We start from the raw sequence: 56,592 nt of genomic DNA on the forward strand, positions 1-56,592 counted from the left end.
GCGAGCATGCCGGGTGTCTGGGACCCCTGTCCAGGGGCGAGCAACGCGATCACACCTCTAAGAAAACACTGTGAGGTACGCCGCAGGTGATGTCGACGCGAATGAACCTTGCGGAGTGCTTTTGTGGAGGTCCCACAAAAGCGCATGTGGGTTGTCCCGATCGACCGGGTCACCGGATCCGTTACAGGCCTTCGTGCCCTACTGGGAATTGAGTGACTTCTGGGGTAGGAGTCGACGATTCGTTACGGGTTCGTGTCAAACGACCCACTGTGGCGGCGATCCGGAGCACGTAGGCGTCCCTCGGATTCATCGGATCACGGCCCGTGATCTCCGCTATCCGCTTGAGGCGATAGCGAACCGTATTTGGATGAACGTACAGCTGACGCGCACACGTCTCGACCGCGCCACCGCAATCCAAATAGGCCTCGAGAGTGTCGGCCAGCGCCGATCCGGCGGCAGCCAACGGTAGGACAAGATACTCGTTCAACGCGTCGATTGCAGCTCGGTCACCCAAAAGGGCCCGCTCCGGTAACAATTCGGCGGCGTGCACCGGTCGCGGGGCCACGCGCCAGCCGACAACGGCCTCCATTCCGGCCAGTGCCTCCACCGCGCTGGCGTGCGCCGCACCGAGGGTGCGCATGGTCGGGCCGATCACCACCGGACCGTCGGAGAAAACCTCGGCCAGCAAATCCGCGAGAAATGGTGAGGCATACGAGGTATCGCCCAGATTCCCGCTGACCACCATCACCAGCCGCGACCCCTGGACCACGGCCAGCGCCGCACGACCGTGCCGCGCGGCGATGGCGTGCACCGAGCCGACCATCGAGACGCCCTGATCCCCCGGCGGCGTGCCGACCAGCACCGTTGCCGGCGCGGTGGCATCCCAGTTCAGGGTCGCGGCCCGCGAGAGCATGTCCGGACCGGTATCGCCGCGCACGACCGCGTCCACAACCAATGCCTCGAGGCGGGTATCCCATGCGCCGCGGGATTCCGCGGCGCTCGCGTACACCGAGGCGGCGGCGAATCCGAGCTCACGCCCGTAGCGCAACACCGCCTCGGTGAGCGCGACCAGCTGCCGGTCGTTGCGCGCGAGCGCGGGCAGCCATTGTTCGAAGAACTCCATGGCCACGCGGACCATGTCCACGGTCTGGCGCAGCGTCAGCCGCCGCGCCAGATCCTGCGGGATCACTTGGAAGGCGTCCAGGCTGAAACGGATATCGCTATCGGGATCCTGTAGCCATTCCAGGAAGTTCACCACCGCGGTCTGCACCAGCATCTGCACGCCCGCGCGTTGCGCGGCATCCAGATCGGCGAAGAACGGCAACCGATCCTGCATCGACCCGACCGCCTCGGTGGAGAGGCGTCCGGAGAACTGCTTCACGCGTTTGAGCAGCGTGTCCGGCAGCGGGTCGCGGGTTTGCCGGTTCGGGGAGAGCGCGCCCGTCGGCAGATACACCTCATGCTCGGAGGAGCCTTCGGAGATCCGACGCGGCCGCGGCGGTTTACGTTCCACCATCCAATCGTCCGCTATGCGAGTTCATCTTCGGTGCCGGGAGCCGACTTCGGCGCGGCGTCGACATCATCGATGCGGTATTTGGCCGCCGCCTCGACCGCCTTGGCCGGATCGATCTTTCCGGTGCGGCCCAGCGCGGCCAGGGCCGCGACCACGATCGACTGCGCGTCGACGTTGTAGACCCGGCGCGCGGCGGGGCGAGTATCGGAGAAACCGAAACCATCCGTGCCGAGCGTAGTGAAGTCGCCGGGCACCCACTTGCGCACCTGATCCGGCACCGCGCGCATCCAGTCCGTCGCGGCCACATACGGACCCTCGACCCGGGCCAGCGCCTGGGTGACGTACGGGACGCCCGCATCGACGCCGGGGTTGCGCAGCTGGGCGATTTCCTTGTCGAGTGCCTCCTTGCGGAGCTCACCCCACGAGGTCACCGACCAGACATCGGCCTGCACACCCCATTCCTCGGCGAGCAGCGCTTGGGCGCGCACGCCATCGGGCACCGTGACACCCGAGACCAGGATCTGGGCGCGCACATTGCCCTCACCGCCGCGCTTGTACAGGTAGATGCCCGCGAGCAGTCCGGCGATATCGAGATCGTCGGGCTCGGCGGGCTGTACATACGGCTCGTTGTAGAGAGTGATGTAGTAGAAGATGTCCTCGCCGCCGAAGCCACCCGCGGAACCGTGCGGATGCGTGCCGGGAAGTGCGACGGGACCGGGCTCCGGAGTGCCACCGCCGTACATACGACGCAGACCGTCCCGCACGATATGCGCGATCTCGAAGGAGAACGCCGGATCGTAGGTCACCACGGCCGGGTTGGTGGACGCCAGCAGCAGCGAGTGGCCGTCGTTGTGCTGTAGACCCTCACCGGTCAGCGTGGTTCGCCCGGCGGTTGCGCCGAGCACGAAACCGCGCGCCAGTTGGTCTGCCGCCGCCCACAATCCGTCGCCGGTGCGCTGGAAACCGAACATCGAGTAGAAGATGTACAGCGGGATCATCGGCTCGCCGTGAGTGGCGTACGACGTGCCCGCCGCGGTGAACGATGCGGTCGATCCGGCCTCGTTGATGCCCTCGTGCAGAATCTGCCCGACGGCACTCTCTTTGTAGGCAAGCATCAATTCCGCGTCCACGGAGGTGTACAACTGCCCGTTGCGGTTGTAGATCTTCAACGAAGGGAACCACGAGTCCATACCGAAGGTACGGGCCTCGTCCGGAATGATCGGCACGATCCGCTTGCCGATCTCCTTGTCCCGCAACAGCTCCTTCATGAGCCGAACCAGGGCCATGGTGGTGGCCACGTTCTGCTTGCCGGAACCCTTGCGCACCGACTTGTAGGCCTCGTCCCCGGGCAGTTGCAGCGGCTTTGCTGCAGCACGCCGTTCGGGCAGGAAGCCGCCGAGCGCCTTCCGGCGATCGAGCATGTACTGGATTTCGCGCGCCTCCATGCCCGGGTGGTAGTACGGGGGCAGGTAGGGGTCCTTCTCCAGCTCGGCATCCGAGATCGGAATCCGCTGCAGGTCACGGAAGTCCTTGAGGTCCTGCAGGGTCAGCTTCTTCATCTGGTGCGTGGCATTGCGGCCCTCGAAGTGCTTGCCGAGGGTGTAGCCCTTGATGGTCTTGGCCAGGATCACCGTCGGCTGGCCCTTGTGCGCCATCGCGGCCGCATAGGCGGCAAACACCTTGCGGTAGTCGTGACCACCGCGCTTGAGGTTCCAGATCTCCTGATCGGTGAGGTCTTGGACCAGTGCCTTGGTGCGCGGGTCGCGGCCGAAGAAGTGGTCGCGGACGTAGGCGCCGTCATTGGCCTTGTAGGTCTGGTAGTCGCCGTCGGCGGTGGTGTTCATCAGGTTCACCAGCGCGCCGTCGCGATCGGCGCCGAGCAGCGCGTCCCACTCCCGGCCCCAGATGACCTTGATGACATTCCAGCCCGCGCCACGGAAGAACGACTCCAGTTCCTGGATGATCTTGCCGTTACCGCGCACCGGGCCGTCGAGGCGCTGCAGGTTGCAGTTGACGACGAAGGTGAGGTTGTCGAGGCCCTCGTTGGCGGCGACCTGGATCAGGCCGCGCGACTCCGGCTCGTCCATCTCACCGTCGCCGAGGAAGGCCCAGACGTGCTGATCGGAGGTGTCCTTGATGCCGCGGTCGTGCAGGTAGTGGTTGAACCGTGCCTGGTAGATAGCGTTCATCGGGCCCAGGCCCATGGACACCGTCGGGAACTCCCAGAAGTCGTTCAGCAGCCGCGGATGCGGGTACGACGGCAGGCCGTGGCCCGGCCCGCCATGGCTGTACTCCTGCCGGAAGCCGTCCATCCGGTCGGTGCTCAATCGGCCCTCGAGGAAGGCGCGGGCGTAGATGCCCGGCGAGGCGTGACCCTGGATGAAGATCGAATCGCCGCCGCCCGGATGGTCCTTGCCGCGGAAGAAGTGATTGAAGCCGACCTCGTAGAGCGCCGCCGAGGACGCGTAGGTCGAGATATGGCCGCCGACACCAATGCCGGGACGCTGCGCCCGGTGCACCATGATCGCCGCGTTCCAGCGGATCCAGGCACGGAAGCGCCGCTCCACCTCTTCGTCGCCGGGGAACCACGGCTCGTTCTCGGTGGGGATGGTGTTGACGTAGTCGGTGGAGGTCAAGGATGGAATGGCGACCCTGCGCTCACCGGCGCGTTCCAACAGCCGGAGCATGAGGTAACGCGCGCGGCCCGGACCTTCCCGGTCGAGCATGTCATCGAACGATTCGAGCCATTCGGAGGTTTCCTCCGGGTCGATGTCCGGTAGATAGGACGCCACCCCTTCGCGGATAACCCGCACCCGCCCGCCCGTAGGCGGCACCTGCGATCCATTCGGATCACGCGGCGCGGAGTCGGTGCCAGCGGATTTCGCTGGCGCGGAAGAGTGGATCAGGTCGGTCAAATCTGCTCCTCGTACAGGGGTGGACAAGCTGATAGGCGTCTGTTTCCCCGGGCGGCACACTTGGTTGGCGGACCACCCGTTTTACGAAAGGTTCGGGCGCACCTCCATCCTTGCGGAAGATGTGGCCCAGGTCATCATGTCAGGGGCATCTGCAGTACGGTTCCGCAGGGAACGTGAGTCGAGGACCGCCGGTGAAACAGAGAGGCACGGAGGACAATGAAGGTGCTGGACCCACGCGGGTTCGCAGCAGTGTGCGCGGCAACGGCGGTCGTGGTCGGCCTGACCATCGCGGGTTGCGCGAAACACGTTGACGGCGTTGCCAATCCGAATGCCTCGGAACTAGCCGCCTACAAGACCGAGGCGGCCTCCTCCTCCGCGGCGGCGACCTCCTCACGCAAGGCCGCGGCACAGGCCCAGGCGATCAGCGACAACTGCGGTCAATTCCCCACAACCACGGGTGTCGGCGTTTCGAAGTACAACGAATTCGTAGACGCCCACGATGCGAACGCCGCGGACTACAACGCCAAGCGCGATACCGCCGCCAAAACCCTCGAAGACGCCGCGACCAAGGTCGAAACGGGGGTGAACAACGCCAACGGCGCGCTGCCCGCGGACCTGCAGGCCAAGTTCGCCGAATACGTCGCTGCCGCACGACAGCTCGCCGCGGAGACCCGCAAGATGACTTACACCGCCCCGGTCGGCGCACTCAACGATGCGAGCAAGCGGGTCAACGACGCGCGCAATACGGTCAAGGACGCCTGTCCCAAACGTTGAATTCGTCCCATGAATCGGGGGCTGGTGGCGAAAATCGGCCAACGACACGAGGTTGTCACGCGACATTCCATGGGTATTTCGTCCGATCAGCTTGCGCTCGAGGCGATAACCATGTTCGCTTGCAACTACCTATTGTCTGGAGTTGAGGAGGACACCACCGTGGTCGCCGCGGCGGACGCGCAGAACTACGCTCAGAAGCTTGGCATTACACACGGCATGGTTGTCCAGGAGCTGGGCTGGGACGAGGACACCGACGACGACCTGAGGGCCGACGTTGAAGAGGCCAGCGGTGGGGAGATGGTCGACGAAGACTCCGACGAGGTAGTCGACGCTGTCCTGCTGTGGTGGCGAGAAGGCGACGGCGATCTAGCGGATGAACTGATGGAAGTCATCAGTCCGCTGGCCGACGAAGGCTTCATTTGGGTGCTCACTCCCAAGACCGGGCAACCTGGTCATGTCGATCCGAGCGATATCGCCGAAGCGGCACCCACGGCGGGTTTGACGCAAACATCGGCGATCAGCCTCGGTGCCTGGTCCGGCAGCCGACTCGTGCAGCCCAAGGCACCCTCGAAACAGCGCTGACCGCTTTCGCTATGGTTTCGCCGGGCGGTGTTTCACCGCCCGGTGAAGCCCGACACGATGGAGGATCAGTGATGCCAGTCGAGCTCGGCCCGCTGGAAATCGGCACGCTCGCGCCGGATTTCACACTCAAGGATCAAAACAACCAGGACGTCACGCTCTCGGACTACCGCGGCAAGAAGAACGTGCTGATCGTGTTCTATCCGCTCGCCTTCACCGGCATCTGCCAGGGCGAGCTGTGCAAGGTTCGCGACGAGTTACCCAAATTCCAGAACGACGCCGCGGAAATCCTCGCCATCTCGGTCGGCCCGCCGCCCACCCACAAGATCTGGGCGGCCGAACAGGGCTACATCTTTCCGCTGCTGTCCGACTTCTGGCCGCACGGTGCCGTAGCCCAGTCCTACGGCGTCTTCAACCAGAAATCCGGCTACCCCAACCGCGGCACCTTCGTCGTAGACCGCGACGGCATCATCCGCTTCGCCGAAATGAACGGTCCCGGAGAGCCCCGTGACCAGGCGGCTTGGGAGAAAGCGCTCGCCGCGCTAGAGTCCTAGACCGGCCCGTCGGTCACCCACCGACGGATCCCGGGCGTATAGCTCAGTGGTAGAGCTCTGGTTTTACACACCAGCGGTCGGGGGTTCGAACCCCTCTGCGCCCACCGAAGAAGATGCAGGTAGGAAACTTTTTAACGCCTACCGTCCTTTGCTCCACGCTGGCTCCGTGGAGCAAACATGGAGCAGGACACGCCCCTCCTGACCGGGGCTCCGGCCGCGCGCGGACCTGGGCGGCAGATTGGGGTGGGTTCCGAAGTGTTCGACCAACCGCGACTCACCTCCGACGGCGTCGGTACCGGATGGCCTGGCGGGATTCCACGGCAGCGACCGCCATGGTTCAGCTCTGATGAACAGTACGAGGCGTTCCTGAAGACGATGACCCACGACCTCGGGCCACAGTGCATTACCGCGAGCAGCATCGATGTCGAGCACCTCGATGAGCAGCGCCGCAATAAGCTGCTCGCCAATCACGCGTTGCGGCCCACCCTCGAATTCGTCTGCACCGCCTTCGCTCAGTTCGACGACGCGGCACTGTTTTCCCGAATCGGCACCTTCGAGAAGCAGTTCGTTCACGGACTGACGGGAGATCTCGCGGCCAAAGTCGGCGAGGCCGTCAAGAACGGGCGTGTTTTGATGCCGCCAGCGGCGGCAACGCATCTAATCCTCGACCCCACTATCCGCGTATACGCCGGACTCACCGCCTGAGCGCCGAGCGCTCAGCTCGCCAACAGCGCCTCGCGCAGAACCGCGTCGAAACCGGTCGGCTCGCGGCCGATCAACTGCGCCAACGTCGGGTCGACCGTGGCGAATTCACCGGCCCGGCTAGCAGCGAAGATATCCACCATCATGTCCGCCTGCGCGGCCGGGACGCCATAGCCCAGCATCTGGTGCCGGAATTCCTCGTCGGATACGGTGATGCGCTTGATGGTTCGGCCCGTGAGCGCGGCCGCGAGGGCGGCAATTTCGTCGAAATCGATGGCCTGCGCTGCGGTCAATGGCGGTGTGGGACCGTCGAATCGACCTTCCTCGGTAAGGATCGCCGCGGCCGCGTCGGCGAGGTCGACGTGTGCGGTCCAGCTCACCGCCCCATCCGCGGGCAACACGAGCTCTCCGGTCTCGGCTGCCCGCCCGAAGAACCGCACTGCACTGGCAGCGTAGAACCCGTTGCGGAGCGAGGTGAACGGAACACCGCAGGCCTGCAGTACTTCCTCGTCGGTGGCGTGGTCGCGACAGGGCTCGAACCGCGAGTCCGGGCTGGCACCCATATGGCTGGTGTAGAGGACGCGGCGTGCGCCTGCAGCGGCGGCTGCTTCGATGGCAGCCCGGTGCTGTCGGATGGCCTCCGCGCCGAGCTTGTCGACCGAGACGAGGAGCACCTGGCTGGCGCCCTCGAAAGCGTGGGACAGGCTGCCCGGGTCGGTGAAGCTGCCCTGTCGCACCCGTACTCCGCGGTCGGCCAAGTCCTGCGCCTTTCGCGGGTCGCGGACGCTCACACCCACCTGGTCGGCGGGCACTCGCGTCAGCAGACTCTCGACAATCCGACGGCCCAGCTGCCCGGTGGCTCCGGTCACGATGATCATGCCTTTACTCCTTGATTCCAACGGAAACGATAATACGTTAACAGTGATACTTCCGCTGGAAACAGTCAAGCGATATCGTTAATTCATGACATCGCCCACGCCACACAGGAACGACGCCACCGTCGGACCCGACGGCACGGCGTCGACTCGCGAACAACACCGGCAACGCGTCATCGAAGCCGCCGCCGACCTGCTGGAGCGCGCGGGTCGCGATGCGGTGACAACTCGCGCAGTCGCCGACCTGGCAGGGTTGCAGCCACCGGCGATCTACCGGCTGTTCGGTGACAAGGACGGGCTGCTGGAAGCGGTGGCGGAGTACGGTTTCGCGAAATTCGTCGCCGGCAAACACGTCGACCCCGACCCCGTGGATCCCATCGAAGACCTTCGGGCCGGGTGGGACCTTGCGGTCGAGTTCGGTCTGTCCAACCCCGCGCTCTACACCCTCATGTACAGCGAACCTGCCGGCACCGAGTCGGCCGCATTCCGGGCCGGACTGGAAATTCTGCGCGGACGGGTCCGTCGCCTCGCCGCGGGTGGCTGGTTGCGTGTCGACGAACAACTTGCGGCCGGGATCATTCACGCCACCGGCCGGGGTGCGGTCCTGACCTGGCTGTCCTTCCCGGAAGCCAACCGTGACCCGGCCCTGCTCACCGCACTCCGAGAGGCCATGGTCACCGCGGTCACCAACGAACGCCCGGCCATCCAAGACACCGGCGCGGCCGGCGCGGCCCGCGCCCTCCGCGCCAACCTTCCCGAGGAAACAACGCTCACCACCGCCGAACAACACCTCCTCCGAGAGTGGCTCGACCGTCTCGCAGGTGAACACTGACCCCTCGACGCGCCGGCAGGCCGCCCCGGAAGGCTGGTGACAACCAGCGCCTGCATGTGACAAATAGAACCTGTCGGCACAGCAGCCCACCCTTTGCGACCGACTAGTTTGTGGATTCATCGAAAGTGTGTTCGATGATTGGCGGCCCGTGTACCAGGTCGAAGGTCGTCGCCGAGCCGGGACGGCTGTACCGGACCCGTGCGGGCTGGGTTGAGCCCGCCTCGGTTGCCTGCCCGCGCGTCATCTAGCCCCGCGAGCCCTACGTCAGTGGTTGTCAGCGCTGTTGCTCTCGGCCCTGATCTGACGCATCGGCGGTGTGGCGGCGCCACCACCTGGCCGTTGCAGCAGATCGTCGGTGTCGTGGCGTGGACCAACCGCCGCAGGAACGGCACCACACCCATACCCCGGGTGCGCACCTCGCGCAGCGCCACAGTGTCAGTAGTCGAGGCGGCCAGCCGGAGGGTTTCCGTCTGGCCAAGGCTGTCGCCCACTCGGCGACAGATTCCATTCGTTGGCATCAACGAGTGGCACAGCGGCGAACTGGGCGACAATCCTCCCTGCCGCAAAATAGGGTTCCAGTAGAGCTTCATCCCCGGACAGGAGCCCTGCATCTTCAAAGAAGTCGGCGCAGGCACTCGCGGTATCGATGAAAAGCTTGGGTAGCTGGTAGAGCGCGAAGCTGGCCCGGTATTCGCGAAACTCCGGTTTCAGTGCGCCTAACTTCCCGTGAGGATCACCCCAGAAATGGCGAAGCACTTCGCCCATCGAGAAGTGCAGGGCACGGCTCGCGGCGGCGTGCAGGTAGTCGTACAGATCCTCGTGTCCACTCTGCTTCGCAACCCAACTGGCACTTGGCAACACGCCGCGTTGCCAGCCGTACTGCTTGCGGAACCCCTGCAGCACACCCTCCAAGAGAGTCTGCTGCTTCTTCTGGGCATCCAGGAATGCCACCGGATACCAAAGCTCCTGCATCACCGCGTCGCCGACATAGACACGCTGGGCCATTAGAGACCGAATGCCGTCGGAGCGTCCCATAGCAGTGAGAAGTTCCTGCGCGTGCTGCTGTGGTAGGTCTTTTACCCACAGCATCCACAGCAACTCATCGAGCGCTGGCCGGACGAACCCGACAGCCAAATGCCCGAGCCCAGCCTTGGCCAGCACCACGGTGGCGTCGAGGGCTTCGAGTTGACGTCGAAGAATGTAGTTGACCGCCATCCGGCGAACATCGGTCAAGGCCGTCTCCCAGCTCAGGTCCCCAATAACGATGACCTGCTTCCCAGCAGCGATCCACGCTTCGACAGCTAGCAACCGCGCTTCGACGTCACCGTCCTCGAACACAGCCATAGAGCCAGCATGTACCCAATGACGTGCTCGTACGGAATTTGCCCCCGAAGGAATCGCCAGACTCGCGTGTATCGATCCGAATCCCACCAGGCACAGGCCGAGTCGGCTTCACCTGAATCCGGTAGACCGCGAACCCGCATCGTCTGCACCCTGTGCCCATACCGGAGGGAACAGACAGCGCCCCGTGCGCCGGACCGCGCGAGCGTCAGCTCGCGAAGAACGGCGCGCGACACCGTCGCACCACGCACACACCGTGAGCCGCCCAGCACACAGGAATCAGCAACTAGGCCGCGAATCTGTAGACCGCAGGAAAGGTGCGGCCTCAGGATCTACGACGAATACGGCGTGTCCCGCCCCTGGAACGGCTGCGCAATGCCTGGCGGTGCGCCAGCCCGGAGGACATCGAGCATTTCGGGGAGTCTCCGGCATTGCCGCGTCATATCGAAGGTGACATCGAATTCGCCATGCCTCGAGTCCGAGCCCTGGCCGGTCACCTGCTCCACATCGGCGGCGAGAAGCGCTCGACGGCGAATCGATGCGGATCGGCCGTTACCGCACATATTGGCCAATATATGCGGCAACGGTCATCAAGTTCGGTATCGACGCCGACTTCAGCTCGACGCGGCCTACCGTCCGCCTTCGTCCTCGATGCGCTGCCGGATCGCCTGTACCGTACGGTCTTTCGGGATGCGCTCGGGCCAGAAGATCACCGCGAACACCACGGTCAGGGGCAGGCCGAACACGATCACCCACCCGAGCATGATCCACATGTCGGCACTCATCGGCGCACTCCGTCGATGAGCGACCAGCGGGCGAAAGTCTCACGCGGGCAGGCGCATTCGATGTCGCACGCACCCATCAGTCGATTCAGTGTCGCCGCGTCGATATGGCCGGAACTCGGGAGCAACACCACGTCGGTACCTGATGCCTCAGCCTGTTCGGCCAGACTCAGTACCGAGCCCGTGTCGGCCCAGCGCAGCACGTATCCCAACCGGCGCGCCAAGCGGCGCACTTGAGCCGAGTCCCATTCGGGTACCGGCGAACACGGGTCCATCCAGCCGAGCGCATCCATGCCGCAACCCTCCTGTCGTTGGCAAGCTCCCACCGCCGAGGACTTCGCATCACCCGGCGGCGGGGCTGAAAAAGACGCTAGGCGTGCGACTTTGGGGAATGGAGTACTTCGACGGCTACAACCGTCTACAGCCGGACTACGCACGTTAGGCTGGTCTTATGGATGAGTCGGACGCCGTTACCGGTGCCCGGCTGCGCGCTGCGCGCGAGGCGGCGAGGCTCAGCCTGTCCGCGCTGGCGGCGCGAACTCACTACTCCAAGGCATTGCTCGGCCTGTTGGAGACCGGGCAGCGCCAGATCCGACCGGAACACGTCCGCGCTTACTCCGATGCCTTGGGCATCGGCTCATCGCTGTTCAACGAACCAGCCGATGGTGAGCAGGCAGCGGCGGAATGGATTCATCGGGTTGCCGCGTCGGACCTCGGTGGAGACACTTTGGACCGCCTGGAGCTGGCGGTGGACGACTTGGCGGCGGGATACCCGATGACTCCGCCGGGCGAACTGCTCATGCGCATACGGCAACATCTCGGCTATGCCGGACGCCTGATGGACAGCCGCAAGACCCTGACCCAACACCGCCGGTTGCTGGTCGCGGTCGGCTGGCTGTCGCTGCTGGGCAGCACCTGCCACATCGACTTGGGCGAAATCTCCGCCGCAGCGGCTCGCGGACACCTGGCCTGGAAGCTCGCGGACGAAGCGGGACACCGTGAGATCGCGGCATGGTGCCTGGAAACACGGGCATGGCAGCAACTGACCGGCGGTGAGTTCACGGCAGCGGCCGAGTTAGCGCGCGCCGCGCAGTCCCTTGCCCCGGAAGACAGTTCGGCGTTCATCCAGGCGACTGCTCAGGAGGGCCGTGCTCTGGCGCGGCTCGGGGACAGCAAAGGCACCTACGGGGCGCTGCGCAAGGTCGCCAGGATGGTATCCGGGCTGAGCACGCCTGATCGACCCGAACACCATTTCCGCTACGACCCAGCGAAATCGGATGCCTATGTGGCCACCACGCTGGCGTGGCTCGGTGATCCGGCGGCGGAGTCCTACGCCCGGCACGTACTCGCCGATTTGGCGGGGGCCGCATCCGCCCGCCCGCGTCGCATCGCGATGGCGAACCTTGACCTGGGTCTGGCGCTGGTCGCCGCCGACAAGCCTGATGAGGCGGCGGACGTGGCGCTGGCCGTGGTCACCTCGGGCAACCTGGTGCCCTCCCACTACTGGCGCGTATCCGAGGTGGTCTCCGGTATCGAACACCGGGATGTCGCGGACGCGGCCATGGTGCGTGAAGCGTTCCGCGACACCTACGCCGTGTAGCAACCACAGATTCGCACAGGTCAGAGGCGTGATCGGCGCACCCCCGAACTTGCCAAGACCTTGCCAAGACAGGCAGATACGGGTCGGACACAGCGGTACTGGCTGGACGTTCTCATGCCTCTGACCTCGACGGGATGGACCGGGCGGTACCTGCTGGACGATGTGGCGCGCTTTTACACACCAGCGGTCGGGGTTCGAACCCCTCTGCGCCCACCGAAGAACTACCAGCTAGATACCAGTTTCGTTATCGCAACACATCTGCTCCACGGTCATTTCATGGAGCAAACGTGGAGCAGGCACGGTTTGCGGGACCAAGAAGGGGAGCTAGATGGCGGACGCAGTCAACCCAGCCACCGCCCTGTACCAAATCCTTGACCGCGTCATCAACTCCCAAGCCACCTCCGTTGCCAAAGGGCTGGGAGTCTGTCCTCGGGGCAAACGTAGGCACTGCTGGGTTCGCGCTTCGCCACAGTGAAGTCGTAGGTCTGTTGAGCGCTGTCCATCAGCGCCTACTGAGGTTGCCTGCAGGCGACGGCGATCGCGAGCGGCACTTGCGCTATCTGCCAGCCTGGTACGACGCGATTGTCTGCCGAAACGGCTGGAACAGCTCGACCTTCCCCCGCCGCGAACCTAATCCCCTCTGAGACCCTGGACCACCTTGGCAGTTTGGGGTCCTTGTTCAGGATGATGGCGGCTTTCGTTGTGCGTCAGGCAGAGAGCAGATCCACCCTGCTGACTCGTACCTCATACTGCTCTTCACGGAGGGCGCCCTCCGCCTTCTCTTCCCAATCGGCCAGGCCACCGCTATGTCGGTGCTGTCCAGGGAGATGAGTGCCGCAGAGGCCGCGCGGCGGCGCGGGATGAGTACGGCATCGGTGGGTAGGTGGAAGCAGACTTTCCTGGATGCCGGGACCAAGGCCCTCGATGAAGATTCCCTCCGGTCCGGCCGGGGCGCAGGGCACGCCGGAGCAGCGGCGGTTGCGGATGGCACGAGACCGACGACCTACCTCAACGCGCCCTTGCTGACGTTCCCCGTCATTTGCATCATATGTTTGGCTTTGGAACGTTTTGGTGGGGTGGTTCCTGCGCCCGCGGAATGATCACGCAGGCCCTACTGCAGGCGTAGGATGAGCGCATGGATTTCGCGGTTCGGGCTGGGTGATGAAGAGGCTCCCGGGAAATCCTATAATGGGGGGTGCCATTGAAAATGGTTGGCATCACTATCGCATGCGGGTCGCTCGGGCTGACCAGTAGCCTTTACTCTCCGGTGACACTGTCGCCGGGGCGGCGGGAAAGTAAATGGAATTTGGACGCGATCATTCGTATGTCCATTTTCCGCAAATACATGAGAAATTCCTCTAAAGAAGCGAGTGAACTTCACATGTCCGAGAACAGCAAACACAGGTGGTGGGTTGTTGGCGTCGCGGTCCCTCTCCTGGCCGCCGCGATCGGCGCTATTGTCGTTTTGTGGCCCAAGCCTGATCCGACAGCTGTACCGAGCTCAACGTCATCGAACGCGCTACGGACCACGATCCCGCTTCCGGCCGCTGACCCGATACCGGACTGCAAGTGCTTCAATTACAATCCTGAATGGCCGGGTCTTGCTCGAGGCTGCTACAGCGGTTCGATGAGTGCATGTGACCGGCTGTGGAACCAGACCGCGTATGCGGCCACCCCGGCGCCTGTGGCACACAACTACGGGCTCAGTTGCGGCGGGCGACGGTCTCTCGACAAGGGGCAAGGATATACGTATTCGTCTTGTGCCGAGCGGTTCCCAGGCCATGCTTGAGTGGAGCCGCTTCACAAAGGGCAGAGTGAGAAGGCTATGGCCAGTTGGCCTTCCGCAACATCCCAGGCAAAACCGAAATCTTACGGACCTGTCGTACGTGTCCAACTCGTTGGTTGCATAGGGCTGACACCAGACGTCTAATGATAGTTAACTGATAGTTTGCTTCCAAGGGGTGGTTGGAATGCTATTGCACAGTCGCTGTTGGGGGGTGATCGCCTCAACCCTGATGGTCGGGGCGTCCATTACCGGTTCACCGGGTGGCGTCGCACAACCGCCGGAGCCGACAACGCTCGCCGGAATTCTCGCTCGAGTGGAAGCGCGCGGCAATCCAGCAGAGGGCTCCGCACTGGACGCTGCGCAGCAGTGGGTCGCGCGTTATGGGGACATAGACCTGCCACTGACCAACGTAAATCGCGCAATAGAGTACGCCGGGACCTGGCCACCGGAGTGTGTGAATCCGGTGGCAGCATTCGAGATCAACGCGCAGCCTTCCGGACCGGATATCGCCGCCATGATCTACAACGGCCCATGGCGTTTTTCGTGGGAGCCGGTGCCCGACCCGCCTGGTGTACTTTCCCCGTTCTCAGGAGTTCGGTTTATCTTCGTCAACATCGAACAGCAATTTATTGGCGAGGTTCCGTGGGAGTGGACCGGAACGCGGACAATACCGGCTATTCCGTTGGATCGGGCCTTCCAAGGGAACTTTCCGATTCGATTCAGTCAACTCACTGAGTTCGGTGGTGGGACGGTCGTCGGCCTCTTTGTCGGGCAAGACATCCCGACTAATGGGCCCCAGTGTCCCCCGTACAGCAGAGCGGTTGTCGCAAACGGGGACTCCACAGGCTGCTCGCACTTCTTGTGCCCGAGTGGCTACCCCTACAACCGCTACCCGCCTCCCTACGGCTGACCGCGACCACAGCCTATGCACTTGGGGTGAGGCGGGTTTCACCGCTGCTGGCTGCGCCACTTGAGGTAACCCTGTTGCGGATTTGGACGCACCGAAACCCTCCTCCAGGGCACACCGCTGACTGCCGCCGCCCTGCCGAACCTCCGGCAGCTGCCGCCCTGCTCGATGAGCTGGACATGCGTGAGGATGCCCGCCCGGCGTACCGTCGAGTTTGTGAGCAGTGGCGCCTTGCCGGCGGCAGCGGTGAAGAGCTCGGACCCGTGGGCCCGGGTGTTCGCGGCGCTGTATGACCCTCTGCTGTGGGTGGGCGAGAGGGCGGGTATGGGCGCTCGCCGACGGGATTTGCTCCGCCATGCGAGGGGGCGGACTGTCGAGCTCGGCAGTGGCACCGGTCTTAACCTGGAGTACTACCCTGACGGTCTCGACGAGCTGATCCTCACCGAACCGGAGCCCGCGATGCGTGCGCGGTTGGCGCGGAGACTGCTTCGCAGTCGACGTCGAGCGCGTGTGCTCGACGCATCGGCGGAACAACTGCCGTTCGCGGATGAAACCGTGGATACGGTCGTCTCAACTCTCGTGTTATGCACCGTCGACGACCCTGATCCGGTGTTGCGGGAGATCGAGCGCGTGTTGCGCCCCCGCGGGCAGCTGCTGTTTCTCGAGCACGTACGTTCTGAGTCGCGGCGACTTGCCTATTGGCAGGACCGCCTCGCTGGCCCGTGGCGCCGGTTCGCGGAGGGCTGCCACTGCAACCGCGCCACTCTCGAGCTGATCCGGGCGTGCGGGCTGGAGCTCGAAGACGTACAGGAAGCGTCGTGGCGCGGAGAGCCCCCGATTGTTCGACCGCTGATCCTGGGTGTGGCCACCAAAAGCGGTAAGTGACTGAAGCTGCGGCTCACTCGGCCGCGTACCGGCGTGCTGCCTCAACGGGCCTGTCGGTGGTACCAACCGCATGAGACAGCACAACTAACCGAGCACGCCTACGCTCCCCCACTGGCTATCAGCCAGGCTCGCGTAACGCTGCGTCGTCCGCAGCGACGCGTGCCCAAGCAGTTTTTGAACCTGCTGGATCGGCACCCACGCGCGTACGAGGCGGCCCGCGTAGGTGTGCCGTAGATCGTGAGGCCGGACCTTTCCCAGTCGCCGGGTGAACTCGGCGGCTGGGAAGTCGGCGATGCCGGAGCTGAAACGGCCGATTCGTGTCCGCACCGGCCATGAACAGGGCAAACTGTCCGGTGGACTCTCGCGGTCTCACGGTAGGGCTGACCATAGGCAGTATTCCGGAGCTAGGAGGACGCGATGACTAGTTTTGCAAGCCAGCAGTGCATCTCCCAGATGTCGGAGACGAACCCGCGGGCGCAGCTGTTCGTTGATGGAGGCGCCGCATACGCATATTTGATGTACCGGGATATCCAAGACGGCCGGTACGACCGCATCCCTACGCCGCCGGGCAACGATCATCTGGTGTTGCATGTCGAGAAGGGGCTGCGGGTGACGATGTTCTCCGAGCCCGTGTTCACCGGAGCCAAGACCGTAGTGGCAGCGGATCAGGGCAGGCGCGTCAGGCAGTTGGTCGACCGCGCGGTGGTGAAATCAGCGATCGTCGAATCGGTCTGACGCAGACCATCGCCGCAGCCGCTCGAAGTCTTCTCATGGACTGTCGAGGAATTAATCATCTACCGAACGCGGGACTGCCGCAGATCTTCATAGCGCGATGCGCGCGCCGACCGCGGTCAAGGTGAGGATGGCTCGGGGTGCGGTGACGAGATCGCCTGCTTTGGCGATGGTGCTGAGAAAGACCGTCCCGGTGCCGAGCACGAACAGCACAGCGGTCACGATCAGGTAGCTGATTTCCGGACATGCGTCGATCCACCCCGGCGGGCCGAGGGGGTACTCAATTGTGCGGGGCTGCATGCCAGTGGCGTGTGAGGGCAGTGCAAGAGCCCGCTGTAAAGGTCGATGGCATGACGTGGCATAGCGGCCAGCAGGCCGAGGGGAAAACAATTCTGGTTACCGGCGCTAACGCTGGCATCGGGTATTTCACCGCCGAGCAACTGGCGGCCAACGGTGCCACCGTGGTGCTGGGCTGCCGTGACACCGCCAAGGGCGACCTCGCGGTGCGCGCGATCCGGGCACAGGTTCCCGGCGCACGACTGCGATGCGTGCGCTTGGATCTGGCGGATCTGTCCTCCCTGCCTGCGACAGCGGACGCCCTCGATGCCGATAGCCTGGACGCGGTCGTGCTCAATGCCGGAGTGCTGCTGTCGGGTCGCGATCGCCGCGTGAGTGCTCAGGGGCACGAATTGATGTTCGCGACAAACCATCTCGGGCACTTCGCGCTAATCGCTCATCTTGCGCCGATGCTGACGGCCGCCGCGAACAGTCGGGTGATCACGGTGGGCAGCTTCGCCGCGCGGTCGGAGCGGCTGGATCTCACCGATCTGCAGTCCGAGTACGACTACCGGCCCAAGCGCAGCTATGGGCGATCGAAACTGGCCCAGATGCTATTCGGTTTCGAACTGGATCGTCGTCTGCGCGCACGCGGTGCCGGCACCGCCAGCATTGTCGTCCATCCCGGCGGTGCCCTGGACTCGCTGACCCCGTCGCGGCCACCGTTGTTCGTGCGCACCACCACCCAGCGCCTGCGCGGGCTGCCCGCAGGTGTTGTACTGCACGGCAAACACGCGGGGGCCGAAAGCATTGTCCGAGCCGTTCTGGACGCCGAGATCACCGGCGGGCAACTATGGGGGCCAAGGGTTTTCGGTCTCCGCGGACAACCGCATCGGGAAACACCCCACGCGCATATGACCGACCTCGACACCGCCACCGGAGTGTGGGCCGCCAGCTCGGCACTCACCGGCGTCGATCCGCTCGACTGTCCGTCTACGCCGGCCCGACCATGACCCGCCCTGTTTCAACTCCAAATACCCCGAATCGTCATGACGGGCGCCTCGGCATGCCACACAGCTCGCGGTTCGAAACCGGCGACTGTGCACGTTCGAACGAACGCACCATAATGCCGCTACCGAGCGAACGACTGACGCTTGGGGGTGTGGGCGGTGGTCTCCGATGTGCCTGCTGCGGCCGATCAGGTTCTGCGCGAGATGACCATGATGTATTCGCAGGGAGCGTTCGTTCGGTTGGCGAAGCCGTGGTCCGCGTCGGCCTGGAAGAACAGGGAGTCGCCTGTGTTCAGGGTCTCGCTGATCCCGCCGATCGCGACGGTGAGAGTGCCTTCGAGCACCACGAGTTGTTTCTCCGTACCCGGTGGATACGCGGGCAGCAGCCCGGTAGAGACCTGTGCGGGGAGGTAGTGGACGACCATCTCGGCTCCTCCCGCGCCCGGGGCCGCTGACACCATGTGCCGCTCGAAGCCGGTTTCCGGGTCACGGAAAACGGGGCGATCATTCTTGCGCATGACAACGGCCACACCAGACGCGGCAGCAACTGCCCCACCGATCAGGTCCGAGAGCGACGCGTCGAGCGCGTGGGCGATCCTAGACGCGACGCCGATCGTCGGGCTCTTCTCACCGCGTTCGACCTTGGACAGCATCGCCCGGCTGACCGACGACTGTGTGGACAGCTGCTCCAGCGTCAGACCCGCCTCCTCGCGGCGTCGCCGCACGTTACCGCCGAACGCGCCAGCCATGTCGTCACCGTGCTGTGGTTCGGCCGTGTTTTCGTCTTGCTCGACCACCCGTGCTCCTCGATCGATGGGTACCTCGCTGCCCACAGTGTAGATTTCTTCTAAAGAAGATATAGTCTTCTATCGGAGACACGCGATATGCGCTCAACACGACGGAGGTTCCATGCGTTTGATCTCGAGTGGCCAGCACCATGCCACGTTCGAATTCGGCGATCTGCAGGTGATCTCGTTGCGAGACGGGTACATCGACATGCCGCCGACACGGCTCCGCGACGAGGACGGTCGCACGCTCGAGGAGCTGCCAGCCGCCGTGCCGCTGGCCGGCGACAACTTGCGGCTGTCGGTCAACGCCTTCTTCGTCACCGACGGCACGCGGTCGGTTCTCATTGACACCGGCGCGTCCAACGCATGGCACGACCCCACCATGGGATTGATCTACGACGCGCTCGACGAAGCGGGAATCGACCGCGCGCATGTCACCGATGTGGCCATCACCCACAAGCACGAAGACCACGTGAGCGGCCTGATCGCGCCGGACGGTTCAGAGGCGTTCACCGAACTCGAGCGCGTGTGGATCGGCGCGGGCGACACCTCGGTATTCACGGGGCGGCTCGAGCCGATCCGCGACCGGGTCGTACCCGTGTCCGAGACGGTCGCGATCAACAACTGGACCACCGCGATCCCGACGCCGGGCCACACACCCGGTCACACCGTCTACCACGTCAGGAGCGGCACCGGTCACCTTCTCGCGTGGGGCGACACCGTTCACGTTCCCACGCTGCAATTCGATCAGCCGAACGTGTCCTGGGAGCTCGACGGCAACCAGTCCCAGGCCCGCGCCGCACGAGCGGCCCTCCTCGAACAACTGACCCAACCACACCACTTCGTAGCCGGCGCCCACCTCGACTCACCCGGCATCGCCCGCGTAACCCCCTCCGGCGACGGCTATGCGCTGGAATACCTCGCTCCACCGATCGGCTGATCGAGCCTGTCGGCTCCGAGCCGCGCTCGCGATGGCGGCCAAGGGGGCAAGCTCGTCCGGAACGTGGTCGAGCCGATCAGGCGCTGTCCGGGCGCGTAGAAGTTGATCAAGGTCGAGGGTTAAATTAGCCGGAGGCCTTGTTGAGGAAGATCTGCTCGCAGCCGGCCGCGGTGAGCGCGTCGCGTTGCCCGTCAGGGTTCTGGTCGGTGGTCGATACACGCCCGTAGTCGATTCTCATGCCGGAATGCATCGAAACCCGACAGGTTGACTTTCGGTGCGCGCGGCATGCTTTACAGGCCCGGCCTACGGAAACGTCATGCCGCCGTGGCTGTCTCGCGAACGTCCGTTCGCGAGACAGGTGATGGTTGCCCAGTGCCGAGCTCAGTTAATGGGCGCGGTGGGCATGTTCCGGAGCGATGATGCGTGGGTGGTCGAATCGGGAGTTGTCGATGACGATGTCGGCTCGTGCCCACGGCCGCGAACACTTGAAGTACAGGCGCTGTCCGTCGACGTATCGACGCATCGTCTCGTGCTCTGGGTCCGGGTGAGTGCCATCGCGTTCGGCCATCCGCTGGGCCGTCACCTCGAATGGCACGTCCAGAAAAACCGACACATCCCAGATGTCGACGAGTTCGTCTCGATGTAGGAACAGTCCCTCGACCACGACCACCGCTTTGCGCGGCGCGAGACAAGCCGCCCGACGGACGATGGTGTCGGAGCCGGGATCGTAGGAAGCGGTGCGATACCAACCATCACCGCCGGACCGCAGTGGGTCGAGTGCGTCACGACGTAGTGCGCGGTAGTTGTAGGAATCGAGCCAGAAACCCTGTGGTGATCGTCGGCCCCGTGCATGCCGGACCACGGACGGGTTCAGGAAATCATCGGCATGCAGCACGATCACGGGTCGAGTGTGAAGCCGCTTCACGAGTTCGGTGGTGAATGTGGTCTTCCCGCTGCCATCGACGCCATCAACAGCGACGAGGGCACGCTCGAGCGCAACCCCTTTCAATATCCGTGCGGCGATCGTCTGGAAAACATCGACCATCGAACAAGTATTGCCGTACAGGCGCGCTCTGTCGGTGGCACACTCGACGACCGCGAGTAGACAACCGACGAGCAGTGTCGAAGCGTTCAGTAGACACTGGACACCGGTGCCCTGCGAGTGAATCAGTGATTTGAGGCTCGACACAGCTCCTCACCATCCGTGCCATCGGGAACGCGAAAACACCGCCATCTTCGACTGCAAGTCACACGGAAACCCGCGCCGGGGATTTACGTCGAAAAAGCCTGGGATGCAGCTATTTTCGACATCGTGGATCGGCTACGGGCGGGGTCCGACCGCCGACCAGAACCCCGCCCCCTTGCGTCGGCTCTCGAAACCGGCGGTTCCGTCGCGTCATCCCTCGCCGCCCAACTACCGTCCGGCGAGCTCGGCGACGACCGGAGCGAACCTTTCGGCGAAGTCGGCGCCGAAGATGAAATAGGAGAAGCCGATCTCCTCCCGTCGCCGCTGGATTTCCTCGGCGGCGGCGGCCGGGTCGTCCGGAAGTACGGTCAGCGCGTCCGCCGCGCGCAGCGCGGCAGGGTCGGTGTCGGGGGGCGCCATGTGCGGCGCGACAGTGTCGCCGATGACCGGCACGGCGAGCGCGAGCTCGATGTCCGGAACGGCGCGGAAGTCGTGTGCCAGCCGCGCGACTTCGGTCCGAGGCTGATCCCCCAACGCGAATGTGACCGTGTCCGCGACCTCGGCCGCCAACGCCCGGGCCTTCGGACCGAGTACGGCCATCGCCACCGGCGTGTGCATGTCGGGGCCATCGAGATCGCGCAGCGCCCTGACGGTCTCACCTATCTGTGCCAGCCGCTCGTGCGGCGGGACGACGGGCAGTCCCTTGTCGCGGAGCTCGTCCTCAATTCCTGGCCTGCCGGTGCCGATGCCCATCTCGAAGCGACCGTCGGTCAGTAGCGACAGTGAGTGCGCTTCCCACGCCGTCATCCAGGCCGGGCGTAGCGGAGAGGCATACACCCAGGTGCCCACGCGCAGGTCGGTACGGGCCGCGACGGTGGCCAGCATGGGGCCAGGCGCCGGTTGTGTGAGAGGGAAGTCGGGCACCAGCAGCGTCGAGTAGCCGCTGTCGGCGATGCGGCGCACACGGTCCAGCCACGTCGGCAGGTCAGTTCTGAGCGGGGCCACGACCCCGAATCGAAACGGTCTCGTCATGCCTGAATTCCTCTCTGTGGTCGGCGAGATCACTTGCCAGCCACCTTTGGGGTAGGCCCATGATCATCTCCTTCGGTACATCCAGAGATATCGACGACGGATCAACCCGAAATTCATCGGTGCAGCCGAGATCGTGTCCACGCTCCGGCGAACGGCTCTGAACTCGGCATTTTGGTGCGTTGACCCTCTCGAGCTCAGTGGCACACGCCGACTAAACGAGCCATTAGTCCTGTTGAAGAGGACTCCGAACATAGCTGAAGAGGACTCCCAGCATCGACAGTCCCGGCCCACTGATCAACAAATGTGTCGAAACGGTTGGTGTTCAACAAGTCCTGTCGGGCCTTTCTCGTACAGTCGCGCCCATGACCGACACCTCCGGCGCAGCATCGGCACTCGCCCTCGAAGGAGATGTCCTCGACCCGATCGGAGGCGGCGGCGCACTCGTCGGCTACGCGCGGGTGTCGACGACCGGGCAGCTGCTCGACCGCCAGCACTACATGCGCTCACCGCCGCCGGATGCCAGAAAATCTTCGCGGACAAGAAATTCGGCAAGAACGCCGAGCGCGAAGAACTGTGGTGTTGCCTCGAGTACCTGCGCCCCGGCGACACCCTCGTGGCGCCCGCCCTGGACCGCCTCGGCAGATCCTGCAAGGCGCCATCGCGATCGTCGCCAGTCTGTAAGCGCGGCATCGGATTCCGGTCTCTGGACGAAGCGCTCGACACCACCACCCGGCGGCCGGTTGGTCTCCGTGTGTTCGCCGCGCTGGGCGTAGTTCATCCGCGAGCCGATCGTCGACGGCACCGACGAGGGCCTGGTCGCCGCCCGAGCCGGGCAACGCCTCCGCCGGCCACCGAACAGATCCGCCAGGCCCGTGCTATCCCCCCGCCCGGAGGAGGCGGTGTCCTCGGTTACGCGGCTGGTCGGTGTCTCGCGGCACCCCCTACAAGCACATCTCTGCCTCGACCAACGTTTGCCATGCCGCTGCCTTACGCGCGCAGTTGGCCACCCTGCAACACCGGTGCCGTTGCATGGTGAGCTGTGCCTCCAGCACACCAAGTGGCTCGTCCGGTGCGTCATGCGGAAACCCGACCGGCCAGTACGCGGCGGTGTTCATCTCACTCAGCTCCCTGCTCACACGATGCAATCTCTTGACGGACTGCCCTTCGAGTACCCGTCCTGGCCACGGCCACACCACGGCGACGACCGCGACCATGACTCCCCGCACCGCAGCCAAGCCGACCGCGAATGCCTGCCACCCCTGCATACCGGTCACCGAATCTCGGTGTCCGACACGGCGATCGGCAGTCCCCTGTCCGGAAACGCTTTCATGAGCTCCCGAGTATTGGCCCACTTCGCAAGCATCCTGACCGACGGACGGCTGATCTACTTCGCAGACTTGGGCCTCGCCGACTTCGATCTTTCCGCCGAGGAGACTGACTTCTTCCGGAATCACAGCGCATACGACCACTGCTACATCGCAAGTCACCTGCTCCGTCACATTCTCCTCGGTAAACGGCGTGACAGAACGAAATACAAAGCGTTCTTGCGTGATTGGGGCGAAGAACCACCGATGTCACGCCCGAGTTCGCCGCGATCATCATGTACGGGCCAGCATGATTCTGAACAACTTCCACCGCGATCTGCTCCGGAGTAAGCGGACCCCCTTCCCGGAACTCGAGCTAGCCGGTCACCCGGAAACCGTTGGTCGTGAGCCACTGGCAGATCTACTGAGACATGTTCTGCCACAACGACGAATCGGATTACCGATGACTTGTCGAGTACTGGGTCCGTACGACGCCGACATACAGGATCTCTGGAACCCGGAATTACGCGGAACGGTGGTTCAGCCGACCGAGAGTTTCACCACCGGATTGGAGCCCAGGTCGGTGACGTATACGTTGCCCGCCGTATCGACCGCGACACCCTGGGGATTCTTCAGGCCGGTGAACGGCAGCGGGGTCGGCGTCGACGCGCCCGCCGCCAACCTCACCACCCATTTGCTGCCCCAGTCGACGACGTACAAGTCGCCCGCCGGGTCGACCGTCATACCCTGGGGATCTTTGAGCCCAGTGACCGGCAACGTGGTCGGCGCCGACGCGCCCGCCGACAACCTCAGCACCCGCTCGGTACTCAATTCGGTGACGTACACGTTGCCCGCAGCGTCGACCGCCACACCCTGGGGATCTTGGAGCCCCGTGAACGGCAGGGTCGTCGGCGCCGACGCGCCCGCCGCCAATTTCACCACCCGATCATTACCCCGGTCACCGACGTACACGTCTCCCGCCGTGTCTACCGCCACACCCTGGGGATCTTTGAGCCCGGTGAACGGCAGCGGGGTCGGCGTCGACGCGCCCGCCGCCAATTTCACCACCCGATCGTTACTCGTGTCGGTGACATAAATGTTGCCCGCAGCGTCGACCGCCACACCCTGGGGGTTATTCAGGCCGGTGAACGGCAGCAGGGTCGACGTCGACGCGCCCGCCGCCAATTTCACCACCCGATCGCTACCCATGTCGGTGACGTATACGTTGCCCGCCGTGTCGACCGCCACATCGGTGGGCAGGCTGACGTCGGTGAACGGCAGCGCAGTCTGTGACAAGAACCCCGGGCCGATAGGTGTGGGCGAGTTGCCACCGCCGCCGGATTCCCCTTGGACACCGATGAAGACAGCTACGGCGGCCACCACCGTAACCGCGACCGCGGCGGCGAGCAGCCCGGCGGTCTTGGGCGACAATCTGATTCGCTGCGTAAGGCGCGCAGCCGCGCCCCCGGTGGTACTGACCGCGGAACCGTCTACCACGGCGCAGGCCGCCGCGGCCAGCTCGCGCACGGTCTGGTAGCGCTCGTCGGGGTTTTTGGCCATTCCCTTGGCGATGACCGCATCGAACGCAGGCGGTACCTCGGGTGTAGTGGTGCTGGGACGCGGCGGCGGGGTGTGCAGGTGATGGGCGATCACACCTTGCACCCCCGCTGCGCTCGCAAACGGCGGCCGGCCGGTCAGGCACTCATACAGCACGCATGTCAACGCGTATACGTCCACTCGGGCATCGGCCTTGATCTCCGCGCCGATCTCCTCCGGCGCCATGTAGGCGATGGTGCCGATGGTCTCGCCGATCGTGGTCAGCGTACGGTCGTCGGCGGCGTGGGCGATCCCGAAGTCGATCAGGGAGGCGAACTCATCGGCCCCTAGCAGGATGTTGGTGGGTTTGACGTCGCGGTGGACCAGCCCGGCGTCGTGGGCCGCCTGCAGCGCGCCTGCCACCTGTGCGACGATCGCCACTGCCCGCTGCGGCGACAAGGCCCCTTCTTGCGTGATCACCTTGCGCAGGTCGGTGCCCTCGATCAAGCGCATATTCAGATAGAGCCGACCGTCGATGTCGCCGAAGTCGTGGATGGGGATCACATGCGGCTCGGTCAACTGCGCTACTGCCCGGCACTCCCGGCGGAACCGCTCGCGCAGCTGCTCGTCATCGGCGAAGCGCTCGGGCAACACCTTGAGCGCCACCACCCGATTGGTCAGCGAATCATGCGCCCGCCACACCTGGCCCATGCCACCCTGACCGAGCAGCGACAGAAGCCGATAACGTCCGAACGCCTCCGCTGGCCCCCGAGTGGGGTCCCCGCCACTCAATGCCGTGTCATCCATTGCGCCGTCCCATGACCACCCGACTGGCAAACGGTGTACTTGCTTGCATTCCAACCCCCCGCCCGCGAGCGGGTGGCCCTCACTAGTTGATTTAGCCAGGCCGACAGTCGAGAGTCGGCGCTATCGTCGGCTCGCGAATTTCCCAGCCCATGCTCATGCCGGCAAGTACGCGGCCGGGCACTGCCCCGCAACCGGTGCGAGTGCGCGGATCGTGTCCAGAAATCCGCCAACAAACCTGTAGCAACTTCAGCGTACCTCTGAGCCATACGATCAACTTCGTGAATCCGGCCGTCCAACACCACTCGGAGGCCAGGCCAGATTGCATAAAGGCCGGTCCGACAGCGAACCGATTCCTATGCCCGGGTGCCGACCGGTAGGCCCCCGTCCAGCACCGATCAATATCAGGAACTCCTGGAACGTCGCGACTGAAGGACGAAACGCATCGGCCGTCCGGCAGGCGTGGCGGACGGAATGTGTTCATCGCGGCAGGATTTCGGCAGGGCGATTGCGCGCTACGTGCACATCGGTGGCCGATACCGCGAGCGGGAGAAATCGCGCCACCGCGCCCTAGGCCTACTCAGCGATTGATTCGACGCTCACGCCTTTCCATTGGGTGCGCCATCCGGCAGCTGTAGCAGGCCGCGTGCCACGAGCCCCAGCACCTGCTCGAGCGCGAAATCGATGTCGGCCCGGGTCGTGGGCAAGGGGCCGTCGACGAGCAGACCTGCCAGGCCATGGACGGCCGACCAAGCGGCGATAGCGGCCCCAGGCCTTCGGTTCGAGTCCAGCAGGCCGGCCGCCTGTGCCTCGTCGAGAACCTGATTGAGGATTTCGAATGGTTCGGTACTCTCCGGTGGCGACTCGACCTCTTCGGCGGGCTGGGAGTCCCGGCTCTTGGTGTCGGCCGGGGGGTGCGAATAGAAGGCAGTGCGAAACAATCCGGGTTCGGTCAACGCGAAGTCGATGTACGCGGTCCCCACGGCGCCGAGCCGCAAGACGGGATCGGCAGCGCTGTCCACGCCTCGACGCATCTGCGCGGCCAGTTCCTTACGCGCAGAGCGCGATACGTCCGCGAGCAGTGCCTCGCGGTCGGCGAAGTGGCGATAGGCAGCCGAGTGCGATACCCCGGCCACCCGCGCCGCCTCCCGCAGGATCACTCGGTCCGGTCCGCCCTCCCGTGCCAACGCGACGCCCGCGTCCACCAGAGCCGTTCGCAACGAACCGTGGTGGTAGGGCTTTTGCCGATTCCTGGAGGGCCCGACTGAGCTCATACGTCAAGAATCGCACATCAGTGTTGACACTGGTCACATCGGTGCCTGCGCATGGCAGTCGTGCCGATGAATCGGCTGGACCGGTTCGACAGTATGCAGGGGCCCCCAACCCGTGCACCCGCGATACTCGGGCGAGTCGGCATTGTGGCGTGCCGTGAAACCCGCCTCGGACGAACGCGCCGATGTGACATTCACGACCTTGGCCGACACCCCATCGTCGTAGCTCCGGACTGTGTCACGGCAATTCGAGATCCTGATCCATCCGAACGGTGGCCCGCCGGTATCCGCAACGCTCGGTATTGCATGCAGGTTCAGCAGGTCACAATCTCCATCAGACCCGCGAACGTGGCGATCACCGCCCACTCGCGGCGTACGCCCTTCATGTCCGCTTCTTGACGGATGCCGACCTCACAGCGGGGTAGCGGGGCCTTGTGATAGCGCGGCCACGGATAGCATCGATCTTCGTACAGATCGAGGAAACGCCGAGGGGCTTGTGTTGACTACCGACCATCTTGACCGCTGGAACGCTCACGAGGCTTCGGCGGAGGCGATGATTCCGATCATTGGCAGGCTGTACCGAGAAAAGGGGGTCACCATCCTCCTGCACAGCCGGTCGCTGGTGAACAAATCGGTGATCAGCATTCTGCGGACGCACCGGTTCGCGCGGCAGATCGAGGGTGAGGAACTGTCGATCGAGCAGACGCTGCCATTCCTCGAAGTGCTCAGCAACTTGGACCTGGGGCCGTGCAAGATCGACCTCGGCCGGTTGGTGATGGCCTATCGCACCGATGGTCGCGGGCTGTCGATTCCGGAGTTCACCGGCACGGTGCTGGCCGATGTCACCGACGGCAATAAGGCCGAGGCGCAGGGCCCACGCGACGTGGTGTTGTACGGCTTCGGGCGGATCGGTCGTCTGGTCGCTCGGCTGCTCATCGAGAAGGTCGGGTCCGGCAACGGGCTGAACCTGCGGGCCGTGGTGGTACGCAAGGGTGGCGAGGGTGATCTGGCCAAGCGGGCGTCGCTGTTGCGGCGGGATTCGGTACACGGGCAGTTCAATGGAACGATCAAGGTCGACGCCGAGAACGACACGATCATCGCGAACGGCAACGTCATCAAGTTCATCTACAGCGATGATCCGACGACGATCGACTACCCCGCGTTCGGGATCAACGAGGCGATCCTGATCGACAACACCGGCAAGTGGCGTGACCGTAACGGCCTGTCGCAGCACCTGCGGCCCGGCATCGCGAAGGTCGTGCTCACCGCGCCCGGCAAGGGCGACGTCCCGAATATCGTGCACGGCGTCAACCACCGCGACCTCGATCTGTCGGAACAGATCTACTCGTGCGCTTCGTGCACGACCAACGCGATCGTGCCACCACTCAAGGCGATGGATGACGAGTACGGCATTGTGCGCGGTCACGTGGAGACTGTGCATTCGTTCACCAACGATCAGAACCTGCTGGACAACTTCCACAAGGCCGACCGGCGCGGGCGCTCCGCCCCGTTCAACCTCGTGCTCACCGAAACCGGCGCCGCATCCGCGGTCGCGAAGGCGATGCCGGACTTCAAGGCCAAGATCACCGGCAACTCGATTCGCGTTCCTACACCGGACGTTTCGGTCGCGATCCTGAACCTGCAACTCGAGCGCGAGGTCACGAAGAGCGAAGTGCTCGAGTACCTGCGTCAGGTGTCACTGGCTGGACCATTGAGCCGCAACCTGGATTACACCGCGGCCACCGACGTGGTTTCGAGCGACTTCATCGGCTCCCGCGCGGCATCCATCGTCGACGCCAACGCCACCATTGTCGACGGCGACACCGCGATCCTTTACCTCTGGTATGACAACGAATTCGGCTATTCGTGCCAGGTAGTGCGGACGGTGCAGTACATCTCAGGCATCGAGTATCCGACCTACCCGCAGTTGGGTAAGCAAGATCGCACCGACGCCGTTCCCACACCGGCCACGGCCGCCGCACGTTAGTTCGCACGGTCGACTCCGGCCATTGCGGTTTTTTCCGCGGCGACCGACCTCGCCCGTGCACTCGAGAAGCAACTGTAGTTTGCCCAGAAAAGCTGGCGACCACGCAACGTAGGTGGCCGACTTGTTTGGGCTACACACCCGCTATCGGGGAATCGAATCCTCCTGCGTCCGAACAGCGACGGGCCTGCCCCGCCAGCAAGGTCGGCGCCATCCGCGGGCACGATGTCGAAGAAAAATGGGGTTGTTCGTCGGCATGCCAGTAGCGGTCACCTCAGGAATTCGCGGACTGCGCCGAGCCACTGGTCTGGCTGATCGATGTGCGCCATGTGGCCCGCCTCGTCGATCACCACCGGCCGTGCGGAGGGAATCAGGGCAGCCGCCTCGGTGGTGAGTGTCGCGGGGAAGATCATGTCTTGCCGGCCGTGTAGCAGTAACAACGGCACGTCGAGTTCGGCCAGTCGCCGCGCCGCGTTCTCGTATCGGGGCGAGGGCAATGTGCCTGCCACCATGGGCCGCATCCATTCGGCGGAGAACCGGATGGCCGCGAGACGCCGCAGGTAGTCGGGTAGGGCTGCTGGCCGCCAGATATTTGCCGAGGCTCCGGCGATGGCTGCTGCGCGGGTAAGGCCGGCACCGGCCAACGAGCTCTCGGACCACACTTGCGCCTCCCTGGCGCGACGCTCTTCCCGAACCTGCCATCCGGCGAAGGCGTCTGCGGGCACCGGCAGGACGCTGCTGGACGCAATGATCAGCCGTCGTACCCGGTCGGGTGCATCCAAGGCGAGACGTTGGGCGATCAGGCCGCCGTATGAGAACCCCAGCACGTCGGCTCGGGCGACACCGTATGCATCGAGCAGCGCCGTCAGATCCCCGACAACAGTGTCCGGGGTGTATTCGTCGTCTCGAAGTCCCTGGGTGGATCGGCCGCAGCCGCGCAGATCCGGCAGTATCAGCCGATGCGTCCCTGCCAACTCGACGAGCGGTTCGCGCAGATAGCTGTGATCCCAGTCCGGTCCACCGTGGATAACCAACAGTGTTCGCCGCGCCGGACCGGCGGAGTGTGCGACAAAGAGCGTCACCGCGGGATCCGCGGACACTGGCACAACCTGCTCGACAAACACTTCGCTCAGTCTTCCATCCGCTTTGCGCGTCAATGACTGATCGAGTGGCCGCATAGGCTGGCGGCACGATTCATCATGTGCAGGTGGGGTGCCCGGCGGGCAGCGAGGATCGTCAGCGAGCCTTCTACGAGGGGGTTCTCGGTTGGACAGAACTACCGAAACCACCGCTGCTGGCGGCTCGCGGTGGCTGCTGGTTCCAAGTCCCCGGGCTCAGTGGGCCCGACGGAGAGTTGCACGTGGGTGTCGAGCAGGACTTCCGCCCCGCACATAGAGCTCACCCGGCGTTCGTCGTCGATATTGACGCAACAGCCGGTGCCCTTGTGGCCGCTGGGTATCCGGTCGAGTGGGCCGATCCGGCCGAGATCCCTGGACGCCGCCGCTTTCACACGCGCGATGGCGTCGGCAACCGGCTGGAGTTCCTCTCCCCCGAAGGCCACTGAACAACCGGCGACATGTAGAAGCCACTCAGACTGCCGGACCACGAGATGATACGTCGTTCGGCATCGGGCAAGGGATTCTCCGACACGAACCGGCCCGGCTGCCTCTGGCGCCCGGTCGTGACATACACGCAGGAATGCCTCGTTCGCGAGACCCAGGTCGTCATGACGCCGACCTGGCCGGTCCGCCCATGTCGTGAGAACTCCATCGCCAAACCGTGGATGTCGTGACACGCCTCGACGTGAGCGATCACAATTTACCAAACGCGCAACTCCTTGACACGGGGCAAATGTTCGCGCTAACAATGTTTGCGTTAACATTGTTAGGAGCGTCACAGTGGCGGACGAGTATGTGGTCGGTGTCGACTTCGGGACGTTGTCCGGGCGGGCACTTGTTGTCAGGGTGCGGGACGGGGCCGAGTTCGGTAGTGCGGTAAGCGAATACCGGCATGGGGTCATCGATCGAGTGCTGCCTGTGACGGGCGCTGAGCTGCCGCCGGATTGGGCGTTGCAGGATCCCGAGGATTATCTCGACGTCTTGCGGACGGCGGTGCCGGAGGCGCTGGCCGAGGCGGGGGTCGACCCCGGCGATGTCATTGGGATCGCTACCGATTTCACGGCGTGTACGGTGCTGCCCACACTTGCCGATGGGACGCCGCTGTGTCGGGTGCCGGAGTTCGCGGGGCGTCCGCATGCCTATCCGAAGTTGTGGAAACACCATGCGGCACAAGCGCAGGCGGATCGGATCAACACCCTCGCCCATGAACGGGCCGAACCGTGGATCAATCGGTATGGCGGCAAGATCTCGGCGGAGTGGGAGTTCGCCAAGGCGCTGCAGATGTTGGAAGAGGATCCCGAAATCTATGCCAGAGCCGAGCGCTTCATCGAGGCTGCGGACTGGATTGTCTGGCAGCTGTGCGGCAGGGAGACCCGCAACGTCTGTACGGCTGGTTACAAGGGAATTCACCAGGACGGTAGTTGGCCGAGCAGCGACTACCTGGCTGCGCTGAATCGGGACTTCGCCGACTTCGCTGTCGGCAAGCTGGTCCACCCGCTGTCCCCGCTCGGGGGCCGTGCCGGAGGCCTGACCGAGCGGGCAGCGGGATGGACGGGGCTGCGGCCTGGGATCGCGGTCGCGGTGGGCAACGTCGATGCGCATGTCACCGCGCCCGCTGCGCGGGCTGTCGAGAATGGGCAACTGCTCGCGGTCATGGGCACGTCCACCTGCCACGTCATGAACAGTGACCACCTCGCTGAGGTCCTTGGAATGTGCGGCGTGGTGGATGGCGGAATCATCAGTGGCAGTTGGGGTTACGAGGCGGGGCAAAGTGGGGTCGGCGATATTTTCGCGTGGTTTGTCGACTCGTCGCTGCCGGGGCGCTATCACGCCGAGGCTGCCGCGCGCGGCATGGACGCCCACGCCTATCTGAGTGAGCTGGCGCAGCGGCAGCGAGTCGGTGAACACGGGCTGGTCGCGTTGGACTGGCACAACGGAAATCGCTCGGTGCTCGTCGACCATGATCTGTCCGGGGTGCTGGTCGGCCTCACGCTTGCGACGAAACCCGAGGACATCTATCGCGCATTGCTGGAGGCCACCGCCTTCGGCACCCGCACCATCATCGAAACCTTCAATGCCGCAGGCGTTCCCGTTCGCGAACTGGTGATTGCCGGTGGCCTGCTGAAGAACTCGTTGCTGATGCAGATCTATGCCGATGTGACGCGGTTACCGCTGTCGATCATCGGCTCGGATCAGGGCCCGGCGCTCGGCTCGGCCATCCATGCCGCTGTCGCCGCCGGGGCCTACCCGGATGTTCGTGCCGCCGCCAAGGCGATGGGCCGGTCGCACCGCAACGCCTACCTCCCCGATCCCGACCGCGCCGCCGCCTACGACGCCATCTACGCCGAATACCAAGCCCTACACGACCATTTCGGCCACGGCGGCACCGAGGTGTTGCACCGGCTGCGGCGTATCCGCAACGACGCACGAAGGGAAGTCGCTACCGCATGAGTGAGCGAATGGCCGCGGCCGCTATTACCGTCCTGCGCGAGCAGCTGGTCGATCTGCATCGAGAACTACTGCGCTGGAGTCTGGTGGTGTGGACCGCGGGCAATGTCTCCGCCCGGGTACCCGGCGAGGAATTGCTGGTCATCAAGCCGAGCGGGGTGTCCTATGACGAACTCACCCCGAATTCGATGGTGGTCTGCGATTTCGACGGCAAGCTGGTCGAAGGCGATCTGGCACCGTCGAGCGATACCGCCGCGCACGCCTATATCTATCGGGCGATGCCCGAGGTGGGCGGCGTGGTGCATACGCATTCGACCTATGCGAGCGCGTGGGCCGCCCGCGCGGAACCGATTCCGTGCGCCCTGACCGCGATGGCCGATGAGTTCGGCGGCGAAATTCCGGTCGGCCCCTTCGCACTGATCGGCAACGACGATATCGGCCGAGGTGTGGTCGCGACGCTGTCGGGCCACCGCTCCCCCGCCGTCCTGATGCGCAATCACGGCGTCTTCGCGGTCGGGCACGACGCGCGTGCCGCGGTCAAGGCGGCCGTCATGTGCGAGGACGTGGCTCGCACCGTGCATATCGCGCGCCAGCTCGGTGAACCGGTCACCATCGCGCAGGCCGATGTGGACAGCCTGCACGACCGCTACCAGAACGTATACGGCCAGCACTGAATTCCGGCCGCCGACAAAGGAGTACGTCCTCGATGAACCCGAAACCACGCATCGGCCTACTCGGCATCATGCAAGCCCTCTACGACGACATGATCCCGGGCATCGCCGAGCGCCAGGACCGCTACGCCCACGACATCGCCGAACAACTCGCCGATCTCGCCGACTGGACAGTCGGACGCCCGGTCAAGGATCGGCGTGACGCCGAGGCGGTCATGCGCGAATTCGTCAATGCCGATCTCGACGGCGTCATGGTGGTGATGCTCACCTACGGCCCGGCGATGCGGGTGGCCCGGTTGTTCAACGAGAACCGACTTCCGGTGCTACTGGCCAATATTCAGCCCGAGCCGAACGTCACCCCCGCCTGGGATATGGCGGATATGACCTACAACCAGGGCATCCACGGAGCCCAGGACACCGCGAATGCGATGGTCCGCGCCGAGCGTCCGTTCACGGTGGTTACCGACGACTGGAGAAGCGCGGAATTCGCCGCGCGCGTCGACCGTTGGGCGCGGGCCGCGCGAGCCGTCACCGCATGGCGGTCGCTGAAGGTCGGCGTATTCGGCTATGCCATGAACGATATGGGCGATATACGCGTCGACGAGAACGCCCTATTGCGGGCGCTCGGCCCGGAGATCAGCTTCGTGGCGCCGGGCGACCTCTACCGCGGCAGCCAGGCGGTTACCGATGACGAGGTGGCGGCGCTGATGGCCTGGGAGGACGGGGAATTCGCGATCGATCCGGCACTGACCGACGCGGAACGCGAAGACCACGCCCGGATGCAAATCGCCATCGAACGCATTCTCACCGACCGCGGCTACGGTGCGTACTCGACGCATTTCGATGCGATCGGCGAGGACGGCCGGTTCCAGCGGCTGCCGCTGGCCGCAGCATCGAGCCTGATGGCCAAGGGCTACGGCTATGGCGCGGAAGGCGACGCGATGGCCGCCGCCATGGTGTACGCGGGACATCAGCTGATCGGTGACGGCCATTTCACCGAGATGTACGCGATGGACTTCCCCTCCGACTCGATCCTGATGAGCCATATGGGCGAAGGGAATTGGCGCATCGCGCGCACCGACGAGCCGGTCCGGCTGATCCGGCGCGAGCTCGGCATCGGCAAGCTCGACGAACCGCCGACCTTCGTGTTCCGCTACCAGCCGGGGCCCGCGACGCTGGCCTGTCTGGTTTCGCTCGGCGGCGAAAAATTCCGAATGGTGGTGGCCGAGGGCGAGGTGCTCGACAGTCAGCAACTGCCCGCGCTGGAGATGCCCTACGGCCAGTTCCGGCCCGCGAGCGGCGTGCGTGCCTGCATGGATGGCTGGCTCACCGCCGGCGGACCGCACCACCAGGTCATGAATATCGGCCAGCACGCCGCCGACTGGCAGGTCTTCTGTCAGCTCGCCGGCATCGAGTTCGTCCAGGTCTAGTCAAGGAGTTGTGCCATGCCCACCATCAACCGACGCGGACTCTTCGCCGGCGCCGCCGGTGTCGCCGCACTGTTGGCCGCCGCCGCGTGTTCCGTTGAGGACAGCGGGAATTCGTCCGCGACCGGCGGCATGATCGGCATCGCCATGCCGACGAAATCCTCCGAACGCTGGGTCGCCGACGGTAACAATATCGTCAAACAATTCAAGGACCTCGGCTACGACACCGATCTGCAGTACGCCGAGGACGTCATCGAAACGCAGGTTTCGCAGATCGAGAACATGATCACCCGTGGCGTCAAAGCCTTGGTGATCGCGGCGATCGACAACAAATCGCTCACCGGCGTACTGCAGCAGGCCAAGACGAACAAGATTGCGGTGATCGCCTACGACCGACTCATTCGCGACACCGCGAATGTCGACTATTACGCCACCTTCGATAACTTCAAAGTCGGTGTGCTGGAAGCGAATTACATCGCCGACCGACTCGGCCTGCGGGATGGTAAGGGCCCGTTCTCGATCGAACTGTTCGCCGGTTCTCCCGATGACAACAACACCTACTACTTCTTCAACGGCGCCATGTCGGTGATCCGGCCCTATCTCGACTCCGGCAAGCTGGTCGTGCGCTCCGGACAAACCGCCGTCGATCAGGTGACCACCCTGCGCTGGGACGGCGCAACCGCCCAGTCCCGGATGGAGAACCTGCTCAGCGCCAATTACTCCACCACGAATATCGATGCCGTGCTGTCCCCCTACGACGGCCTCAGCATCGGCATCGTCTCGGCCCTCAAGGCGGTCGGTTACGGCAGGGGCGATAAGAAGATGCCGGTCGTCACCGGTCAGGACGCCGAGAAGGCGTCGGTGAAGTCGATCATCGCCGGCGAGCAGACCATGACCGTGTTCAAGGACACCCGCGACCTCGCCAAACGCGCCGTGCAGATGGTCCATGCGATCCTCACCAGCGGCACGCCGGAAACCAATGACACCACTTCCTACGACAACGGCGCCAAGAAGGTGCCGTCGTATCTGCTGCAGCCCGTCTCGGTCGATAAGGACAACTACCGGAAGGTGCTCATCGACTCCGGCTACTACTCCGAGCGCGACTTCGCCTGACGACCAGGAAAGGGCTGCCCGCATGGCCGAGTCAGGGCCCGGAGGCGGCGGCCTGCGTAACCACGGAGGGCCCCTCGGGCATGCAGAAAAGGACACTGCCCATGACAAAGCACATTCTCGAAATGCGCGGAATCACCATGGAATTCCCGGGTGTGAAGGCGTTGGACGCGGTGGATTTCGCGGTGGCCGACGGCGAGATCCACGCGCTGGTCGGCGAGAACGGCGCGGGCAAATCCACGCTCATGAAGGTGGTCAGCGGCGTCTATCCGCACGGCTCCTACAGCGGACAGATCCGCATGGACGGTACCGATGTGGCGTTCAAGGATATTCGCGGCAGCGAGGCGGCGGGTATCGCGATCATCCACCAGGAATTGGCGCTGGTGCCGCAGCTTTCGATCGCGGAGAACATCTTTCTCGGCAATGAACGGCTGCGCAGCTGGACCGTCGACTGGCACGAGACCAACAGGCAGGCGATGCTGCTCATGCGGCAGGTCGGTCTCGTCGAGGATCCCGAAACCCTGGTCGCCGCTCTGGGCGTCGGTAAACAGCAACTCGTGGAAATCGCCAAGGCGCTGTCCAAACAGGTGCGATTGCTCATCCTCGACGAACCGACCGCGGCACTCAACGAGACCGACAGTGCGAGCCTGCTCGCGCTGCTGCGGCAACTGCGTGCACAGGGCATCACCTCGATCCTGATCTCGCACAAGCTCAATGAGGTTTTGGCAGTTGCCGATTCGATCACCGTGCTGCGCGACGGCCGGACCATCGAGACCCTGGATGCGGCGGCCGCGGAGGTTACCGAGGATCGCATCATCAAAGGTATGGTCGGTCGCGATCTCGACCATCGGTTCCCGCCGCGGGAGGATCCGCAGATCGGCGAGGTGTTCTTCGAGATCGCCGATTGGAATGTCGACCACCCGACCATTGCCGATCGCCGGATCGTGCGGGATGCGGCGCTGAATGTGCGGCGCGGTGAGATCGTCGGTATCGCCGGGTTGATGGGTGCCGGGCGCACCGAGTTGGCGATGAGTGTTTTCGGCCGGTCGTATGGTCGCAATATTCGCGGCACGATTCGCAAAGACGGTGCGGTACTGAAAGTTTCGTCGGTGCATGACGCTATCGGCGCGGGGATCGCCTATGTCTCGGAGGACCGTAAGCAATACGGACTGATCCTCGATGAGGACATCCGGCGCAATATGACCCTCGCCAATCTTCCCGCGGTCTCCCGGCACACCGTCATCGATACCCATCGCGAGATCGTCGAAGCCGAGCGCCTGCGCACCCGGCTGACAGTGAAGACGCCGACGGTATTCCAGAAGGTGGGCAATCTCTCCGGCGGGAACCAGCAGAAGGTCGTGCTCGGCAAATGGATCTTCACCGAACCCGATCTGCTGATCCTCGACGAGCCGACCCGCGGTATCGACGTCGGCGCCAAATACGAGATCTATCTGATCGTTCAGCAGCTCGCCGCAGCCGGAAAAGGCGTGCTGATCATCTCCTCGGAACTGCCGGAACTACTCGGCTTGTGTGACCGCGTCTACGCGATGAGCCAGGGCCGCATTACTGGGGAACTCCCGAAACACGAAGCCACACAGGAGGCTGTCATGAAACTGATGACACGCGGAACCGCCACGGCCGAGGCGGTAACCGAATGACGTTGCTGGACAAGCTCGAGGACGACGACTCCGCCGAGGTAATCGCGAAGGCCGTCGAGCGGAAACAGGTCGGTGCGCTCGCGGCCCTGCGTCGCACCCTGCGCGGTAATGTGCGCCAGTACGGCATGATCGTGGCGCTCGTGGTGATCACACTGCTGTTCCAAATCCTCACCACGGCAAAGCTTTCCGACGGCGTCAGCCTCTTGACACCGCTCAATGTCACGAATGTCATCCTGCAGAACGGCTACATCCTGGTGCTCGCCATCGGGATGATGCTGGTGATCATCAACGGGCACATCGACCTATCGGTCGGATCACTGTGCGCGCTGGTCGGTGCGGTGACCGGTATCGCCATCGTGCAGTGGCACTGGCCGTGGCCGCTGGTCGTGCTGGCGGCCGTGGCGATGGGCGCGGCCATCGGTGCGTGGCAAGGATATTGGATCGCCTACGTCAAAATTCCGGCATTCATCGTCACCCTGGGCGGCATGCTGCTGTTCCGTGGTCTGGCGCAACTGGTGCTGAAGGGCCAGTCGATCGGTCCGTTCCCGCAGGGCTTCGTGAATATCGCGGCCGGCTACCTCCCGAATTGGTTGCCGCTGCATGCCGTTCAATTCGCCGGGTTCAACGGAATCGCCATCCGGCTGCGCGTCGGCGAGCTGAACGGTTTGACATTGCTCATCGGCGTGCTCGCGGTAGCAGCCCTGGTGTGGTCGCAATGGCGGGTGCGGCAGCGCCGTTACTCCTATGGCCTGCCTGCCGGACCGCGCTCGCTGTTCATCGCGAAGTTGGCGTCGCTCGGCGCGGTCATCCTGGCATTCAGCTTCGTATTGGCGTCCTATAACGGGATTCCGATCATCGGCGTCATTTTGATCGTGTTGATCGTGCTGTATTCGTTCGTCATGAACCGCTCGGTGATCGGGCGCCGGATCTACGCCGTCGGCGGCAATGAGAAGGCCGCACAACTTTCCGGGGTGAACACCAAGGCCAATACGTTCTGGGTTTTCGTGAACATGGGCGTGCTCGCGGCTCTGGCGGGCGTCATCTTCGCGGCCAGGCTCGGTGCGGCAACTCCGAAGGCGGGACAGAACTTCGAGCTCGACGCTATCGCCGCGGCGTTCGTCGGCGGCGCGTCGGCCAGCGGCGGTATCGGTACGGTCGTCGGCGCCATTGTCGGAGCGCTGGTGATGGGCGTGATGAACAACGGCATGTCGATGCTCGGCGTCGGCAGCGACTGGCAGCTGGTCATCAAGGGCCTGGTGCTGCTGGCCGCGGTGGCGTTCGACGTCTACAACAAGAAGCGCGCGGCGGCCTGAGCACTCACCGCTGGGCCGGTGCCGCCGTGCTGTCGCGCGTGACCAGCGTCGGCACCACCGACGGCGATGCCGGTTCGGCGGCGGTGCCGTCGAATTCCAACAGGCGCAACAACATCTGCATGCTGCGGCGGCCCACCTCGTCGAAGTCCTGTCGGATGGTCGTCAGCGGCGGCGATAGGTAGGCGGCTTCCGGAATATCGTCGAAACCGACCACCGAGATGTCGGCGGGTACCCGGATGCCGCGTTCGGTGAAGGCGCGCAGCAGGCCCAGCGCCATCTGGTCATTGGCCGCGAAGACCGCGGTCACATCGGGCTGTGCGGCGAGCAGCAGTCCCGCTTCGTAGCCGGAGCGGGCGCTCCAATCCCCGCCGATCACCGGAGGAATCGGCGCACCTGCGGCCTCCAGCGTGCTTCGCCAGCCCTCGATGCGGTCGCGCGCCTCCAGCCAGTCACTGGGACCGGCGACCTGCCATACCGTGCGATGTCCCAGGTCGAGCAGATGCTGGACGGCCAGCCGGGCACCCTCGACCTGATCCACCGAAACCGATGGCAAGCCGCTGTCCTGTCCGGTCTCTACCGCGACGGCCAGCAGGCGTTCAGGCAGATTGTGCAGTGCCGCGGCGGCCGCCATCTGCGGGGCGATGACGATGATCCCGTCCACGCCCTGATCGGCCAGACTGTTCGCGGCAGCCAACACACTGGAGCGGTCCACCGTCTCCAGCGCGAAGATGCTGACACCGTAACCCGCTGTGCGAGCGGCACGTTCGATGCCGAGCAGGGTGCACGCCGGGCCGTACAGAATGGTGTCGAAACTGACCACGCCGAGCATATTCGAGCGCCTGCTGACCAGGCCCCTGGCCATGGCGTTGGGGCGGTAGCCGAGTTGCTCGACGGCGCGCAGCACCCGCTCACGGGTCTCCGGCCGCACGTTCGCGCTGCCGTTGAGCACCCGCGACACGGTCTGGTGGGAGACTCCGGCGAGTTTGGCGACATCGGTCATGACCGCCGGGCGCGCACCCGTCGGCCGAACCGCCGTTGAGATGTCCCCGGCGGCAAATCCGTCCCTGTCCCTCACATCCCACCTTCCAAGCGTCGCGTCGAATAGTCGTCCCGGTTCCCCCAGGTTAACGCTCACACAGCCGGTGGCCGCACCACGACCCGAACCACCGCACCGACCTCGGCAACCGATATCCGGTCGTCGCCATCAGATTACGGCCGTCAGAGCTCTTGACTAGAAGAATGTGAGCGCTAACACTAACAGGACTACCGCACCTCGGTGCAACGCGTTTCACAATTCGAGGGAGAGCCTGATCGTGTTGAAGAGGCTTCTGATCACCGCCAGCGCACTTGTTTTCACCGCAGCCACGGCCGTCGGCTGCGGCAGCTCGGGAAGCGACCAGACCGTACTCGGGTTCTCCCAGGTTGGCGCCGAAAGCGGTTGGCGCACCGCGAATACGAAATCGATCCAGGACGCCGCGGCCGCGGCCGGCATCCAGCTGAAATTCGCTGACGCCCAACAGAAACAGGAAAACCAGATCAAGGCGATCCGCACCTTCATCCAGCAACGCGTGGATGTCATCGCATTCTCCCCCGTCGTCGCATCAGGATGGGACACCGTCCTGAAGGAGGCCAAGGACGCCAAGATTCCGGTGATCCTCACCGACCGGGCGGTCGACTCGGCCGATACCTCGCTGTATGTGACCTTCCTCGGCTCGGATTTCGTCGAAGAAGGTCGCAGGGCGGCGAATTGGCTCGTCGACGCGACCAAGAACTCGAATGACACCGTGAATATCGCGGAGTTGCAGGGGACCACCGGATCCGCGCCCGCGACCGATCGGAAGAAGGGCTTCCAGGAGGTCATCGGCGCCGACCCGAAGTTCAAGATCATCGCATCGCAGACCGCGGAATTCACTCGCGCCAAGGGTAAAGAGGTCATGCAGGCATTCCTGGCCGCGCACCGGGATATCAACGTGTTGTACGCGCACAACGACGATATGGCCCTCGGTGCGATCCAGGCCATCGAGGAAGCGGGACTGAAGCCGGGTAAGGACATCAAGATCATCTCGATCGATGGGACGCGAGATGCCTTCCAGGCCATGGCCGACGGCAAGATCAATGTGGTCGTCGAATGCAATCCACTGCTCGGCCCGAAGCTGATGGAGATCACCAAGGAGGTCGTCGCGGGTCACCCGACGCCCAAGCGGATCGTCACCGACGAAGGCGTCTACACCCAGGACCAGGCCGCCGCGGCGCTGCCCACCCGGACGTACTGAGCCGGAGCAGTGCATGTCGGAACCGACTGTCACACCCGCACTTCGGATGTCGGGCATTGTCAAGCGTTTCGCCGGGGTCACCGCACTGTCCGAGGTGGACCTGCGGCTGCTCCCCGGTGAGATACACGCATTGGTCGGTGAGAACGGTGCGGGCAAATCCACCCTCATCAAGGTGCTCACCGGAATTCACGACGCCGATGCTGGAACCATCGAACTCGACGGTCGCCCAGTGCGTTTCACCGGCCCGCAGCAGGCGCTGCGGGCCGGGGTGAGCACCGTCTATCAGGAGGTGAATCTGTGCCCGAATCTGTCGGTCGCGGAGAACATCTACATCGGACGGGAACCGCGGCGCGCCGGTCTTGTCCGATTCGCCGCGATGCGTCGCGATGCCGCCCGGCTGCTGGACAGACTGCATCTGAACATCGATGTGGCTGCCCCGCTCGGCTCGTATTCGCTTGCGGTGCAACAGCTTATCGCCATCGCCCGAGCTGTCGACCTGGATGCGAAGGTTCTCATCCTGGATGAGCCGACCTCATCGCTGGACACCGGTGAGGTCGAGCAACTGTTCGCGGTGATGCGCCGACTCGCCGCCGAAGGTGTGGCAATCGGGTTCGTCACCCACTTCCTCGATCAGATCTTCGAGATCTGCGACCGGGCCACAGTGCTGCGCAACGGCACCCTGGTCGGCGAATATCCGGTAGCACAACTGACCCAGAAGGATCTCATCGCGCACATGCTCGGCACGGCGTTGAGCACGCTCGACGAGATCGAGCACGAGAAGCCGGATCCCGCGGTGGTCGCGCGTCACGATCCGTTGTTGCAGGCGACGGGGATCGGAGGCCGCCGTAATTCCGTCGCGCCGTTCGATCTCACTGTCCGCGATGGCGAGGTGGTCGGGTTGGCCGGGTTACTCGGCTCCGGCCGCACCGAGGTGGCGCGACTGCTGTTCGGTGCCGACCGCGCGTCCACCGGGAATCTCCGCGTTGCGGGCACACCGACGGCGCTGCGCTCGCCGCGCACCGCGATCGACCATCGGATCGCCTTCTGCCCCGAAGATCGCAAATCTCAGGGCCTGATCCTCGACCTGTCGGTGCGCGACAATATCGTGCTCGCGGTCCAGGCCGCGCGCGGTTGGGCCCGGCCGTTGTCTGCGCGCAAGCGTGACGAACTCGTCGCCGGATACATCACCTCGCTGCGGATCGTCCCGGCCGATCCGGATACGCCGGTGAAATTCCTCAGCGGCGGCAACCAGCAGAAGGTGCTGCTGGCCCGCTGGTTGGCCACCCGGCCGAAACTGCTGATCCTCGACGAACCGACGCGCGGCATCGATATCGGCGCCAAGGCGGAGATCCAGCGGCTGGTGGTCTCGCTGTCCGAGGAGGGCATGTCGGTGCTGTTCATCTCCGCCGAACTCGAGGAGGTGCTGCGGCTGAGTCACAAGGTGGCGATCCTGCGCGATCGGCGGCTGGTCGCCGAACTGGTCAACGATGCCACCCTGACCATGGATCGGCTCACCGAAACCATTGCGAGCGGAGCAGTTTCATGACGCTTTTTCGAAACCACCTGTTCTGGCCCGCGGCGGCGCTCATCGCATTGCTGATCGTCAACGTGGCGTTCACGCCCGGCTTCCTCTCGATCCGCATCCAGGACGGACACCTCTACGGCAGCCTGATCGATATCCTGCGCTACGGCGCACCATTGGTGCTGATCTCGCTCGGCATGACGCTGGTCATCGCGACCCGTGGCATCGACCTTTCGGTCGGCACGGTCGTGGCGATCGCGGGCGCGCTTGCCTGTCTGCACATCAGCAATATGCCGAATCAGGCCGATGCCGGTGGCGTCGCCGTCGCCGTACTGATCGCGCTCGGCGTGGCGGTCGTGCTCGGACTGTGGAACGGAGTGTTGGTGGCGCGCTTCGGGATTCAGCCGATCGTGGCGACATTGATCCTGATGGTCGCCGGACGTGGTGTCGCACAGCTGATTACGTCGGGCCAGATCATCACGATCAACAGTCCGCCGTACAAGGTGATCGGTGGCGGCTATCTGCTCGGCCTGCCGGTGCCCGTCCTGGTCGCGGCCGCGGTGTTCACCGGCCTCGCGGTTTTGTTGCGGCGCAGTGCGCTCGGGCTGCTGCTGGAATCGGTGGGCGGCAATGCCGAGGCGGCGCGTCTGGTCGGCATCCGGGCCGGTGGTCTGATCGTCGCCGTATACGCGGTCTGCGCATGCTGTGCGGCCATCGCGGGCCTGATGATCAGTTCGAATGTCTCTGCGGCCGACGGCAATAACGCCGGTCTGTGGATCGAACTCGATGCGATTCTCGCGGTCGTCATCGGTGGTACCGCGTTGACCGGTGGGCGATTTCAACTCGGCGGCACCGTTCTCGGCGCGCTGGTCATCCAGACGCTCACCACCACCATCTACACCGTCGGGGTACCTCCGGAGACGACGTTGGTTTCCAAGGCGGTCGTGGTTATCGCGGTGTGCCTGATCCAGTCACCGGCGTTTCGCGCCAAGGTTTTCCGCCGTCGCCGCCAACCGGTCGGCACTCCATCGACACCGACGGGAGCGACCATATGAACGCGCTGACCGCGGCCGCGGCCAAGGCCCCTGTATTGCGCCGGGCAACGATTCGCGGACACCGCAGCCGGTACATCCCAGTGCTGGCCACGGCGGCATTGTTCGCCGTCATCTACGGCGTCGGCGTGATCCGCTATCCGGCATTCGGCTATCCGCAGGTTTTCGTGAACCTGTTCATAGACAACGCCTTTCTGCTCGTCCTCGCCGTCGGTACGACCTTCGTGATTCTCACCGGCGGCATCGACCTGTCCGTCGGGGCGGTGCTGGCCTTGTCCACGGTGGTCTCGGCCTGGCTGGTGACCGTGCACGGGTGGCCGCCGTTGCTGGTCATGCCGCTGATGCTGGTCGGGGGCACACTCTTCGGCGCCGGTATGGGCGCGGTGATCCACTACTTCGAGATCCAGCCGTTCATCGTGACGCTGGCCGGTATGTTCCTCGCGCGCGGGCTGGCCTATGTCATCAGCACGGATTCGATCACGATCACCGACCCGGTGTATACGGATCTGGCGCAGCGGCGATTCCGACTCGGCGGGGACGTATTCCTGACGGTCGGCATGATGGTCGCGCTGGTGATCATCGCGGCGGCCTTCGTCGTTCTGCACTACACCCGGCTGGGTCGCACCGCGTATGCGATCGGCGGCAACGAACAGTCGGCGCTCATGATGGGTCTGCCGGTGGCCAGGACCAAGGTGGCCGTATACGCGATCAGCGGCTTCTGCTCGGCACTCGCGGGCATCCTGTTCACGCTCTACACCCTGTCCGGCTGGAGCCTGCACGCCGTCGGCATGGAACTCGACGCCATCGCCGCGGTCGTCATCGGCGGCACCCTGCTCACCGGCGGCTCCGGATTCGTCCTCGGCTCGGTACTCGGTGTACTGACCCTCGGCGTAATCCAGACCATCATCAGCTTCGAAGGCACCCTGAGTTCCTGGTGGACCAAGATCTTCATCGGCGTCCTACTACTCGCCTTCATCCTGCTGCAGCGCACCATCGGAACACGCGACGGATAGGTAGGTGCCCCGGTTTCGTGCAGGTCGTGTGGATCCGCCGCTCACTGCAGGCCGCCGTCGACGTCGATCACCTGTCCAGTGATCCATCCGGCATCGTCGGAGGCGAGGAAGGCGATGACCTTGGCGATGTCACGGGGCCGGCCGATGCGGCCGAGGGCTGTCGCCGCGATCAGCGCCGCACGTTCCGGCGTAGTAAGGATGTCGGCCAACATCGCGGTGTCGACGATGCCTGGGGCGACGGCGTTCACGGTTATACCGCGCGGGCCGAATTCGGCGGCCTGGCAGCGGGTCGCTGCTTCGACGGCGGCCTTGCTAGCGGCGTATGCGGTGCTGGTCGCCGCGATGCGGCGGGCCAGGCCGGAGGAGACGTAGACGATTCGGCCGCCGTCGCTCAACTGCTCGGCCGCGGCCACGGTGGTAAGGATGCCGCCCTCGACATTGGTTTCGAAATGCTCGGCGAGATGGTCGGCGTCGATGTCCTCGGTCAGCCCACGTCGATAAACTCCCGCGTTGTTCACCAGGATGTCCAGTCGCCCGGTGTGCCCAGCCGCCGTGTCGATCAGCTGTCGGCGCTGGTCGGCATCCCGTAGGTCGGCCTGCACGAGGTAGGCGGATCCACCGCTGGATTCGATGGCGGCGGTGACGGTTTCGGCCTCATCCCGATATTTTTCGGACTGATAATTCACGATGACGGTGGCACCGCGTCCGGCCAATTCCACCGCGGTGGCCGCCCCGATGCCACGGGACGCCCCGGTAACGATGGCGACTTTCTGCTCGAGCCTCATTGACCGGCCTCCGGGGGGATATTGCGATTGAAGCGGAACATGTTGGCGGGATCGTAGATTCGCTTCAGCGACCGCAATCGCGGATATGCGGCACCGTACGCACCAGGAATGCGATGGTCCTCATCGTCGTCGAGGTAGTTGACATAGGCGCCCGGCGCCGCGTGTGGTGCGACGGCGGCACCGAACGCCCGGGTCCACGCCACCTGCGCGAGATCGTCCTCTGCGGTATCCCAGCCGTTGACGACGAGAAACGAATAACGAGCGGTACGTCCGCCGAATGCGGTGTCGCGCTCGGGTACTCGCCCCACGGCACCGCCCAGGTGTTCCAGGAAGATCTGGGTAAACGGAGCGCTGAGCGTGCGGCACTGCTCGACGATCACGTCGACGACATGGTCGCTCAGCTCGGACAGATAGTGTCCGCGCAGGTGGTAGCGAGCGCCGGGGGGTGTGCTGCTGTCATGAACCACCTGCAACTCCGCGGTCCCCATCTCCCGCACAGAGTCGTGCTGTGGAATTCCGAGCGGCGCGAGCGGCGCCAGGATGTTTGCCATTGCGTCCGCGGCTCCACTGTGGCACAACCCGATTCCGACGCTGTGGCTGCCGTCCGGGTTACCGGAGTAGTAGAAGTGGGTGACCAGTTCGTCACCGGCGCGGGCGGTGATCTCGCGATAGGCCCGCAGGACGGCGCGGGCCTTCGTGGCCGGGTAGAGCATGACACCGGCCACTACTCGGTCGACCGGATGCAGCCGCAACGTCAGCGCGGTCACCACGCCGAAATTCGATCCGGCTCCGCGCACCGCCCAGAACAGATCGGGCTCGGTGTCGATGTCGACGGTGCGGAGTCGTCCGTCGGCAGTCACCATCTGCACGGCCTGGACGTTGTCGCACGCTGTCCCGTAGCGGCGCATCAACCAGCCGAGACCGCCGTGCAGGGCGAATCCGGCGACGCCGACAGTCGCGACCGAGGCGCCGGTGGTGGCCAGCCCATAGCGGGCCGCGGCGGAGACGAGACTGCCCCAGCGCACTCCGGCCCCGACCCGGGCGAGGCGGCGGTCCGGGTCGATGCTGATGCCCGACATGGCCCCGGTGGATGCGACGAGCGCATTGTCGGGCATCGACCGGGCCGCCACATCGTGACCGGCGCCCACGACCGCGAGCGGGATGCCCGCACCGGCGGCGAAGTCGACGACGCAGCGGACATCGGTGGCGTCGGCGCAGTCGGCGATGAGGGCGGGATAGCGACTCAGCCCCTTCCATATCCGTCGCCTGTCGTTGTAGGCCGGGTGGGTCGGATCGACGATGCGCCCCCGGAAGAATGCGGTCAGTTCGGGCGCACGGACGGTCATGGGGCCTCCACGGGTGCAGGAGAGCGGTGGTGGACTACTGCCGCCCAGTTGTCGTGTTCGCGATGCCACAGCGTCGAGCAGTACAGCGTGCGGTGCCGATAGGTGATCAGCTGTGTACTGTCGCTCAGCGGCAAAACCGTTGCCTCGGTCACGCTGGCTGGTGCGTCGGCTGTGGATTGGTCACCCGGCCAGGTGTCCAGGGTGTGGCATCCCTGCGCCGTGACCAGCAGTGCGTCCGGAGCGAGGTAATCGCCGGAATCCGCGTGACCGAGCAGCTCGAGCAGGCGCCGCTCCCGCTCGACGATCATGAGATCCGCGGCGCGCTGGGTGATGCCCGGGGCCTTTCGGCGGATGAACGCGGCCGCCTGCTGCGCCGTGGCCAGCGAACTCCACATCGCTGGCGGGTCATCGAAGTTGTCGAGGAACGCATCGGCGAGGTCCTGGCTGTCCGCGGCCGCCCGGAGCACATCGATGACATGGCCCGGTGGTGGACCGAGCGCCGATCCCGTCCATTCGGTGACATCACGGGCAAGGTCCCAGAGCCGCTGTTCCCATCGATGACAGAACTGCTCGTCGAATGCGGTGTCGGCGTCGATCATCCGGCCGAGTTCCCACGCCGCGGCCACGGCGAGGTTCGCTCCCTGCCCGGTGACCGGATCATTGAGTACCGCGGCATCGCCGACCGCGATCGCGAAGCGGTGGGTGCCCAATCGGGTCCAGGGCCTGCGGACCGTCGGTGTGATCGCCCCTTGCAGCAGATCCAGCGGGCGAGTGAGGGCGAACCTGCGGGTATCGAGGCGTTCGAGAATCTCGGAATCGACCTCGCGCAGTAGCTCTAGTACCACCCGCGCGCACCCCGACGGATCGTCGTAGTACCGCGCGCGCAGGCGGTTCGCCCACGGGCCGTCGCAGACGGCCTCGAAGGTGATACCGGCAACCCGGCCGGCCACGGAGTGCACCGGTGTCTGGAAGATCTCGCCGGCTCCGGGAACGATCTCGAAATGCATACCCAGCGGATCCGTATGCGCCACACCGTGGAACAGCCCGGCGAGAATCAGCCGAGCGGGGTGCTCGGCGGAGCGGGATGCGATACGTGGAAACAGGGAATCCACGCTCCGGTGGCCGGTGGCGACCACCGTCGAGTCATGTTCGGACGCGGAACGGGACACCGCCACCTCTGGGTCCGGAACCGGCACGATCGTGCCGCCGCGTTCCTGATAGTCGGCCAGCAGCCGTGGCAGGTAGAGGCGGAAGTCGACGTAACTGGCCTGGTGGGAAAGGTTCCCGCAGAAGGCGATCGGCGGATCGGTGTGTACGCGCACATGTGCGCAATTCATGCCGAAGTCGGGAAAGTTCCAATGATCGACGCCGAGCGTCTGCTCGCGGGCCCTGGTCCGGCCGAACCGGCAGACGTTGTTGGGCAGGCGCCCCGCCCGGATCTGTTCGGGGCTCTTGTCGGCATACAGCGTGGTCGAGATGCCGCGCTGCTGGAGCTGCAGGGCCAGATGCAGCGCGGATATCCCGGTGCCGACTATGCCGATGCCGTACATGGCGACTCCTCCCCCTGCTCGGTACCGACCAGTTGGATGTAGGCATTCGCCAGCATCCGGGTGAGGATGCCGTCGGCGCGAAAGGCGGTGTCGCGGAACCAGCCGACCGAACGTACGCCGACCGCGGTTCCGGTCACGAACACCTCGTCGGCGATCACAAGATCGTTCGGGGTCAGCCGAATCTCGCGCGTCACGATGCCGCTGCGTGCGGCCAGCCGGAGCACGGTTTGCCGGGTGATTCCGTTGAGGAACGTGTGCGCCGGCGGCGTTACCAGTTCACCTCGGCGCACGAGAAAGATGTTGGAACCCGTGGTTTCGGCGATCCCGCCCGTATGATCGAGCAGCAGCGCGTCGTCGAATCCGCCGGCCCGGGCTTCGGCCAGCGCCAGTGATCCGACAAGGTAATTCGCCGAGGTCTTCGCCTGCACCGGCGCCATGGTAGGGGTCGGCCGGGTCCATCGAGACAGGCCGAGCCGCAGCGGTTTTCCGTCGTCTAGCGCCTGCTTCGGCCATGCCAGCACAGCGATGGCGAGATGCACGGTGGTGCCGGTCGGATCGATGCCGATCACTTCGTCCCCACGCCAGACCACGGGCCGGATATACGCCTCCGCGAAGTCGGCAGCGGCGACGGCGGTTTCGATCGCGTCCGCTATCTCCGTCGAGTCCCAGGGCAGTGCGATCCCGATCGCCGCGGCCGAAGTGCGCAGGCGGTTCACATGGGCCGACAGCGCGAAGGGGCGGCCGCCGAAACTCCGGATCCCCTCGAAGACGCAGGCCGCATTGTGCAGACCGAAGCTCAGCACTGGCAGATGTGCCGCGGCGGGGTCTACCAGCGCCCCGTCCATCCAGACAGCGCCGACCCGGCCCGCAGTGGTCAATCCACTCATACCCGTGCCTCACTGACGCTTCCTTGCGCCAACAGCACGGTGCGCACGCCGTGGCGATCGACGGCGGCGCGCAGCATGGCGACGGCCGTACCGATCGAGGCCTGCGCCGCCGCGCGCACCGCGTCGAATTCCCTTGTCGGTGTTCCAGCAACGGATCCGATGTGGTTGCTGACCACATGGAAGCGGTTGGCGCCCAGCTTCAGCTTCGTCAACTGCGCACCACGGCCGAGGTTGAACCGGTTGACGCCGTGCGCCGAACCCCAGTGATAAATCCGATACAGCGCCGCGGCATAAAGGTTCTGCGCCGCCGGCAGTGCCGCATGATCGATGCCTTGGACCAGGGCTTCCACGGTATTCGACTCGGGATAATGAAGCGCGAGCACGGCCTGTACAGGTGTACCGTCGCGGCGGCGGTGCAGGAATACGCACATTCGTTCGCCGAGTGAAGATTTGGCGAGGTTTCGCAGGATCGGTAGGGCGAAGTGATTGCGGGTGTGCCCGTACTTCGCCAGATTCATCCGGTGCAGCCGATCGAAGGCCACCAGGATGTCCTCGTCGATCGCCGCACCGGTCACCACGTCCCACTCGAACTGCTCGTCCGCGCGTCGGACCAATCGGCGCAGCTCCCGAAAACGTGTCCCACCCAGTAGTTTTCGCAGGTCGTGATCGATGTCGTCGGCGGCGACGAACTCCGCTTCGATGAACCACGGCAGGTCGACGAAGTCGTGCCGAGCCAGCACCTGGCCGGCGTCGTCGTCGCGAACCACCGGGTACAGCAGCCATCGGGCGCCACCGGCGGCGCCCTTGTGTCGGGCGGCGTCGAGTTCGGACTCGCTGGGAGCAGACGTATGCGGGCGGTAGAAATAGCCGCCGGTGAGCAGCGTGGGGTCGGCCGTCGATTCGATACCCAGTGTGTCGACCACGGCCCGCCAGTGCAGGATCTCTCCCAGCGGGACCACGAGATTCGGCGTCTCATAGAGCTGGCATGCCGCCTGCCGCCACGGTCGAGTGTCGGCGCAGGGCTGCTCTGTGCTGACCCATCCTGCCGGACCGCGCACGAGGGAGCGGGTCATGTCGACTCGCCCTGTTCGCTATCGCCAGGCGCCCGTGGCGTTTCGTGATGAAACACCGCCTGCCAACTACCCTGTTCGAGGCGCCACACGCTGCTGCAGTACACGACTCCCGGCAGCGGTTTGCCGTCGAATTCGCCCCATTGCCGCAGGCGATAGGTCAATGCCGCGACGTTCCCACCGGCCGGCACGACCCGAAGCTCGTCGACCATGAAACCTGCGCCATGGTCGAGCGCATCGAGGGCGTCGATGAGATCCCGTTGCCGCACCAGGCCCATCGTGGCGTCGAATCCGAAGCCGTCCGGGTGCATCAGCTCGGACAGGGTCGCCTTATCCCGGCCGAATACCGCCGCGAGCACGCGGAGTTCGCGCTCCTCGAACCGGCTGCGCAATTCGCAGTGGGTATCAGGCATGGCCGACCAGAGCCGCGCGCTGTGCGCACTCGGCGATCCGTTCGCCCAGCAACTCCATCATCTGCCATCCTTTTCGCAACATCTCGCCGACCTCGTCGGGAGTCCAGTCCCGCTGCTCGGCCAAGGCCCGATAGCCCATGTCCATGTGTTCGGCGTCCGCACCGTCGTGCAGCTGGAAGTACCGGCTCTCCGGGAACGACGGCAGCCCGGCGGCGTGGAAGACCAGCCCGCTGCCTTCGAGCACCAGATGCGACAGGACCGAGCGCTCCACACTGGATCCCGAGGTCATGCGGTCGAGGAACCAGGAGGAGATTGCGGCAATCACCGGGTCCCAGCTGGCCGGGCGGTTGTCACGCATGCGCGCCAACAGTCGGTTGTGCCCGATCTCCTCACCGAGATGTTCGTCCGCGAGTGCACGCCCAGGGCCGTCACCCTCGCCGACCACTCGGGCAGCGATCACCCGTTGGAATGCGTCCGACCAGCCCTGCAGATGGTCCAGCATGCGGTCACGCACCTGCGGCGGGTGCGCGCCGATCTCGCTGATCAGTCGCACCAGCGCATTGTTCTCGAAGGTCCGCAAATGCGCATCGTTCTCGGCGCGCACGGCCGCGATATCCGGGCGGTCACCCGCGAACGACACCCGCGGATCGTCCGGATTCTCGTACAAGCCCGCGCCTTCGAATTGGATCGACAACGCCCAGAACCCGGTCGGCGGGGTGCCGATGAATCCGTGCCGTGCGCCCGAAGGCACCACGACGATATCCCCGGCGCGGATCTCGGCAGTGATATCGCCCAGCGTCCGGCCGGTTCCTTCCGCGACGACGATCATGCTCTTGGTCGGGTGCTGGTGCACAGACAGCTCCTCATCCGGCTGCAGCCGGACCCAACTCAGTGACAGCCGGGAGAATTCGGGAACGAATTTTCGCAGTGCGGGATTTCGATGGAAATCCTTGAGCAGGCCTATGTCATGGACCGTGCCGTCGACGACCACGGATGTGATTTCAGGTATCGCCTCACGCGCGACAACTTCCATGTAATTCCTATTCCACACTGCGCGGCGATCCCGGCAGAAACCTGCCGCGGGCGGATGTGCCCGAGTCCGCGATGCCGACTTCCCTCATACTGTGTCGTTGTCGGTCGCGCCGGACCGTACCGATTCCGGCTGACGGTGAATTTAGGACAGCTGCTCGCAGGGAACATCCGCCAATCGGAACGGGAATATCCGCATTGTGCGGGCGCACCACTGCGCCGGTTGATGTCCGTGCGGATGATCGTTTCTCTGCGAGGAACATTTCGTTACAGGGACATTACAGAGCTACGGCTTTCCGTGTCTGTCACAGAGCCGCTGACCCGATGTTTCGGAGCGACTCCCACCAAATCTCGTCTCGAACGGGGTTGGATTCCCCAATTCTGTACCGAGATTGCGGTCCGCAGCCGAAGGTGCGGATGTTTCTGCACGATCTGGCGGATGTTCTGCGGGCGCATCCGCCATAACGTGCCAAGTGTCGGGCGGTGGGCGATACACGCTCCAGAACTGCATGCATCGAAGGTCGTCGAACAGATGCCATCGCCCGGGGCAGAGTAACGATACATTAAACTGGAGGATCTTCCGGCATAAGGATAATACACACAGATTCTCCGGCGGGTCGTTACGGCATTAACTCCGGAGTTGATCTTCCGCGCATACGACAGTCTTCGAACAGGTGCTGGAGCAGAAGATGGGTGTCGAGAAAAGTCAGCGCAAGGGACTTTCGGAAAAGGTTGTCGCAGTCGGTGTCGAGCGAATTCGTATTTCGGGGACCATCCGGGTCGGTGGGGTGAGTTCCCGGCACCTCGGTGTGCTGGCGCAACTGCCCGGTCCATTGCCGCCGATCGTGGTGCACCGCGCGACGATGGAGGTGATCGACGGCGTCCACCGTCTGGTGGTCGCCCGCCGACGGAAGGCGGTGTCGATCGATGTCGTCTTCTTCGAAGGTGCACCGCAGGAAGCGTTCGTGCTCGCGATCGAACTCAACAGCGCTCGCGGACTCCCGTTGTCGCTTGCGGACCGCAAAGCCGCAGCCGGACGGATGCTCGCGGATTTTCCCGAATGGTCGAACCGGCGGCTGGCTGAGCTGGCCGGATTGTCCGACAAGACCATCGCCGCGCTGCGGCGTGGGTCAGGTGCGGAATATCCGCACCCGCCCCGGCGGATCGGGCGTGACGGCACGGCATACCCGATGGATGCGAGCGCGCGCCGGCGACGGGCCCGAGAATTCTTGGAAGCCGATCCGGCGGCGTCGACTCGCGAGATCGCGTCGGCGGCAGGTATCTCGCCGACTACCGCGAAGGACGTCCGGCGGCGTCTGCGGGTGCAGCTCGGTGCCGCCTCGCAATATCGGCGCGATGGTGAGGTGGCACCGGAAGCGGCGCCCGCTGGCCTCGTCACCGGGTCAGCGAGACGTCCCCATTCGCCCGATCGCACACTGATGGCGCGCCGTCTGCGCGCCGATCCGTCCTTGCGTTTCACCGAGGTAGGCCGAAAGTTGTTGCGGTTATTGGCAATTGCCGATCCTGCGCCGGAGGAATGGCAATCGATGGCCGACAGTGTGCCGCCACACTGTGCGTCCGCGGTTGCCGAACTTGCGAGGTGCTACGCGGAAAGCTGGGCGTCGCTGGCGGACTCGGTAAGTCGTCACCTCGGCGCCGACACCTGACCCACTACGAGGGCAACTGCCGGGCCGCGGCATCGAGATACTCGACACCTGGATGTGAAACATGAACACGAGCACCGGCGCTTCGTCCGAACGGGTGGACCTACGCATCTTCACCGAGCCCCAACAGGGGGCCGACTACAGTCGGCTGCTCCGCGCTGCGACAGCGGCCGAGGACGCCGGTTTCGACGCATTCTTCCGGTCCGACCACTACCTGAGGATGGGGATGGCGTCCGGGCTCCCGGGATCGACCGATGCTTGGATCACGCTCGCCGGCTTGGCGCGGGAAACGACCCGGATCCGGCTCGGCACCCTGGTCACCTCCGCCACCTTTCGGCATCCATCCGTGCTGGCCATCTCGGTGGCGCAAGTGGATCAAATGTCCGGCGGCCGTATCGAAGTCGGCCTCGGCTCGGGCTGGTACGACGCCGAGCACATCGCCTACGGTATCGAACTGCCCGATTTCGGTACGCGCTTCGACCGCTACGCCGAGCAATTGGAGATCGTGACCGGCCTGTGGGAGACGCCCGAGGGTGCGACGTTCAGCTTTCACGGCAAGCACTATCGACTCGAAGACGCTCCAGCCCTACCCAAACCGACGCAGCGCCCGCGCCCGCCGGTCATCATCGGCGGTGTCGGCAAGAGGCGCACCCCGGCGCTGGCGGCCCGCTTCGCCGACGAATTCAACCTACCCTTCGTCGACTCCGCCACGGCCGCGGCGCAATTCGAGCGAGTGGACGCGGCGGCCCGGAAGTTGGGGCGCGACCCGAAGGAGATCATCCGCTCGGTCGCCCTCACAGTGTGTGTGGGCCGTGACGACGCCGAGGTCGCCCGCCGTGCCGATACCATCGGCCGCGAGCTCACCGATCTGAAGCGGCGCAACGAGCTGGTCGGCACCCCCGCCGAAGTCGTCGACAAGATCGGCCGATATCGCGAGGCGACCGGTATCACCCGTCTGTACCTGCAGTACTTGGATCTCTCGGACCTGGACCACCTGGACCTGGTCGCCGCAGAGATCGCACCGCAGCTGGACTGATCCCGGCGACACGCGGCGGCGATCAACCCTGGCGGCGACCCCGCCGCCGCACTGGCCAAACCAATCTGTGGCCCTTTTCACATAATCGCGCGGGTATCGTGCATTATCGAGATGTCGCACCCGAATTCGCCATTCCTGACCCTGGGAATATCTAGCCCAGCGGCGGAGGCTCTTATACCATCGCGCTGATCCGAAATCACAGGAATTTCCCAGCGCGGCTTTCGGTCGACGATGATCGAGCCGATTTGCGCGCGAAATTCATGGACTATGGACCGGCCATCGCTCGCTTATCGTGCCGCCGTCCGTCGTAGAGTTAGCAGGAGTAGAACCGATGGTCTCGATCGCACAAGAACTCGTATCGCATCCGCACATGCAACAGCGCCACATACGGATCGGCGAGTCCTCGTTTCCCTATCTGTTCGGCAGCAACTGTCTCGACGCCATCGGCGAGACCCTGGATAAGCTCGACGCGGACAGATTCGTAGTCGTTACCGACGACCATGTCTTCGGGCTACACGGGCAGACATTGCTGCGCGCCCTCGGAACCGAGACACCCGTGACGGTTCTCCGCCATGAGCCAGGCGAATCCATGAAGACCCTTTCCTGCCTGGGTGAGCACATCGAGCAAGCCTTGCGAGATGGCGCCACGCGGAGATCGGTGGTCGTCTCCTTCGGTGGTGGAGTACCGGGAAATCTGGCCGGGCTCATGGCCAGTCTGCTGTTCCGTGGGGTTCGTCTCGTTCATATACCGACCACAACTGTCAGCGCGATGGATTCGGTGCTGTCACTCAAGCAGGCCATAAATAGTCAGGTCGGCAAGAACCATGTGGGCAGTTACTACACGCCGACCGCGGTCCTGACCGACGTCGAACTTTTCACCACGCTATCTGCCCGGGAACTCCGCTCCGGACTCTGCGAGATGACCAAGAATTGTCTGGCCATCAAACCCGCAATCATTTCCGAACTACAAGAAATCTTGGCCACAGCGAACCTCGCCGCACCGGAGTCGCTCCTGTGGCTGTTGGATGCCAGCATCAGCGCGAAGGGGCAGGTAACAAAGAACGACACATACGAACGGAAGGACGGCCTCGTTCTCGAATACGGTCATACAGTCGGGCATGCCATCGAATTGCTGGACCATCGGCAACGCGATGCCGATGGGCTCTCACACGGGGAGTCCATCGCACTCGGCATGTTGATTGCCGCGCGAATATCGTTCGCGCGCGGGTGGCTGACGGACACCGACGTCAGCATCCACGACGAACTCGTGACAAGCCTCGGCGTGCGGACGACGATCCCGGACGGCGTCACGCCGGATGGCATTATCGACACGATTCGTGACGACAACAAACGGGGATACCTGCCACTGGCGGACGATGCCGCGGCTTTCGTGCTCCTCGAACAGCTCGGCCGCCCCGCACGATCGGGTGGCCTGCCGCTGGTTCCTGTTGCCTTCGACGAGGTATATGACGCATTGGAAGCGTTCGAAGCCGCGGGAACCGAGATGGCAACCCTCGGGGTTACCGGCCGATAGGCTGCCGTCGTGGCCGTCGCCTCAGCCCGGAACTCGCGGCAGGCGGCGGCCAGAAGCAGGTTCGTCCCCGACTGTGGTATCAGCGACCCAATATTGAATCCGACGTCAACTTCAACTACCCTCTGAGCCATCCGGCAACCGGCGCTCGAACGCGGACGCCCCGGTCAGCGCGCATGGACATGGAGGTTTCTTGTCGTGAAGAGCCGAGAGGTGCATCTGGTGGCCCGGCCCACCGGCGAGTCCACACCATCCTATTTCCGGATGGTGACCACGGATGTTCCGGATCAAGGCAGCGGGCAGTTGCTGGTACGGCTGAATGCCGAGGCGAACTGATGCGCGTGCAGAACGCGGTCGCGATCGTGACCGGCGGCGCGGGCGGCATCGGTGCGGCCATCGCGCAACGCCTACTCGAGCACGGCGCCCGGGTGCTGATCACCGACCGCGACGCGGACCGGCTCGCGGCGACGACCCGACAATTGACCGATGCATTTCCCGGCAAAGTGTCCGGACAGGCCGGTGACGCCGCATCCGAGTCCGACCTCCGCAAGCTAATCGAGACGGCCACAACAGAATTCGGCCCGGTCGATATGTTCTTCGCGAACGCCGGTGTCGGTGGCGGCCCCGGCCTCGACGCGACCGACGCGCAGTGGGAGCAAGCACTGGAGGTCAACGCCCTGGCCCACGTGCGGGCAGCGCGCTTGCTGGTCCCCGGGTGGCTCGAGCGCGGCAGCGGCTACTTCGTGAGCACCGCATCGGCGGCGGGAC

54 protein-coding genes and 1 tRNA gene (2 of these 55 running past the window's edge) are annotated in these 56,592 nt (G+C 64.6%); 30 read left to right on the forward strand and 25 right to left on the reverse strand.

What is annotated here, in order from left to right:
• The 3 genes from ACIBJI_RS25380 to aceE form a co-directional block, all read right to left on the reverse strand.
• Positions 1-53: the beginning of an ACP S-malonyltransferase gene (locus tag ACIBJI_RS25380; protein ID WP_364345443.1), read on the reverse strand. 862 nt of this gene lie to the left of the window's left edge; the window shows 53 of its 915 coding nt (coding positions 1-53); the start codon lies at positions 51-53; its stop codon lies beyond the left edge, outside the window.
• A 128-nt stretch (positions 54-181) separates the two neighbouring features.
• The gene (locus tag ACIBJI_RS25385; protein WP_364345445.1) at positions 182-1,516 is read right to left on the reverse strand and encodes a helix-turn-helix domain-containing protein; all 1,335 of its coding nucleotides are present in this window, start codon (positions 1,514-1,516) and stop codon (positions 182-184) included.
• Positions 1,517-1,527: 11 nt separating this feature from the next.
• Positions 1,528-4,347, reverse strand: a complete 2,820-nt coding sequence (gene aceE, locus ACIBJI_RS25390; RefSeq protein ID WP_397086275.1) for a pyruvate dehydrogenase (acetyl-transferring), homodimeric type — start codon at positions 4,345-4,347, stop codon at positions 1,528-1,530.
• A gap of 297 nt (positions 4,348-4,644) precedes the next feature.
• Here aceE and ACIBJI_RS25395 point away from each other — a divergent pair, with 297 nt between their 5' ends.
• The 5 genes from ACIBJI_RS25395 (at position 4,645) to ACIBJI_RS25415 (ending at position 7,040) form a co-directional block, all read left to right on the forward strand.
• Entirely contained in the window at positions 4,645-5,202 is a 558-nt protein-coding gene (locus ACIBJI_RS25395) for a hypothetical protein (RefSeq protein WP_364345449.1), read from the forward strand.
• Positions 5,203-5,361: 159 nt separating this feature from the next.
• A complete protein-coding gene (locus tag ACIBJI_RS25400; protein ID WP_040688342.1) occupies positions 5,362-5,784 on the forward strand; it encodes a DUF3052 domain-containing protein in 423 nt (140 codons plus the stop codon).
• 71 nt (positions 5,785-5,855) lie between these two features.
• Complete coding sequence (locus ACIBJI_RS25405; protein ID WP_364345451.1) at positions 5,856-6,335, forward strand: peroxiredoxin; 480 nt, start codon at positions 5,856-5,858, stop codon at positions 6,333-6,335.
• A 32-nt stretch (positions 6,336-6,367) separates the two neighbouring features.
• Positions 6,368-6,439, forward strand: a tRNA-Val gene (locus tag ACIBJI_RS25410).
• Between the two features lie 73 nt (positions 6,440-6,512).
• Positions 6,513-7,040, forward strand: a complete 528-nt coding sequence (locus ACIBJI_RS25415) for a hypothetical protein (RefSeq protein WP_364345453.1) — start codon at positions 6,513-6,515, stop codon at positions 7,038-7,040.
• An 11-nt stretch (positions 7,041-7,051) separates the two neighbouring features.
• Here ACIBJI_RS25415 and ACIBJI_RS25420 read toward each other — a convergent pair whose 3' ends face one another.
• Complete coding sequence (locus ACIBJI_RS25420) at positions 7,052-7,915, reverse strand: NAD(P)H-binding protein (RefSeq protein ID WP_364345455.1); 864 nt, start codon at positions 7,913-7,915, stop codon at positions 7,052-7,054.
• Between the two features lie 85 nt (positions 7,916-8,000).
• On the opposite strand from ACIBJI_RS25420, the gene ACIBJI_RS25425 reads away from it, so the two are divergent.
• The gene (locus tag ACIBJI_RS25425) at positions 8,001-8,744 is read left to right on the forward strand and encodes a TetR/AcrR family transcriptional regulator (RefSeq protein ID WP_364345457.1); all 744 of its coding nucleotides are present in this window, start codon (positions 8,001-8,003) and stop codon (positions 8,742-8,744) included.
• A 435-nt stretch (positions 8,745-9,179) separates the two neighbouring features.
• Here the strand turns inward: ACIBJI_RS25425 and ACIBJI_RS25430 are convergent, their stop codons facing one another.
• The 3 genes from ACIBJI_RS25430 to ACIBJI_RS25440 form a co-directional block, all read right to left on the reverse strand.
• Positions 9,180-10,088, reverse strand: coding sequence for a DUF5677 domain-containing protein (locus ACIBJI_RS25430; protein ID WP_396958602.1), 909 nt, complete (start codon positions 10,086-10,088; stop codon positions 9,180-9,182).
• Between the two features lie 626 nt (positions 10,089-10,714).
• A complete protein-coding gene (locus tag ACIBJI_RS25435; RefSeq protein WP_364345461.1) occupies positions 10,715-10,870 on the reverse strand; it encodes a hypothetical protein in 156 nt (51 codons plus the stop codon).
• Complete coding sequence (locus ACIBJI_RS25440) at positions 10,867-11,160, reverse strand: hypothetical protein (RefSeq protein ID WP_364345463.1); 294 nt, start codon at positions 11,158-11,160, stop codon at positions 10,867-10,869. The genes ACIBJI_RS25435 and ACIBJI_RS25440 overlap by 4 nt, the downstream gene beginning before the upstream one ends.
• A gap of 158 nt (positions 11,161-11,318) precedes the next feature.
• Between ACIBJI_RS25440 and ACIBJI_RS25445 the strand changes: the two genes are divergently transcribed.
• Positions 11,319-12,467 carry a helix-turn-helix domain-containing protein gene (locus ACIBJI_RS25445; RefSeq protein ID WP_364345465.1) on the forward strand — a complete coding sequence of 383 codons (1,149 nt, stop codon included), beginning with the start codon at positions 11,319-11,321 and terminating at the stop codon, positions 12,465-12,467.
• A gap of 2,909 nt (positions 12,468-15,376) precedes the next feature.
• The gene (locus ACIBJI_RS25450) at positions 15,377-16,045 is read left to right on the forward strand and encodes a class I SAM-dependent methyltransferase (protein ID WP_397086206.1); all 669 of its coding nucleotides are present in this window, start codon (positions 15,377-15,379) and stop codon (positions 16,043-16,045) included.
• 84 nt (positions 16,046-16,129) lie between these two features.
• Here the strand turns inward: ACIBJI_RS25450 and ACIBJI_RS25455 are convergent, their stop codons facing one another.
• Entirely contained in the window at positions 16,130-16,372 is a 243-nt protein-coding gene (locus ACIBJI_RS25455; RefSeq protein ID WP_364345469.1) for a site-specific integrase, read from the reverse strand.
• A 90-nt stretch (positions 16,373-16,462) separates the two neighbouring features.
• Here ACIBJI_RS25455 and ACIBJI_RS25460 point away from each other — a divergent pair, with 90 nt between their 5' ends.
• Positions 16,463-16,780, forward strand: coding sequence for a hypothetical protein (locus ACIBJI_RS25460; RefSeq protein ID WP_364345471.1), 318 nt, complete (start codon positions 16,463-16,465; stop codon positions 16,778-16,780).
• Positions 16,781-16,867: 87 nt separating this feature from the next.
• On the opposite strand, the gene ACIBJI_RS25465 is transcribed toward ACIBJI_RS25460, so the two are convergent.
• Positions 16,868-17,077: a hypothetical protein gene (locus tag ACIBJI_RS25465; protein WP_397086208.1), complete on the reverse strand. Its 210-nt coding sequence runs from the start codon at positions 17,075-17,077 to the stop codon at positions 16,868-16,870.
• Positions 17,078-17,127: 50 nt separating this feature from the next.
• Between ACIBJI_RS25465 and ACIBJI_RS25470 the strand changes: the two genes are divergently transcribed.
• Positions 17,128-18,066 carry an SDR family NAD(P)-dependent oxidoreductase gene (locus tag ACIBJI_RS25470; RefSeq protein WP_397086210.1) on the forward strand — a complete coding sequence of 313 codons (939 nt, stop codon included), beginning with the start codon at positions 17,128-17,130 and terminating at the stop codon, positions 18,064-18,066.
• A 185-nt stretch (positions 18,067-18,251) separates the two neighbouring features.
• Here ACIBJI_RS25470 and ACIBJI_RS25475 read toward each other — a convergent pair whose 3' ends face one another.
• Positions 18,252-18,860, reverse strand: a complete 609-nt coding sequence (locus ACIBJI_RS25475; protein WP_397086212.1) for a helix-turn-helix domain-containing protein — start codon at positions 18,858-18,860, stop codon at positions 18,252-18,254.
• 199 nt (positions 18,861-19,059) lie between these two features.
• Here ACIBJI_RS25475 and ACIBJI_RS25480 point away from each other — a divergent pair, with 199 nt between their 5' ends.
• Positions 19,060-19,791 carry an MBL fold metallo-hydrolase gene (locus tag ACIBJI_RS25480; RefSeq protein ID WP_397086214.1) on the forward strand — a complete coding sequence of 244 codons (732 nt, stop codon included), beginning with the start codon at positions 19,060-19,062 and terminating at the stop codon, positions 19,789-19,791.
• Between the two features lie 124 nt (positions 19,792-19,915).
• Here the strand turns inward: ACIBJI_RS25480 and ACIBJI_RS25485 are convergent, their stop codons facing one another.
• Together ACIBJI_RS25485 and ACIBJI_RS25490 are read right to left on the reverse strand one after the other, a co-directional pair.
• Positions 19,916-20,029 (reverse strand): recombinase family protein, encoded by a 114-nt coding sequence (locus ACIBJI_RS25485; RefSeq protein ID WP_364345482.1) that lies wholly within the window; start codon positions 20,027-20,029, stop codon positions 19,916-19,918.
• 147 nt (positions 20,030-20,176) lie between these two features.
• The gene (locus tag ACIBJI_RS25490; RefSeq protein ID WP_364345717.1) at positions 20,177-20,716 is read right to left on the reverse strand and encodes a uridine kinase; all 540 of its coding nucleotides are present in this window, start codon (positions 20,714-20,716) and stop codon (positions 20,177-20,179) included.
• Here ACIBJI_RS25490 and ACIBJI_RS25495 point away from each other — a divergent pair.
• Positions 20,678-20,896 (forward strand): hypothetical protein, encoded by a 219-nt coding sequence (locus ACIBJI_RS25495; RefSeq protein ID WP_364345737.1) that lies wholly within the window; start codon positions 20,678-20,680, stop codon positions 20,894-20,896. The genes ACIBJI_RS25490 and ACIBJI_RS25495 overlap by 39 nt on opposite strands.
• A gap of 309 nt (positions 20,897-21,205) precedes the next feature.
• On the opposite strand, the gene ACIBJI_RS25500 is transcribed toward ACIBJI_RS25495, so the two are convergent.
• Complete coding sequence (locus tag ACIBJI_RS25500; protein ID WP_364345484.1) at positions 21,206-22,009, reverse strand: LLM class flavin-dependent oxidoreductase; 804 nt, start codon at positions 22,007-22,009, stop codon at positions 21,206-21,208.
• 301 nt (positions 22,010-22,310) lie between these two features.
• Between ACIBJI_RS25500 and ACIBJI_RS25505 the strand changes: the two genes are divergently transcribed.
• Positions 22,311-23,045: a recombinase family protein gene (locus ACIBJI_RS25505; RefSeq protein WP_397086217.1), complete on the forward strand. Its 735-nt coding sequence runs from the start codon at positions 22,311-22,313 to the stop codon at positions 23,043-23,045.
• Here the strand turns inward: ACIBJI_RS25505 and ACIBJI_RS25510 are convergent.
• From ACIBJI_RS25510 to ACIBJI_RS25520, 3 genes are all read right to left on the reverse strand, one after another.
• Positions 22,951-23,283, reverse strand: a complete 333-nt coding sequence (locus ACIBJI_RS25510) for a hypothetical protein (protein WP_364345739.1) — start codon at positions 23,281-23,283, stop codon at positions 22,951-22,953. The two genes, ACIBJI_RS25505 and ACIBJI_RS25510, sit on opposite strands and share 95 nt — an antisense overlap.
• Positions 23,284-23,853: 570 nt before the next feature.
• A complete protein-coding gene (locus tag ACIBJI_RS25515) occupies positions 23,854-25,656 on the reverse strand; it encodes a serine/threonine-protein kinase PknD (RefSeq protein ID WP_364345488.1) in 1,803 nt (600 codons plus the stop codon).
• A gap of 596 nt (positions 25,657-26,252) precedes the next feature.
• Positions 26,253-26,927: a TetR/AcrR family transcriptional regulator gene (locus tag ACIBJI_RS25520; RefSeq protein ID WP_397086220.1), complete on the reverse strand. Its 675-nt coding sequence runs from the start codon at positions 26,925-26,927 to the stop codon at positions 26,253-26,255.
• A 496-nt stretch (positions 26,928-27,423) separates the two neighbouring features.
• Here ACIBJI_RS25520 and ACIBJI_RS25525 point away from each other — a divergent pair, with 496 nt between their 5' ends.
• On the forward strand, positions 27,424-28,911 hold the full coding sequence (locus ACIBJI_RS25525) for a glyceraldehyde-3-phosphate dehydrogenase (protein ID WP_364345493.1): 1,488 nt from the start codon (positions 27,424-27,426) through the stop codon (positions 28,909-28,911).
• Between the two features lie 266 nt (positions 28,912-29,177).
• On the opposite strand, the gene ACIBJI_RS25530 is transcribed toward ACIBJI_RS25525, so the two are convergent.
• A complete protein-coding gene (locus ACIBJI_RS25530; RefSeq protein WP_364345495.1) occupies positions 29,178-30,008 on the reverse strand; it encodes an alpha/beta hydrolase in 831 nt (276 codons plus the stop codon).
• A 101-nt stretch (positions 30,009-30,109) separates the two neighbouring features.
• On the opposite strand from ACIBJI_RS25530, the gene ACIBJI_RS25535 reads away from it, so the two are divergent.
• The 7 genes from ACIBJI_RS25535 to mmsB all read left to right on the forward strand — a co-directional run bounded on the left by ACIBJI_RS25535 (position 30,110) and on the right by mmsB (position 38,653).
• Positions 30,110-30,472: a glyoxalase gene (locus ACIBJI_RS25535; RefSeq protein WP_397086223.1), complete on the forward strand. Its 363-nt coding sequence runs from the start codon at positions 30,110-30,112 to the stop codon at positions 30,470-30,472.
• Positions 30,473-30,806: 334 nt separating this feature from the next.
• Positions 30,807-32,477, forward strand: a complete 1,671-nt coding sequence (gene araB, locus ACIBJI_RS25540) for a ribulokinase (RefSeq protein WP_397086225.1) — start codon at positions 30,807-30,809, stop codon at positions 32,475-32,477.
• Positions 32,474-33,148 carry an L-ribulose-5-phosphate 4-epimerase gene (locus tag ACIBJI_RS25545; RefSeq protein WP_364345501.1) on the forward strand — a complete coding sequence of 225 codons (675 nt, stop codon included), beginning with the start codon at positions 32,474-32,476 and terminating at the stop codon, positions 33,146-33,148. The genes araB and ACIBJI_RS25545 overlap by 4 nt, the downstream gene beginning before the upstream one ends.
• Before the next feature lie 32 nt (positions 33,149-33,180).
• Entirely contained in the window at positions 33,181-34,575 is a 1,395-nt protein-coding gene (locus ACIBJI_RS25550) for an L-fucose/L-arabinose isomerase family protein (protein WP_364345503.1), read from the forward strand.
• 15 nt (positions 34,576-34,590) lie between these two features.
• Positions 34,591-35,685 (forward strand): multiple monosaccharide ABC transporter substrate-binding protein, encoded by a 1,095-nt coding sequence (chvE, locus tag ACIBJI_RS25555; RefSeq protein WP_364345505.1) that lies wholly within the window; start codon positions 34,591-34,593, stop codon positions 35,683-35,685.
• 101 nt (positions 35,686-35,786) lie between these two features.
• Positions 35,787-37,340 (forward strand): multiple monosaccharide ABC transporter ATP-binding protein, encoded by a 1,554-nt coding sequence (mmsA, locus tag ACIBJI_RS25560; RefSeq protein WP_364345508.1) that lies wholly within the window; start codon positions 35,787-35,789, stop codon positions 37,338-37,340.
• The gene (mmsB, locus tag ACIBJI_RS25565; RefSeq protein WP_364345510.1) at positions 37,337-38,653 is read left to right on the forward strand and encodes a multiple monosaccharide ABC transporter permease; all 1,317 of its coding nucleotides are present in this window, start codon (positions 37,337-37,339) and stop codon (positions 38,651-38,653) included. The genes mmsA and mmsB overlap by 4 nt, the downstream gene beginning before the upstream one ends.
• A gap of 4 nt (positions 38,654-38,657) precedes the next feature.
• Here mmsB and ACIBJI_RS25570 read toward each other — a convergent pair whose 3' ends face one another.
• Entirely contained in the window at positions 38,658-39,728 is a 1,071-nt protein-coding gene (locus ACIBJI_RS25570) for a LacI family DNA-binding transcriptional regulator (RefSeq protein WP_364345512.1), read from the reverse strand.
• 238 nt (positions 39,729-39,966) lie between these two features.
• Here ACIBJI_RS25570 and ACIBJI_RS25575 point away from each other — a divergent pair, with 238 nt between their 5' ends.
• The 4 genes from ACIBJI_RS25575 to yjfF are packed head-to-tail and all read left to right on the forward strand — an operon-like array spanning position 39,967 to position 44,513.
• Positions 39,967-40,926, forward strand: a complete 960-nt coding sequence (locus tag ACIBJI_RS25575; RefSeq protein WP_364345514.1) for an ABC transporter substrate-binding protein — start codon at positions 39,967-39,969, stop codon at positions 40,924-40,926.
• A 13-nt stretch (positions 40,927-40,939) separates the two neighbouring features.
• Complete coding sequence (locus ACIBJI_RS25580) at positions 40,940-42,472, forward strand: sugar ABC transporter ATP-binding protein (protein WP_364345516.1); 1,533 nt, start codon at positions 40,940-40,942, stop codon at positions 42,470-42,472.
• Entirely contained in the window at positions 42,469-43,503 is a 1,035-nt protein-coding gene (locus tag ACIBJI_RS25585; protein ID WP_364345518.1) for an ABC transporter permease, read from the forward strand. The genes ACIBJI_RS25580 and ACIBJI_RS25585 overlap by 4 nt, the downstream gene beginning before the upstream one ends.
• Positions 43,500-44,513 (forward strand): galactofuranose ABC transporter, permease protein YjfF, encoded by a 1,014-nt coding sequence (yjfF, locus tag ACIBJI_RS25590; protein WP_364345520.1) that lies wholly within the window; start codon positions 43,500-43,502, stop codon positions 44,511-44,513. Before ACIBJI_RS25585 ends, yjfF begins: the two co-directional genes overlap by 4 nt.
• Before the next feature lie 41 nt (positions 44,514-44,554).
• Here yjfF and ACIBJI_RS25595 read toward each other — a convergent pair whose 3' ends face one another.
• The 7 genes from ACIBJI_RS25595 to ACIBJI_RS25625 are packed head-to-tail and all read right to left on the reverse strand — an operon-like array spanning position 44,555 to position 51,597.
• Positions 44,555-45,298: an SDR family oxidoreductase gene (locus tag ACIBJI_RS25595; protein WP_364345522.1), complete on the reverse strand. Its 744-nt coding sequence runs from the start codon at positions 45,296-45,298 to the stop codon at positions 44,555-44,557.
• A complete protein-coding gene (locus ACIBJI_RS25600; RefSeq protein WP_364345524.1) occupies positions 45,295-46,644 on the reverse strand; it encodes an FAD-binding oxidoreductase in 1,350 nt (449 codons plus the stop codon). Before ACIBJI_RS25600 ends, ACIBJI_RS25595 begins: the two co-directional genes overlap by 4 nt.
• Positions 46,641-48,194, reverse strand: a complete 1,554-nt coding sequence (locus tag ACIBJI_RS25605) for a styrene monooxygenase/indole monooxygenase family protein (protein ID WP_364345527.1) — start codon at positions 48,192-48,194, stop codon at positions 46,641-46,643. Before ACIBJI_RS25605 ends, ACIBJI_RS25600 begins: the two co-directional genes overlap by 4 nt.
• A complete protein-coding gene (locus ACIBJI_RS25610; RefSeq protein WP_364345529.1) occupies positions 48,176-49,081 on the reverse strand; it encodes an aminotransferase class IV in 906 nt (301 codons plus the stop codon). Before ACIBJI_RS25610 ends, ACIBJI_RS25605 begins: the two co-directional genes overlap by 19 nt.
• Positions 49,078-50,154, reverse strand: a complete 1,077-nt coding sequence (locus ACIBJI_RS25615) for a GNAT family N-acetyltransferase (protein WP_364345531.1) — start codon at positions 50,152-50,154, stop codon at positions 49,078-49,080. Before ACIBJI_RS25615 ends, ACIBJI_RS25610 begins: the two co-directional genes overlap by 4 nt.
• Positions 50,151-50,564, reverse strand: coding sequence for a DUF4440 domain-containing protein (locus tag ACIBJI_RS25620; protein ID WP_397086231.1), 414 nt, complete (start codon positions 50,562-50,564; stop codon positions 50,151-50,153). The genes ACIBJI_RS25615 and ACIBJI_RS25620 overlap by 4 nt, the downstream gene beginning before the upstream one ends.
• Entirely contained in the window at positions 50,557-51,597 is a 1,041-nt protein-coding gene (locus ACIBJI_RS25625) for a cupin domain-containing protein (protein WP_364345535.1), read from the reverse strand. Before ACIBJI_RS25625 ends, ACIBJI_RS25620 begins: the two co-directional genes overlap by 8 nt.
• A gap of 685 nt (positions 51,598-52,282) precedes the next feature.
• Here ACIBJI_RS25625 and ACIBJI_RS25630 point away from each other — a divergent pair.
• The 5 genes from ACIBJI_RS25630 to ACIBJI_RS25650 all read left to right on the forward strand — a co-directional run.
• Positions 52,283-53,260, forward strand: coding sequence for a ParB/RepB/Spo0J family partition protein (locus ACIBJI_RS25630; protein ID WP_364345536.1), 978 nt, complete (start codon positions 52,283-52,285; stop codon positions 53,258-53,260).
• 94 nt (positions 53,261-53,354) lie between these two features.
• The gene (locus ACIBJI_RS25635) at positions 53,355-54,293 is read left to right on the forward strand and encodes an LLM class F420-dependent oxidoreductase (RefSeq protein WP_364345719.1); all 939 of its coding nucleotides are present in this window, start codon (positions 53,355-53,357) and stop codon (positions 54,291-54,293) included.
• A gap of 331 nt (positions 54,294-54,624) precedes the next feature.
• Positions 54,625-55,827 carry a 2-deoxy-scyllo-inosose synthase gene (locus ACIBJI_RS25640; protein ID WP_364345537.1) on the forward strand — a complete coding sequence of 401 codons (1,203 nt, stop codon included), beginning with the start codon at positions 54,625-54,627 and terminating at the stop codon, positions 55,825-55,827.
• A gap of 195 nt (positions 55,828-56,022) precedes the next feature.
• On the forward strand, positions 56,023-56,160 hold the full coding sequence (locus tag ACIBJI_RS25645) for a hypothetical protein (RefSeq protein WP_364345539.1): 138 nt from the start codon (positions 56,023-56,025) through the stop codon (positions 56,158-56,160).
• Positions 56,160-56,592 carry the 5' portion of an SDR family oxidoreductase gene (locus ACIBJI_RS25650; protein ID WP_364345541.1) on the forward strand. The gene runs 377 nt beyond the window's last position, so 433 of the gene's 810 nt are visible here — the first part of the coding sequence; the start codon lies at positions 56,160-56,162; the stop codon falls past the right edge of the window. The genes ACIBJI_RS25645 and ACIBJI_RS25650 overlap by 1 nt, the downstream gene beginning before the upstream one ends.

The organism is Nocardia sp. NPDC050408, from assembly GCF_044458905.1.
GTDB lineage: Bacteria > Actinomycetota > Actinomycetes > Mycobacteriales > Mycobacteriaceae > Nocardia.

Excerpts from the sequence above, each read along its gene's own strand:
- ACIBJI_RS25495 (WP_364345737.1), top strand. The coding sequence starts at position 20,678 with ATGCAGCACGATCACGGGTCGAGTGTGAAGCCGCTTCACGAGTTCGGT.
- yjfF (WP_364345520.1), top strand. The coding sequence starts at position 43,500 with ATGAACGCGCTGACCGCGGCCGCGGCCAAGGCCCCTGTATTGCGCCGG.
- ACIBJI_RS25470 (WP_397086210.1), top strand. The coding sequence starts at position 17,128 with ATGACGTGGCATAGCGGCCAGCAGGCCGAGGGGAAAACAATTCTGGTT.
- ACIBJI_RS25445 (WP_364345465.1), top strand. The coding sequence starts at position 11,319 with ATGGATGAGTCGGACGCCGTTACCGGTGCCCGGCTGCGCGCTGCGCGC.
- ACIBJI_RS25610 (WP_364345529.1), bottom strand. The coding sequence starts at position 49,081 with ATGAGTGGATTGACCACTGCGGGCCGGGTCGGCGCTGTCTGGATGGAC.
- ACIBJI_RS25605 (WP_364345527.1), bottom strand. The coding sequence starts at position 48,194 with ATGTACGGCATCGGCATAGTCGGCACCGGGATATCCGCGCTGCATCTG.
- ACIBJI_RS25515 (WP_364345488.1), bottom strand. The coding sequence starts at position 25,656 with ATGGATGACACGGCATTGAGTGGCGGGGACCCCACTCGGGGGCCAGCG.
- ACIBJI_RS25395 (WP_364345449.1), top strand. The coding sequence starts at position 4,645 with ATGAAGGTGCTGGACCCACGCGGGTTCGCAGCAGTGTGCGCGGCAACG.
- ACIBJI_RS25625 (WP_364345535.1), bottom strand. The coding sequence starts at position 51,597 with ATGGAAGTTGTCGCGCGTGAGGCGATACCTGAAATCACATCCGTGGTC.
- ACIBJI_RS25430 (WP_396958602.1), bottom strand. The coding sequence starts at position 10,088 with ATGGCTGTGTTCGAGGACGGTGACGTCGAAGCGCGGTTGCTAGCTGTC.
- ACIBJI_RS25620 (WP_397086231.1), bottom strand. The coding sequence starts at position 50,564 with ATGCCTGATACCCACTGCGAATTGCGCAGCCGGTTCGAGGAGCGCGAA.
- ACIBJI_RS25385 (WP_364345445.1), bottom strand. The coding sequence starts at position 1,516 with ATGGTGGAACGTAAACCGCCGCGGCCGCGTCGGATCTCCGAAGGCTCC.
- mmsB (WP_364345510.1), top strand. The coding sequence starts at position 37,337 with ATGACGTTGCTGGACAAGCTCGAGGACGACGACTCCGCCGAGGTAATC.
- ACIBJI_RS25485 (WP_364345482.1), bottom strand. The coding sequence starts at position 20,029 with ATGAGAATCGACTACGGGCGTGTATCGACCACCGACCAGAACCCTGAC.
- ACIBJI_RS25460 (WP_364345471.1), top strand. The coding sequence starts at position 16,463 with ATGACTAGTTTTGCAAGCCAGCAGTGCATCTCCCAGATGTCGGAGACG.
- ACIBJI_RS25520 (WP_397086220.1), bottom strand. The coding sequence starts at position 26,927 with ATGAGCTCAGTCGGGCCCTCCAGGAATCGGCAAAAGCCCTACCACCAC.
- ACIBJI_RS25505 (WP_397086217.1), top strand. The coding sequence starts at position 22,311 with ATGTGTCGAAACGGTTGGTGTTCAACAAGTCCTGTCGGGCCTTTCTCG.
- ACIBJI_RS25595 (WP_364345522.1), bottom strand. The coding sequence starts at position 45,298 with ATGAGGCTCGAGCAGAAAGTCGCCATCGTTACCGGGGCGTCCCGTGGC.
- ACIBJI_RS25615 (WP_364345531.1), bottom strand. The coding sequence starts at position 50,154 with ATGACCCGCTCCCTCGTGCGCGGTCCGGCAGGATGGGTCAGCACAGAG.
- ACIBJI_RS25550 (WP_364345503.1), top strand. The coding sequence starts at position 33,181 with ATGAACCCGAAACCACGCATCGGCCTACTCGGCATCATGCAAGCCCTC.
- ACIBJI_RS25435 (WP_364345461.1), bottom strand. The coding sequence starts at position 10,870 with ATGAGTGCCGACATGTGGATCATGCTCGGGTGGGTGATCGTGTTCGGC.
- ACIBJI_RS25580 (WP_364345516.1), top strand. The coding sequence starts at position 40,940 with ATGTCGGAACCGACTGTCACACCCGCACTTCGGATGTCGGGCATTGTC.
- ACIBJI_RS25640 (WP_364345537.1), top strand. The coding sequence starts at position 54,625 with ATGGTCTCGATCGCACAAGAACTCGTATCGCATCCGCACATGCAACAG.
- ACIBJI_RS25415 (WP_364345453.1), top strand. The coding sequence starts at position 6,513 with ATGGAGCAGGACACGCCCCTCCTGACCGGGGCTCCGGCCGCGCGCGGA.
- mmsA (WP_364345508.1), top strand. The coding sequence starts at position 35,787 with ATGACAAAGCACATTCTCGAAATGCGCGGAATCACCATGGAATTCCCG.
- ACIBJI_RS25500 (WP_364345484.1), bottom strand. The coding sequence starts at position 22,009 with ATGACGAGACCGTTTCGATTCGGGGTCGTGGCCCCGCTCAGAACTGAC.
- ACIBJI_RS25405 (WP_364345451.1), top strand. The coding sequence starts at position 5,856 with ATGCCAGTCGAGCTCGGCCCGCTGGAAATCGGCACGCTCGCGCCGGAT.
- ACIBJI_RS25545 (WP_364345501.1), top strand. The coding sequence starts at position 32,474 with ATGAGTGAGCGAATGGCCGCGGCCGCTATTACCGTCCTGCGCGAGCAG.
- ACIBJI_RS25480 (WP_397086214.1), top strand. The coding sequence starts at position 19,060 with ATGCCGCCGACACGGCTCCGCGACGAGGACGGTCGCACGCTCGAGGAG.
- ACIBJI_RS25440 (WP_364345463.1), bottom strand. The coding sequence starts at position 11,160 with ATGGATGCGCTCGGCTGGATGGACCCGTGTTCGCCGGTACCCGAATGG.
- ACIBJI_RS25425 (WP_364345457.1), top strand. The coding sequence starts at position 8,001 with ATGACATCGCCCACGCCACACAGGAACGACGCCACCGTCGGACCCGAC.
- chvE (WP_364345505.1), top strand. The coding sequence starts at position 34,591 with ATGCCCACCATCAACCGACGCGGACTCTTCGCCGGCGCCGCCGGTGTC.
- ACIBJI_RS25630 (WP_364345536.1), top strand. The coding sequence starts at position 52,283 with ATGGGTGTCGAGAAAAGTCAGCGCAAGGGACTTTCGGAAAAGGTTGTC.
- ACIBJI_RS25420 (WP_364345455.1), bottom strand. The coding sequence starts at position 7,915 with ATGATCATCGTGACCGGAGCCACCGGGCAGCTGGGCCGTCGGATTGTC.
- ACIBJI_RS25600 (WP_364345524.1), bottom strand. The coding sequence starts at position 46,644 with ATGACCGTCCGTGCGCCCGAACTGACCGCATTCTTCCGGGGGCGCATC.
- ACIBJI_RS25465 (WP_397086208.1), bottom strand. The coding sequence starts at position 17,077 with ATGCAGCCCCGCACAATTGAGTACCCCCTCGGCCCGCCGGGGTGGATC.
- ACIBJI_RS25585 (WP_364345518.1), top strand. The coding sequence starts at position 42,469 with ATGACGCTTTTTCGAAACCACCTGTTCTGGCCCGCGGCGGCGCTCATC.